Source organism: Salinispora cortesiana (assembly GCF_000484695.1).
GTDB classification, from domain to species: Bacteria; Actinomycetota; Actinomycetes; order Mycobacteriales; family Micromonosporaceae; genus Micromonospora; species Micromonospora cortesiana.
In genome coordinates this window covers 1-53,150 of the sequence record NZ_AXVR01000035.1, presented here as the reverse complement: position 1 = coordinate 53,150, position 53,150 = coordinate 1, and the positions used below count along the sequence as shown (strand labels likewise).

Annotated in this window: 47 protein-coding genes, 1 other RNA gene and 2 pseudogenes; 34 read left to right on the top strand and 16 right to left on the bottom strand. The window is 70.3% G+C overall.

Features of this window, described 5'->3' with window-relative positions; genetic code table 11:
- Window positions 1-172: 172 nt before the first annotated feature.
- Entirely contained in the window at window positions 173-784 is a 612-nt protein-coding gene (locus K228_RS0116070) for a hypothetical protein (protein WP_025619356.1), read from the bottom strand.
- A 56-nt stretch (window positions 785-840) separates the two neighbouring features.
- Here K228_RS0116070 and K228_RS0116065 point away from each other — a divergent pair, with 56 nt between their 5' ends.
- Window positions 841-1,362, top strand: a complete 522-nt coding sequence (locus tag K228_RS0116065; protein WP_025619355.1) for an acyl-CoA thioesterase — start codon at window positions 841-843, stop codon at window positions 1,360-1,362.
- A gap of 161 nt (window positions 1,363-1,523) precedes the next feature.
- Window positions 1,524-3,521 carry an acetoacetate--CoA ligase gene (locus K228_RS0116060; RefSeq protein WP_025619354.1) on the top strand — a complete coding sequence of 666 codons (1,998 nt, stop codon included), beginning with the start codon at window positions 1,524-1,526 and terminating at the stop codon, window positions 3,519-3,521.
- An 18-nt stretch (window positions 3,522-3,539) separates the two neighbouring features.
- Here the strand turns inward: K228_RS0116060 and K228_RS0116055 are convergent, their stop codons facing one another.
- Window positions 3,540-4,229: a TIGR03089 family protein gene (locus tag K228_RS0116055; protein WP_025619353.1), complete on the bottom strand. Its 690-nt coding sequence runs from the start codon at window positions 4,227-4,229 to the stop codon at window positions 3,540-3,542.
- Window positions 4,230-4,378: 149 nt separating this feature from the next.
- On the opposite strand from K228_RS0116055, the gene K228_RS0116050 reads away from it, so the two are divergent.
- Both K228_RS0116050 and K228_RS0116045 read left to right on the top strand, forming a co-directional pair.
- Window positions 4,379-5,524: a glycosyltransferase family 4 protein gene (locus K228_RS0116050; protein ID WP_025619352.1), complete on the top strand. Its 1,146-nt coding sequence runs from the start codon at window positions 4,379-4,381 to the stop codon at window positions 5,522-5,524.
- A gap of 61 nt (window positions 5,525-5,585) precedes the next feature.
- Entirely contained in the window at window positions 5,586-6,677 is a 1,092-nt protein-coding gene (locus K228_RS0116045; RefSeq protein WP_025619351.1) for a mannose-1-phosphate guanylyltransferase, read from the top strand.
- On the opposite strand, the gene K228_RS0116040 is transcribed toward K228_RS0116045, so the two are convergent.
- On the bottom strand, window positions 6,646-7,245 hold the full coding sequence (locus K228_RS0116040; protein WP_025619350.1) for an NUDIX hydrolase: 600 nt from the start codon (window positions 7,243-7,245) through the stop codon (window positions 6,646-6,648). The two genes, K228_RS0116045 and K228_RS0116040, sit on opposite strands and share 32 nt — an antisense overlap.
- A gap of 64 nt (window positions 7,246-7,309) precedes the next feature.
- Here K228_RS0116040 and K228_RS0116035 point away from each other — a divergent pair, with 64 nt between their 5' ends.
- On the top strand, window positions 7,310-8,344 hold the full coding sequence (locus K228_RS0116035) for a hypothetical protein (protein WP_025619349.1): 1,035 nt from the start codon (window positions 7,310-7,312) through the stop codon (window positions 8,342-8,344).
- Between the two features lie 48 nt (window positions 8,345-8,392).
- On the opposite strand, the gene K228_RS0116030 is transcribed toward K228_RS0116035, so the two are convergent.
- A complete protein-coding gene (locus K228_RS0116030) occupies window positions 8,393-9,481 on the bottom strand; it encodes a coenzyme F420-0:L-glutamate ligase (RefSeq protein ID WP_025619348.1) in 1,089 nt (362 codons plus the stop codon).
- Entirely contained in the window at window positions 9,478-10,425 is a 948-nt protein-coding gene (gene cofD, locus K228_RS0116025; protein WP_025619347.1) for a 2-phospho-L-lactate transferase, read from the bottom strand. The genes K228_RS0116030 and cofD overlap by 4 nt, the downstream gene beginning before the upstream one ends.
- Window positions 10,426-10,524: 99 nt before the next feature.
- On the opposite strand from cofD, the gene K228_RS0116020 reads away from it, so the two are divergent.
- The 3 genes from K228_RS0116020 to K228_RS0116010 all read left to right on the top strand — a co-directional run bounded on the left by K228_RS0116020 (window position 10,525) and on the right by K228_RS0116010 (window position 15,002).
- Complete coding sequence (locus K228_RS0116020) at window positions 10,525-11,412, top strand: hypothetical protein (protein WP_025619346.1); 888 nt, start codon at window positions 10,525-10,527, stop codon at window positions 11,410-11,412.
- Between the two features lie 91 nt (window positions 11,413-11,503).
- Window positions 11,504-14,014: a bifunctional FO biosynthesis protein CofGH gene (locus K228_RS0116015; protein WP_025619345.1), complete on the top strand. Its 2,511-nt coding sequence runs from the start codon at window positions 11,504-11,506 to the stop codon at window positions 14,012-14,014.
- Between the two features lie 730 nt (window positions 14,015-14,744).
- The gene (locus tag K228_RS0116010) at window positions 14,745-15,002 is read left to right on the top strand and encodes a WhiB family transcriptional regulator (protein ID WP_011904858.1); all 258 of its coding nucleotides are present in this window, start codon (window positions 14,745-14,747) and stop codon (window positions 15,000-15,002) included.
- 80 nt (window positions 15,003-15,082) lie between these two features.
- Here the strand turns inward: K228_RS0116010 and K228_RS0116005 are convergent, their stop codons facing one another.
- Window positions 15,083-15,532, bottom strand: coding sequence for a metallopeptidase family protein (locus K228_RS0116005; protein ID WP_025619344.1), 450 nt, complete (start codon window positions 15,530-15,532; stop codon window positions 15,083-15,085).
- Window positions 15,533-15,683: 151 nt separating this feature from the next.
- Between K228_RS0116005 and K228_RS0116000 the strand changes: the two genes are divergently transcribed.
- Window positions 15,684-16,055: a DUF3499 domain-containing protein gene (locus K228_RS0116000; protein ID WP_033776968.1), complete on the top strand. Its 372-nt coding sequence runs from the start codon at window positions 15,684-15,686 to the stop codon at window positions 16,053-16,055.
- A 25-nt stretch (window positions 16,056-16,080) separates the two neighbouring features.
- On the opposite strand, the pseudogene K228_RS0115995 reads toward K228_RS0116000, so the two are convergent.
- Together K228_RS0115995 and K228_RS30400 are read right to left on the bottom strand one after the other, a co-directional pair.
- A pseudogene (locus tag K228_RS0115995) lies at window positions 16,081-16,950 on the bottom strand (aminotransferase class III-fold pyridoxal phosphate-dependent enzyme); the annotation flags it as partial.
- Between the two features lie 81 nt (window positions 16,951-17,031).
- Window positions 17,032-17,230, bottom strand: a pseudogene (locus K228_RS30400) (IS982 family transposase); the annotation flags it as partial.
- A gap of 424 nt (window positions 17,231-17,654) precedes the next feature.
- Between K228_RS30400 and K228_RS0115985 the strand changes: the two are divergent.
- Both K228_RS0115985 and K228_RS0115980 read left to right on the top strand, forming a co-directional pair.
- Window positions 17,655-17,999, top strand: coding sequence for a YciI family protein (locus K228_RS0115985; protein WP_223160750.1), 345 nt, complete (start codon window positions 17,655-17,657; stop codon window positions 17,997-17,999).
- 56 nt (window positions 18,000-18,055) lie between these two features.
- Window positions 18,056-19,216, top strand: a complete 1,161-nt coding sequence (locus tag K228_RS0115980) for an RNA polymerase sigma factor (RefSeq protein ID WP_025619341.1) — start codon at window positions 18,056-18,058, stop codon at window positions 19,214-19,216.
- Between the two features lie 364 nt (window positions 19,217-19,580).
- Here K228_RS0115980 and K228_RS0115975 read toward each other — a convergent pair whose 3' ends face one another.
- From K228_RS0115975 to K228_RS0115965, 3 genes are read right to left on the bottom strand one after another with little or no spacing between them, the layout of a single operon-like run.
- The gene (locus tag K228_RS0115975) at window positions 19,581-19,940 is read right to left on the bottom strand and encodes a DUF779 domain-containing protein (RefSeq protein WP_025619340.1); all 360 of its coding nucleotides are present in this window, start codon (window positions 19,938-19,940) and stop codon (window positions 19,581-19,583) included.
- Window positions 19,940-21,445, bottom strand: a complete 1,506-nt coding sequence (exaC, locus tag K228_RS0115970; protein ID WP_025619339.1) for an acetaldehyde dehydrogenase ExaC — start codon at window positions 21,443-21,445, stop codon at window positions 19,940-19,942. Before exaC ends, K228_RS0115975 begins: the two co-directional genes overlap by 1 nt.
- A gap of 40 nt (window positions 21,446-21,485) precedes the next feature.
- Window positions 21,486-22,766 carry a sigma-54-dependent transcriptional regulator family protein gene (locus K228_RS0115965; RefSeq protein ID WP_025619338.1) on the bottom strand — a complete coding sequence of 427 codons (1,281 nt, stop codon included), beginning with the start codon at window positions 22,764-22,766 and terminating at the stop codon, window positions 21,486-21,488.
- Between the two features lie 75 nt (window positions 22,767-22,841).
- Here K228_RS0115965 and K228_RS0115960 point away from each other — a divergent pair, with 75 nt between their 5' ends.
- The 13 genes from K228_RS0115960 to hpf all read left to right on the top strand — a co-directional run bounded on the left by K228_RS0115960 (window position 22,842) and on the right by hpf (window position 38,443).
- Complete coding sequence (locus tag K228_RS0115960) at window positions 22,842-24,281, top strand: aldehyde dehydrogenase family protein (RefSeq protein WP_025619337.1); 1,440 nt, start codon at window positions 22,842-22,844, stop codon at window positions 24,279-24,281.
- Between the two features lie 134 nt (window positions 24,282-24,415).
- Window positions 24,416-25,456, top strand: coding sequence for a hypothetical protein (locus K228_RS0115955; protein ID WP_025619336.1), 1,041 nt, complete (start codon window positions 24,416-24,418; stop codon window positions 25,454-25,456).
- A gap of 96 nt (window positions 25,457-25,552) precedes the next feature.
- A complete protein-coding gene (locus K228_RS0115950; protein ID WP_025619335.1) occupies window positions 25,553-26,938 on the top strand; it encodes a phosphomannomutase/phosphoglucomutase in 1,386 nt (461 codons plus the stop codon).
- A 59-nt stretch (window positions 26,939-26,997) separates the two neighbouring features.
- A complete protein-coding gene (locus K228_RS0115945; RefSeq protein WP_018254105.1) occupies window positions 26,998-27,183 on the top strand; it encodes a Trm112 family protein in 186 nt (61 codons plus the stop codon).
- Window positions 27,180-28,376, top strand: a complete 1,197-nt coding sequence (locus K228_RS0115940; RefSeq protein ID WP_025619334.1) for an SIS domain-containing protein — start codon at window positions 27,180-27,182, stop codon at window positions 28,374-28,376. The genes K228_RS0115945 and K228_RS0115940 overlap by 4 nt, the downstream gene beginning before the upstream one ends.
- A gap of 43 nt (window positions 28,377-28,419) precedes the next feature.
- The gene (locus tag K228_RS0115935; RefSeq protein ID WP_025619333.1) at window positions 28,420-29,391 is read left to right on the top strand and encodes a cation diffusion facilitator family transporter; all 972 of its coding nucleotides are present in this window, start codon (window positions 28,420-28,422) and stop codon (window positions 29,389-29,391) included.
- A 3-nt stretch (window positions 29,392-29,394) separates the two neighbouring features.
- Window positions 29,395-30,558, top strand: a complete 1,164-nt coding sequence (gene manA / locus K228_RS0115930) for a mannose-6-phosphate isomerase, class I (protein WP_025619332.1) — start codon at window positions 29,395-29,397, stop codon at window positions 30,556-30,558.
- Between the two features lie 275 nt (window positions 30,559-30,833).
- Complete coding sequence (ahcY, locus tag K228_RS0115925) at window positions 30,834-32,324, top strand: adenosylhomocysteinase (RefSeq protein WP_025619331.1); 1,491 nt, start codon at window positions 30,834-30,836, stop codon at window positions 32,322-32,324.
- A gap of 315 nt (window positions 32,325-32,639) precedes the next feature.
- Window positions 32,640-33,329, top strand: coding sequence for an MtrAB system response regulator MtrA (gene mtrA, locus K228_RS0115915; protein WP_025619330.1), 690 nt, complete (start codon window positions 32,640-32,642; stop codon window positions 33,327-33,329).
- 12 nt (window positions 33,330-33,341) lie between these two features.
- Window positions 33,342-35,093, top strand: coding sequence for an MtrAB system histidine kinase MtrB (gene mtrB, locus K228_RS0115910; RefSeq protein ID WP_033776965.1), 1,752 nt, complete (start codon window positions 33,342-33,344; stop codon window positions 35,091-35,093).
- Window positions 35,090-36,859, top strand: coding sequence for an LpqB family beta-propeller domain-containing protein (locus K228_RS0115905; RefSeq protein WP_025619328.1), 1,770 nt, complete (start codon window positions 35,090-35,092; stop codon window positions 36,857-36,859). Before mtrB ends, K228_RS0115905 begins: the two co-directional genes overlap by 4 nt.
- A gap of 6 nt (window positions 36,860-36,865) precedes the next feature.
- Entirely contained in the window at window positions 36,866-37,570 is a 705-nt protein-coding gene (locus K228_RS0115900; protein ID WP_033776963.1) for a ComF family protein, read from the top strand.
- Between the two features lie 246 nt (window positions 37,571-37,816).
- Window positions 37,817-38,443, top strand: coding sequence for a ribosome hibernation-promoting factor, HPF/YfiA family (hpf, locus tag K228_RS0115895; protein ID WP_025619326.1), 627 nt, complete (start codon window positions 37,817-37,819; stop codon window positions 38,441-38,443).
- A gap of 145 nt (window positions 38,444-38,588) precedes the next feature.
- Here the strand turns inward: hpf and K228_RS0115890 are convergent, their stop codons facing one another.
- Entirely contained in the window at window positions 38,589-39,716 is a 1,128-nt protein-coding gene (locus K228_RS0115890; protein WP_025619325.1) for a GNAT family N-acetyltransferase, read from the bottom strand.
- Window positions 39,713-39,847, bottom strand: a complete 135-nt coding sequence (locus tag K228_RS30050; protein ID WP_281171586.1) for a hypothetical protein — start codon at window positions 39,845-39,847, stop codon at window positions 39,713-39,715. The genes K228_RS0115890 and K228_RS30050 overlap by 4 nt, the downstream gene beginning before the upstream one ends.
- Before the next feature lie 167 nt (window positions 39,848-40,014).
- Here K228_RS30050 and secA point away from each other — a divergent pair, with 167 nt between their 5' ends.
- Window positions 40,015-42,930: a preprotein translocase subunit SecA gene (gene secA / locus K228_RS0115880; protein ID WP_025619324.1), complete on the top strand. Its 2,916-nt coding sequence runs from the start codon at window positions 40,015-40,017 to the stop codon at window positions 42,928-42,930.
- 44 nt (window positions 42,931-42,974) lie between these two features.
- Here secA and K228_RS0115875 read toward each other — a convergent pair whose 3' ends face one another.
- A complete protein-coding gene (locus K228_RS0115875; protein ID WP_025619323.1) occupies window positions 42,975-43,568 on the bottom strand; it encodes an Rv3235 family protein in 594 nt (197 codons plus the stop codon).
- Between the two features lie 103 nt (window positions 43,569-43,671).
- On the bottom strand, window positions 43,672-43,902 hold the full coding sequence (locus K228_RS0115870) for a helix-turn-helix transcriptional regulator (protein ID WP_025619322.1): 231 nt from the start codon (window positions 43,900-43,902) through the stop codon (window positions 43,672-43,674).
- A 215-nt stretch (window positions 43,903-44,117) separates the two neighbouring features.
- Between K228_RS0115870 and K228_RS0115865 the strand changes: the two genes are divergently transcribed.
- Window positions 44,118-44,624, top strand: a complete 507-nt coding sequence (locus tag K228_RS0115865; RefSeq protein WP_025619321.1) for a DUF6912 family protein — start codon at window positions 44,118-44,120, stop codon at window positions 44,622-44,624.
- Window positions 44,625-44,697: 73 nt separating this feature from the next.
- On the opposite strand, the gene K228_RS0115860 is transcribed toward K228_RS0115865, so the two are convergent.
- Window positions 44,698-45,777 carry a hypothetical protein gene (locus tag K228_RS0115860; RefSeq protein WP_025619320.1) on the bottom strand — a complete coding sequence of 360 codons (1,080 nt, stop codon included), beginning with the start codon at window positions 45,775-45,777 and terminating at the stop codon, window positions 44,698-44,700.
- 271 nt (window positions 45,778-46,048) lie between these two features.
- Between K228_RS0115860 and pruA the strand changes: the two genes are divergently transcribed.
- The 8 genes from pruA to K228_RS29210 all read left to right on the top strand — a co-directional run.
- On the top strand, window positions 46,049-47,677 hold the full coding sequence (pruA, locus tag K228_RS0115855) for an L-glutamate gamma-semialdehyde dehydrogenase (RefSeq protein ID WP_025619319.1): 1,629 nt from the start codon (window positions 46,049-46,051) through the stop codon (window positions 47,675-47,677).
- A 155-nt stretch (window positions 47,678-47,832) separates the two neighbouring features.
- The gene (locus K228_RS0115850) at window positions 47,833-48,348 is read left to right on the top strand and encodes a PadR family transcriptional regulator (RefSeq protein WP_018721074.1); all 516 of its coding nucleotides are present in this window, start codon (window positions 47,833-47,835) and stop codon (window positions 48,346-48,348) included.
- Between the two features lie 335 nt (window positions 48,349-48,683).
- Window positions 48,684-49,805: a peptide chain release factor 2 gene (gene prfB / locus K228_RS0115845; protein ID WP_025619318.1), complete on the top strand. Its 1,122-nt coding sequence runs from the start codon at window positions 48,684-48,686 to the stop codon at window positions 49,803-49,805.
- A 118-nt stretch (window positions 49,806-49,923) separates the two neighbouring features.
- A complete protein-coding gene (ftsE, locus tag K228_RS0115840) occupies window positions 49,924-50,604 on the top strand; it encodes a cell division ATP-binding protein FtsE (RefSeq protein ID WP_012181145.1) in 681 nt (226 codons plus the stop codon).
- 58 nt (window positions 50,605-50,662) lie between these two features.
- Window positions 50,663-51,538, top strand: a complete 876-nt coding sequence (ftsX, locus tag K228_RS0115835) for a permease-like cell division protein FtsX (RefSeq protein ID WP_025619317.1) — start codon at window positions 50,663-50,665, stop codon at window positions 51,536-51,538.
- Window positions 51,539-51,694: 156 nt separating this feature from the next.
- On the top strand, window positions 51,695-52,174 hold the full coding sequence (gene smpB / locus K228_RS0115830) for an SsrA-binding protein SmpB (protein ID WP_025619316.1): 480 nt from the start codon (window positions 51,695-51,697) through the stop codon (window positions 52,172-52,174).
- Between the two features lie 83 nt (window positions 52,175-52,257).
- Window positions 52,258-52,633: a transfer-messenger RNA gene (gene ssrA / locus K228_RS27280) on the top strand.
- Window positions 52,634-52,902: 269 nt separating this feature from the next.
- Window positions 52,903-53,150, top strand: a 248-nt coding sequence (locus tag K228_RS29210; protein ID WP_025619315.1) for an IS3 family transposase, incomplete at its 3' end; no start/stop codon positions are given.

Here is a 53,150-nt window from a genome sequence, read left to right as displayed (position 1 = left end):
TGGCCCCCAGATCCAAGGCACCAACCAGGTGCAGCGCATCGTCATGGCGCGGCAGCTGTTGAAGGGCTGACCGCCCGCCGGTGGCCCCCAGATCCCCGGCGGCGCCACGCCCCCCGGCGGGCCGGTTGCCGGCCTGCCGGGAGTGGGCTGGGCGTGCGGCTCGGTCGGTTGGTCAGCGCGGCCCGGTGGTGGTCGTCGGCCGGTGGTTGCCCCGCGGCGGAGTGGACCAGGGGGACTCGCCGTCGGTCTGTCGGGGTAGCGCTTCGGTCGGGTCGGACTTCGGGTTGCCCAGGACCGGCTCGGTGCTCTCCCGCTCCGGTGTGGGCGGCCAGTCGTCGAGCGGGGTGTCCGCTGGGTCTGGGTTCTCCGCTGCCTTTGGTTCCACCTTGGTCGTCGGCCACTGCCGCCAGCGTTGCCCGCTGAAGCCGGCGACCAGCAGCAGGAGGCCGATCAGGAAGAGCGTCCCGTTCTCCAGCGGCAGCCGTAGCGGAAGCGGGTCGCCGAGGACTGTCCAGTCCGCCGGGATGCGGTTGCGGACAGCGAATGGACTGATGGCCAACCCCAGGTACGGGACGGCGAGCAGCAGCCCGGCGACGATTGGGCCGATCGGCGAGACGCGCAGGGTGCCGAGGAGTCCGAGCAGGACACCGCCGACGACCAGCCAGACCGCGGGCTCGATCAGGTTGGCCGAGTTGAACTGGCCGATCTCCACCCAGCTGTCGACGGTGCGCGCTGATCCATCTTGACCGAGAGTGACCAGGATCCACGTGACGGGTGCCACCACGAGACCCGCGAGGAAGCTCCATAGATGTCGCATCCGCGCACCGTACCGTCTCCGATATGAGCGAATTCCCCGCCACCACCGCACCGGGTCGGCCGACCGCATACTCCCGGGTCACGCTGAGTCGAATCATGACTGCCGTCGATGTAAACCTCTACGGCACCGTGCACGGCGGGGTGCTGATGAAGTTCGTGGACGATGTCGCCGGGGCCGCCGCCGCCCGACACAGTGGCGGGACGGCGGTGACCGCGGCGATCGACGAGATTGTCTTCTCCGAGGCGGTGCGGGTCGGGGACCTGGTGCACGCCTACGCACAGGTCAACTGGGCCGGGCAGACCTCGATGGAGGTCGGGGTGCGGGTAACCGCCGAACGGTGGGACTCGGCCGAGGGGGAGCCGGTGCGGGTCGCCACCGCGTACCTCGTCTTCGTCGGCGTTGACGTCGGCGGCAGCCCACGGCCAGTCCCACCGGTGTCCCCGGAGACCGTCGCGGACCAACGGCGCTTCCGGGAGGCGGAGATCCGGCGGGCGCACCGACTCGCCCGCCGGCGGGCGATCCAGGCGCACCGGACGGCTGAGTAGTCTCCGGTCCACATCAGTGGAAAACGCCGGCGGCGTAGCGAGGCGCTGAATCCCCACACCCCCGATCGCCCGGCCCCCGGTGCCGGCGACGACACCTCGAGGTAGGGCAAGATGGCGCCACGGCCGGACAGCGTTGTGCCGGGCCGAGGGAGGGTGGAGCGATGGGTGAGGTGCTGTGGACGCCACCGGCGGACGTGCGTGAGCGGTGCCGGATCGGGACCTACCTGCGTTGGCTGAGCACGCACCGCGGGCTTGACTTCGCCGACTATGCCGAACTGTGGCGTTGGTCGGTCACCGACCTGCCCGCCTTCTGGCAGTCGATCTGGGACCACTTCGAGGTCGTGTCGCACGCCCCGGCCACGGCCACGCTCGCCGAGCGGACCATGCCCGGTGCCCGCTGGTTCCCCGGCGCCACCCTGAACTACGCGGAGAACGTGCTGCGGATGCCGGGCCGGGGCGACGCCGACCCGGTGGTGATCGCCCACGGGCAGACCCGGCCACCGGTCACCCTCTCCGCCGCCGAGCTGCGGGAGCAGGTCCGCCGGGTCGCCGCCGGGCTACGTCGGCTCGGCGTCGGCGCGGGCGATCGGGTGGCCGTGTACGCGCCGAACATTCCCGAGACGTACGTGCTGTTGCTGGCCACCGCCAGCCTCGGCGCGATTTTCTCCTCCTGCGCGCCCGAGTTCGGTACCCGGAGCGTGACCGACCGCTGGCAGCAGATCGAGCCGAAGGTCCTGGTCGCCGTTGACGGCTACCGCTATGGCCAGAAGCCGATTGACCGGCGAGCCGAGGTGGCCGCCATCCGGGCCGCCCTGCCGTCGTTGTCGCACACCGTCGGCATCGCGTACCTCGATCCGACCGGTCTTCCCCCGGCGGACACGATCGCCTGGGCCGACCTCGCCGCGACCACCGACGAGCCGCTCACCTTCACCCCGGTGCCCTTCGACCACCCGCTCTACGTGCTCTACTCCTCCGGCACGACGGGGCTGCCCAAGCCGATCGTGCACGGCCACGGCGGCATCCTGCTCGAGCACCTGAAGATGCTCGCCCTGCACCACGACCTGGGCCCGGCGGACCGGTTCTTCTGGTTCACCACGACCGGCTGGATGATGTGGAACTTCCTCGTCTCCGGGCCGGCCGTGGGAGCGGCGATCGTGCTCTTCGACGGCGATCCGGGCCATCCCGACCTGGGCACGCTGTGGCGGCTGGCGGAGCGCACCGGCGCCACCCACCTCGGTACCTCGGCGCCGTTCCTGCTGGCCTGCCGCAAAGCCGGGCTGGTCCCCAGTGAGTTCGCCGACCTGTCCGCCCTGCGGGGGGTCGGCTCCACCGGCGCGCCGCTGCCCCCCGAAGGCTTTCACTGGGTCTACCAGAACGTCGGCGACGCCCTCCAACTCCAGTCGCTCTCCGGCGGAACCGATGTCTGCACCGGGTTCGTCGGTGGAAATCCGCTGCTACCCGTGCATGCGGGCGAGATCGCCTGCCGAGCGCTCGGGGCGAAGGTGGAGGCCCGCTCCGCCGACGGCACCCCGGTCATCGGTGCGCTGGGCGAGCTGGTGATCACTGAGCCGATGCCGAGCATGCCGGTCGGGTTCTGGGGCGACACCGACGGCAGCCGGTACCGGGAGGCGTACTTCGACCGCTACCCCGGCGTCTGGCGACACGGCGACTGGATCACGATCAACCAGCGGGGCGGCTGCGTCATCACCGGCCGCTCCGATGCGACGCTGAACCGGGGTGGGGTTCGCCTCGGCACCGCCGAGTTCTACTCGGTCGTGGAAGGGCTGGACGAGGTCGTTGACTCCCTCGTCGTGCACTTGGAGGACGCCGAGGGCGGTGCTGGTGAGCTGCTCCTGTTCGTGGTGCTCGCCGGGGGAGTGGAGTGGGATGACGCGCTGCGGACGAGGATCTGCCGGGAACTGCGTACCGCCCTGTCGCCCCGGCACGTGCCCGACGAGATCCACCCGGTCGGAGCCGTGCCGCGGACCCTGTCGGCGAAGAAGCTGGAGGTACCGGTCAAGAAGATCCTGACCGGTACCCCGGTCGACTCGGCGGCAGCCCGGGGTGCGCTGGCCAACCCGGAGTCGCTGACCGCCTTCGCCGGTCTGGCCCAGCGTCGAGCCACCCACGACGACACCGCTGGCGGGCGAGCCCGGTGACGGCCACCGACCACGGGATCAGGGCAGGGTGAGGGTGGTCCGCTCGGCGACGGCGCGGGCGCCGAGACGACTGGCGTCGGCGTGCGCGACCAGGACCGTGGAGGCGTTCGCGGTCAGCGGGGCCAGGAGCCAGTCGACCGGGTCCGGGTAGCGGTCAACGTCGATCAGGACCCGCGTGCCGGGGGTGAGCCCGAGCTCCGCGGCGCGCGCCGCCGCCCGGGCAGCCAGGTCCGCCTGGGCCGGCCCACCGGACGCGGGTGCCCCGAAGTGGTCGCCGTGCGTCCGTATCTCGGAGGCGAAGTCGGCGTACCCCGACGGCACCTCCCGCAGTGGCCGGGCGAACGGATCCAGCGCGAGTAGGTAGCGGTCCCCGGCGCCGAAGCGGTCCGCCTCGGCCAGCCGGCCGGTGCCGACGAAGAGGACGTCCACATCGTCCGGCGGGTCCGCCACCGTGAGGCCGGCCGACCAGCATCCGAGCAGCACGGCGGCGGTCTGCCAGTGCGGGGGAAGGAGCACCCCGGCGGTGTCGCCGGGTGCGAGCCCCACCCCGTCAACCAGCAGGTTGGCGGTCTTGGCCACCCAGTTCGCGCAGGTTGCGCCGGAGAGTTCGGTGCGTTCGCCGGTGGCGTCGTCGTACCAGGTGAGCAGCGGTCGGGTCGGGTCGGGTGCGATCGCGTCGGCGAGGACCCGGGCAAGGTTGTCGGCCATCAGCGCGAACGATACGCGCCCGCCGTCTGGAGCCGGGCGACGACGACTTGCCCCGGCGCCGGGTCGCAGTCACCGCCTGGGTGGGGGTGCGGCGTAGGCTTACGGCGAAAGTGTTGTACCCCACACCCCCGAGTGCAAGGAGTCGCCCCTTGACCGCCGGCAGCCCGCCCCGTGTGCTCATTGACGCCACGAGTGTTCCCGCCGATCGTGGCGGCGTCGGTAGATACGTTGACGGCCTGCTCGGCGCGCTCGGGAAGGTCTGCGGCACCAGCGTTGACCTGGTCGTGGTGAGCCTTCGGACGGATCTTGAGCGCTATACCCGGATGCTGCCCGGGGCAGAGATCATCCCCGCCCCGGCCGCGGTGGCGCATCGGCCCGCGCGGCTCGCCTGGGAGCAGACCGGCCTGCCGCTGCTCGCCCAGCAGGTCGGCGCCCAGGTGCTGCATTCGCCCTTCTACACCTGCCCGCTGCGGGCCGGTTGTCCGGTCACCGTGACGGTGCACGACGCCACCTTCTTCACCGAGCCGGAGCACTACGACAAGTCACGTCGCACCTTCTTCCGCAGCGCGATCCGGACGTCGCTGCGCCGCGCCGACCGGGTGATCGTGCCCAGTAAAGCCACCCGGGACGAGCTGATCCGGCTCTTGGACGCCGATCCGACCCGAATCGATGTGGCGTACCACGGGGTTGATCATGCCGCGTTCCATGCCCCGAGCGCCGAGGAGAAGGCCCGGGTTCGGGCCCGGCTGGGGCTCGGCAGCCAGAGCTACATCGCGTTCCTCGGCGCCAAGGAGCCCCGCAAGAACGTTCCCAACCTGATTCGGGGCTGGGCGCGGGCCGTGGCGGACCGGCACCAGCCGCCCGCCCTGGTGATCGCCGGGGGGCAGGGGCACGACGACGAGATCGATCGTGCGGTCGCCGAGGTGCCGTCGCACCTGCGCCTGCTTCGCCCCGGCTACCTGCGCTATGCCGACCTGCCGGGCTTCCTCGGTGGGGCGTTGGTCTCCGCCTACCCGTCGTACGGCGAGGGGTTCGGCCTGCCGATTCTGGAGGCGATGGCCTGTGCTGCCCCGGTGCTGACGACGCCCCGGCTCTCCCTGCCCGAGGTGGGCGGCGAGGCGGTCGCGTACACCAGCGAGGCGTCGGATCAGATCGCCACCGACCTCGTCGCGTTGCTCGACGACGAGCACCGCCGGCTGGCGCTGGCCCAGGCCGGTTTCGACCGGGCCAAGGAGTTCACCTGGCAGTCCAGCGCCGAGGTGCACCTCGCCGCCTGGTCACGGGCCCGGTCGTGAACCGGGCGCCGGTTCGGCTGACCCTGCGGCCTCAGTCGATCGACTCGGGGAGAATGGGCGGGTGATCTACGCCGTCATCCCGGCGGGTGGCAGCGGCACCAGGCTGTGGCCGTTGTCCCGCGCCGGGCATCCAAAGTTTCTTCACCCGCTCACCGGGTCCGCCGCGTCGCTGTTGCAGGCGACCGTGGAGCGGCTCGGGACGCTGGCGACGCCGGAACACACCTTCGTGGTCACGGGCACGGCACACGCCACCGCGGTAGCCCGCCAGCTGACCGGCTTGCCGGAGCAGAACATCCTGGTCGAGCCGTCACCGCGGGACTCGTGCGCGGCGATTGCACTGGCTGCCGCCGTGATCGCCCGGCAGGAGCCGACCGCGGTGATGGGCTCGTTCGCGGCGGACCACCTGATCGCTGACCCGGCCGGGTGGCGGGATACTGTGCGCCAGGCCGCCCGGGGAGCCGAGCAGGGGCTGCTGATGACGGTGGGGATCACCCCGGCCTGGGCGGAGACCGGCTACGGCTACCTGGAGACCGGCGAGCCGAGCGGGGACGGATCGCTGCGGCCGGTGGTCGAGTTCAAGGAGAAGCCGGACGCCGACGTGGCGGAGGCGTACCTCCGGTCTGGTCGCCACCTCTGGAACGCCAGCATGTTCGTGTGGCGGGTGGATGTCTTCCTCGCCGAGCTGGCCCGGCAGCAGCCGGCGCTGCACGCGGGCGTGCGCGAGATCGCGGCCGCCTGGGGCGCCGAGGAACAGGACGAGGTGCTCGGCACGGTGTGGCCGACGCTGCCGAAGATCTCGGTCGACTACGCGGTGATGGAGGGGGCGGCGACCGCGGGCCGGGTGGCGACGGTCCCCGGTGCCTTTGGCTGGAACGACGTCGGTGACTTCCATACCCTCGGCGAAGTCCTGCCGGCGGACCCGGCCGGCAACACGGTCCTGGGCGGGGAGGCAAAGCCAAGTGTCCTGTTGCGGGACAGCACGAACCTGGTGGTTGTCCCGCACTCGGGCCGGCTCGTCGCGACGGTCGGAGTGCGGGACCTGATCGTGGTCGACACCCCGGACGCGTTGCTGATCTGCCCGCGGGACCGCGCCCAGGACGTGAAGCAACTCGTCGACGAGCTCAAGGAGCGGGGTGAAATGGGGCTCGTCTGAGCGCTGCCAGGGCCGGCGTGATCAGCTGGGCGGTCCCGCCGGCCAACGGAGTCGGAAGCTGGTTTGGTGGAAACCAGCCCAACTCCTCGGACTCCTCGCTGACCTGGGTCCGCGCGCCGGGCGGGGCGAGGACGGCGAAGCGTACGTCGTGGTGAAACGAGCCGCCCTGGCAGGTGACGGAATGAATGTCCACGTCGATCGGCACCGGATCGATCCGCAGGCCGATCACGCCGGACTCCTCGGTCGCCTCCCGCAGCGCCGCCGCGGCCAGCGTCGAATCGGTGGGCTCACAGTGCCCGCCGAGCTGCACCCACTTGCGGAACTTGCCGTGTAGGCAGAGCAGCACCCGGGAACCGAAGGCGTCGAGCACCAGCGCGCTGGCGGTGACGTGGCCGGCCCGGTGCGTCCGGCTCATCGCTTCCGGTCCGGCGGCGAGCAGGTCCAGCGTTCGGTCCCGGGCCTCGGCGGCGGCCACCGAGGTGGGCGTCCAGTCGCGCAGCACGGTGCGAGCGTCGGCGTGCAGGGCGGGATTGGGTGGCGAGTCGACGTGGAGCTCGGGCGTTGACAAGGGCCCTCCTCGGCGTTCGGGTGCGCCCGCAACCCTACGTGTGCGGGGTTCGTACGCTTGGCTGGTGACTCTGCGACTCCTGGAATTCGTGGTGGGCGACAACGAGGCCAGTGACCTGCTCCCGGTGCGTTCGCCGGCGCTGCTGCGCGCCCACCGTGCCCGGCGTGGTTTCTGGACGGTGCTGGACGAGGGCCCGGTCGAGCAGTGCCTCGCGCTGCTCCTGGAGCGGGCCGACGGCACCTGGACGGCCCAGCACGTGACCGCCGACGCCGGAGCCGAGAACGGCCGTACCGAGGATGGCGAGGCGTTGGCCCACCACGACGGCTGGGTGTATGTCTTCGGGTCGCACTTCGGATCGAAGGCCGGCCCGCTGCGTCCGCGGCGGGCGTTCGTCGCCCGGTTCCGCGAGCAGGACGCGGCCCACGGCCCGCTGCCGGTGCAGGTGGTACGCAACCGGTTCCGGCTCCACCGGGCGGTGAACGACGCCCTGCTCAAGGCCCCGTTCACGCCGCTGCCGCCGGGAGACCAGGTCCGCTCCCAGTTCATCGGCGCCACCGTGGCGCGGGGGACCGCCCGGTCCAAGGGCTGGGTCGAGCGGCTGGCCGCCGACGACCTGCCGCTGAACGTGGAGGCGGTCGCCTTCACCCCGGCCGGCACGGCGCTGCTCGGGCTGCGGTTCCCGGTCACCGCCGAGGGGGACCCGGTCCTGGTCGAGTTGGCCGGCGTGCCCCAGATGTTCGAGCCCAGTCCGACCTGGCCGGAGGCGCGGGGCGCGTACGTGCTGACCGGGGTGACCCCGCCCGACGCGCTGGCCGGCTTCCGGGCGATGGCGCCCACCGCGGACGGCGGCTACGCGGCGGTGATCGGTTCGATCGACGCGCTCGGGAAGGGCTCGGTGTTGCTGGCCGACCACCCGGCGGGTGGGGAGGTGACCTCCCGGCACGTCCGCTTCCGACTTCCGGGCCAGGGGCACCGGATCACCGGCGAGTTGGTCGCCGACCTCGCGCCGTTCCACCACGTCGAAGGGCTGGCAGAGCTCGACGGGAGCCGGTTCTACGTCACCGACGAGGACCACCGGGTCGCGCTCTGGGTGGGCTGACCCCGACCGGGCCGCGGGGCGGCTGCCCCGTGACCCGGTGCCACCGACCTAGAGCGCCAGGGCCGCTGTGGCGGAGGTGCCGGGCGGGGGCGGCAGCAGGGTCGACGGCAGGCCCTCGGCGGCCAGGGCGGCGCGTAGGCGGTGTACGTCCGCGCCGAACCGGACCAGCCCGAACGGGTCCACCGGGGTCGGCGGGGCGGCGAGTAGCAGGGTGTTCGCTGTGGCCGGCCAGCCCGGTACCGTGCCGGCCAGCTGGTCGTGGGTTGCCGGGTCGGTGACATGGGTGAAGGTCGTGCCGGGGGCTACCGTCGCACCAACGACGGCGACCGCCCGGTCGATCGCGGCCGGGTCGGGCGGCGTCGCGCCGGTGCCGTTGCGCAGGGTGGCGGCCTCGGCCAGCCCGGCGGCCCGCGCCTCGGCGGTGCCGAGCGAGAACAGGTCCAACGACGAGTCCCGGACCAGGGCCCTGGCCCCGAGTCCGTCGTCGGCCCGCGGGGTGGCCGGGTAACCGCGTACGACGGCGACCGGCACCTGGTCACACTTGCCCTTGACCAGTTCGCCAGCGCCGGCCAGTTCGTCAACCACCGCCATCTGGGTGAGTTCCAGCTCGTTGCCGTACGGGTCGACCTCACCCCGGTGGTCGTGAACAGCGTCGATGCCGGCGACGCCGAGTGCGACATCGGTGAGCCCGTTGCGCCACGGGCGGCCCATGGTGTCACTGATGATGACCGGCACATCGAGGCCGTACCGCTGTCGTAGGGTGGCGCGTAGCGCCCGGGCGGAGGCGTCCGGATCAACCGGGAGCAGCACCAGCCGGGTCTTGTCGATGTTGGAGGCGTCGATACCCGCGGCGGCCATCACAAAGCCGTGGTGGGTTTGGACGATCCGGGTCGCGCCGCGGGCGGCGACCACCCGCGCGGTCTCCGCCGCCAGTACCTCTGCCCGCGCCTCGAGCCGCTCCGGCCCATCGGCCGGGACATCCACCAGTCGTCCCTCCGCCTTCGAGACGACCTTGCTCGTTACCACCAGGATGTCGCCGTCGCGCAGCCACGGCGCCGCGGTGACGATCATGGCGGCCAGGTCGTCGCCTTCGGACACGTGGCCGATGCCGCGCACCGGCATGATCTCCAGGTTCACATCAACCCCACCGCGGCCTGGACCATCGCCGTGGTCGCTGCTTCGTCCGTCATCCGCAACGGCGCCGCGTGGACCGTCACCCCCGGCACCACCGTCGCCGCGTCCTCCTCGGCCACCAGCCAGCCGTCGAGCAGGCCGCCGCTGGTCCGTCCACCATAGAGGCCGCCCACTCCGGCGGCGCTGCACTCGATGCCGAGCACGGCCAGGCACCGGTCGGCCATTCCGCGGATCGGGGCGGCGCCGATGATCGGGGACACGCCGACCACCGGGGCCGGACCCGCCGCGACCGCGTCCCGCACCCCAGGCACGGCCAGGATCGGGGCGATGCTCACCACCGGGTTGCTCGGTGCGATCAGCACCAGGTCCGCCGCAGCGATCGCCTCGGTCACTCCCGGCGCCGGCTTCGCGTCCTCCGCGCCGACGAAGACGAACCGGTGCGTGGGAAGCTCGGCCCGGTGCCGTACCCACCACTCCTGGAAGTGGATTGCCCGCTGGCCGCCGTCGAGGTCAACCACCGCGTGGGTCTCCAGGCGGTCGTCGGTGGCCGGCAGCAGGCGTACGCCGGGCTCCCAGCGGGTGGCCAGCGCAGCGGTGACCTGGTGCAGTGGGTAGCCGGCGGTGATCTTGGTGGTGCGGACCAAATGGGTGGCGAGATCTCGGTCGCCCAGCCCAAACCAGGTCGGCTCTGCCCCGTAGGCGGCCAACTCCTCCCGCACCGTCCAACTCTCCGCAACGCGCCCCCAACCACGTTCCGGGTCGGCGCCCCCACCCAGCGTGTACATGACGCTGTCCAGGTCCGGGCAGACCTTCAGGCCGTGTAGATACAGGTCGTCGCCCACGTTGACCACGGCGGTCACCTCGGCGCCGATCGTCCGGGCGTAGGCCCGCACCCCGAGCAGGAACCGGGCGCCGCCGATTCCTCCGGTCAGAACCACGATGCGCATGCCGTCCATCCTCGCCTACCCGCCGCCTCCGGGCTCCGGGCCACCCGGGAGACTAGGCTCACGTCGGCAGTTGTCCGATTCCGTTCGAAGGGGGATACCGTGACCAGCCCTGTCGAACCGGCGTCCACCGAACCGACGCCGGCGCGTCAACTGACCCGGCCGTTGCGTGAACCAGCGGTGTTTGTGCTCCTCGGCGCGAATGCCCTCCTCCTCTTTGTCGGCCTGCTCCGGCTCATGACCTCGGCCACCTCGGCGGCCGGGCGTGCCGGCAGTGCGGCTGCCGCGTTCACCGGCGTCGAGGCGGTCGTCCTGCCGTTGCTGGCGGTCCTGCTCGCCACACACCTGCACCCGGTGCTTCCCCGGGCAAAGCTGATCACCCAGGTGGCGTTGGGCCAGTACGCCTTCAGCGCCGTCTTCGGTGCATTGACCTTCCTGATCTGGTCCGTTGACCGGCTGGTCTCAGCTGAGTTGCTTGACGCCTTCCTTGGGTTCCTGAGCCAGCTGGCCGGGCTGGGGCTGCTGCTGCTGGCCGGGTTCCCGGTGTATCGGATCTGGCGCCGGCTCTACTACGTGCCCAAGCCCAAGCCCCAGCCCGGGGTCTACGGCGCTCCCCAGTCTGGCTGGCCGGCTCCGCCCCCCGGTGGACAGCCTGGTGCCCAGCCCGGTTGGCCCGGCGGCTGGCCCGGCCCCAACCAGGGTGCTGGCTGGCCTGGCCCCGGCCAGGGTGCTGGCTGGCCCGACCCGAGCCAGGGGGCTGGTTGGCCCGCTCCGCCCCAGCCCGCTCCGCCCGAGTCTGGTGTTGTCTACGGCCAGTCTGTTGCGCCGCCCGCCGGGACGTCCCCGCCAGCCCCACCGGCCCCGCCGTTCGGGCAGCCGCCGTCGGTGGAACCGACCCAGGCCATTCCCCGCCAGTCGGTTGAGCCCCCGGCGCCGTCCCACGACGAGGACCGCACCCGGCGCATTAATCCGTCCGACAGCCCCGACTGACCACGTCGGTACCGGCCCCCGCGGGGGTCCGGCCGACGGAGTGATCAAACCGGCAGGGCGAGGAGGCGGGTGGAGCGCCTACGCTGAGCGGATGGTTGATCGCACGGAGCCGGTCCCCACCGAGGCGAGTGTGCGGCGGGCGTTGCGTCGAGCGGCGTCCGGGCGGGCGCTGGACAGCGACGAGGCGACGGCGCTGCTGAGCGCTCGAGGTGCCGCGCTGGACGAGTTGTTCCGGGTCGCTGGGGCGATCCGGGACGCGGGCCTGCGCGCGGCCGGGCGGCCGGGTGTGGTGACGTACTCGAAGAAGGTTTTCATCCCGCTCACCCGCCTCTGCCGGGATCGGTGTCACTACTGCACCTTCGCCACGGTGCCGCACCGGCTGCCGGCGGCGTTCCTCGACCGCGACGAGGTGCTGGCGATCGCCCGGCAGGGCGCGGAGCTCGGCTGCAAGGAGGCGTTGTTCACCCTCGGCGACCGGCCGGAGGAGCGCTGGCCGGCGGCGCGCCAGTGGTTGGACGAGCGCGGGTACGACTCGACCCTTGACTACCTGCGCTCCTGTGCGGTGGCCGTGTTGGAGGAGACGGGCCTGCTGCCACACCTCAACCCCGGGGTGCTCAGCTGGTCTGAACTGCAGCGGCTCAAGCCGGTCGCGCCGAGCATGGGCATGATGTTGGAGACCACCGCCACCCGGCTGTGGTCATCCCCGAAAGGCCCGCACTACGGCTCGCCGGACAAGGAGCCGGCCGTTCGGCTGCGGGTGCTCGAGGACGCGGGTCGGGTGAATGTGCCCTTCACCACCGGTGTGCTCATCGGGATCGGGGAGACCCTGGCCGAGCGGGTCGACGCGTTCTTCGCGATCCGCCGGTCACATCGGGAGTACGGCCACCTCCAGGAGGTGATCGTGCAGAACTTTCGGGCCAAGCCGGACACGGCGATGCGCGGGATGCCCGATGCGGAGCTGCACGATCTTGCCGCCACCGTGGCGGTGGCCCGGGTACTGCTTGGGCCCCAGGCTCGCCTCCAGGCGCCACCGAACCTCATCGCGGGCGAGTACGACCTGCTGCTGCGCGCCGGCATCGACGACTGGGGCGGCGTCTCGCCGTTGACCCCGGACCACGTCAACCCGGAGCGGCCCTGGCCGCAGCTCGACGAGCTCTCTCGCCGTACCGAGCAGGCCGGGTTCGCGCTGCGGGAGCGGTTGACCATCTACCCGGAGTACGTCCAGGCCGGCGACCCCTGGCTCGACCCGCGCCTGCTGCCACACGTTGCGGCCCTGGCGGACCCGGCGACCGGGCTGGCGGTCCCCACCGCCCAGCCGACGGGGCGGCCGTGGCAGGAGCCGGACGAGGCCTACGGCGGGCGGACCGACCTGCACACCACCATCGACACCACCGGCCGAACCAGCGACCGGCGGGGCGACTTCGACCAGGTCTACGGCGACTGGTCGATGGTGGCCGGTCGGGTGGGCGCCGGAGCGACCGCCGGGGTCGGCGACCACGACCTGCGGGCCGGTCTGCGCCTCGCCGCCGACGATCCGGCGTCGCTGCTGGAGCCCGGACAGACCGCTGCGGCGCTGGCGCTCTTCGCGGCGGACGGCCCGGCTTTGGAGGAGCTGTGTCGGATCGCCGACGATGTGCGCCGCGACGCGGTCGGTGACGAGGTCACCTACGTGGTCAACCGCAACATCAACTTCACCAATATCTGCTATGTGGGCTGCCGCTTCTGCGCCTTCGCGCAGCGCGAGCGGGACGCCGACGCGTACCGGCTCTCGGTGGACCAGATCGCGGACCGGGCCGAGCAGGCGTGGCGGGCCGGGGCGAGCGAGGTGTGCCTGCAGGGGGGTATCGACCCGAGGCTGCCGGTGACGGCCTACGCCGACCTGGTGCGGGCGATCAAGACCCGGGTGCCGGGGCTACACGTGCATGCGTTCTCCCCGATGGAGGTCGTTACCGCGGCCGGTAAGGCGGGCGTCTCCATCCGGGAGTGGCTGACCGAGCTGCGGGAGGCCGGGCTGGACACCATCCCCGGCACCGCCGCCGAGATCCTCGACGACGAGGTGCGCTGGGTCCTCACCAAGGGCAAGCTACCGACGGCCGCCTGGGTCGAGGTGGTCACCACCGCGCACGAGTTGGGGATTCGGTCCAGCTCCACGATGATGTACGGGCATGTTGACCATCCCGCGCAGTGGCTTACGCACTTCCGCGTGTTGGCCGACACGCAGGACCGTACCGGCGGCTTCACCGAATTTGTCGCGCTGCCGTTCGTGCACACCAACGCCCCGATCTACCTGGCGGGGATCGCCCGTCCGGGGCCTACCTGGCGGGAGAATCGGGTGGTGCACGCGATGTCCCGGCTGCTGCTGCACGGTCGGATCCACAACATCCAGTGCTCGTGGGTGAAGTTGGGTGACGAGGGGAGCGCCGAACTGCTCCGCGGCGGCTGCAACGATCTGGGCGGCACCCTGATGGAGGAGACGATCTCCCGGATGGCGGGCTCGGGCAACGGGTCGGCTCGGACCGAGGACCAGTTGATCGCGATCGCGGCAGCGGCCGGGCGACCAGCGAGCAAGCGAACAACCGCGTACGGCCACCAGGCGGGGTAGCCCTGGACCTGCTCCGCCGCCGGCCCGGGTAGCGCCGGGCCCAACTCGTCGCCGGCCTCGGGCTGGTCCACTGGCCGTGGGTGCAGTGCCCCAAGGGCGCGTCGTCCCGGTGGCCTGGGCTGGTCCGCGGCAGCTGGGAAGCCCACGGGCAGCGGCCAACCGGGACCCTCGGTCGGTCGCTGTACCGACTGGTGAGATCCGCCGCTGGGCGGGCATAATCTCAGTCCATAGTGGACTAACCGCTGAATCCTCTTGTCTGGACGACGCATCAGCGGCCTTGCTGACTGTCGTGCTAAATGCCTGTCGGGCGGAATGTCCACTATGTGGACACGGGGTTGCGCCCCTTGGTCACCCTGGGCAATGGGCGTGGCGGCGGCGGGATAGCCTGTGCACCGCCAAGATCACCAGCCGGTTCGGCGGGTTGGCTGGACGGGGTGTTCGGTGCCACGCCACGGAGAAAACTCTGGCAACTCGCCGGGGCGGGCGTTACCCGGCGGGGGTCTGAATCGGTAGGGCAGGTTGCGAGGCCGGGAGGCCGATAGGCCGGACCGGGTGAGGTTTGGAGGGCAACCCCAATATCAAGTTTGGCTTGACGGCGCACGTATGACACGCGTGTAATTTGACTGGGGTTGTTCGCGAAACGCTACATATCGGTACCGGACGGACAACACGCCTTTCGCGTGGGGGGTTGCAGCGGCGATGACGCCGGTGCGCGACAAGGAGGCATTGAATGGACGGCCAGCTCGAGGCTGCCGACCTGCTCGGAAACGCGCCGGAGTGGCAGGAGCGGGCGCTCTGCTCGCAGACCGACCCGGAGGCGTTCTTCCCCGAGAAGGGCGGCTCAACCCGTGAGGCGAAGCGGATCTGCTCGCGCTGCGAGGTCAAGACCGAGTGCCTCGAATACGCGCTCGGTCACGACGAGCGGTTCGGCATCTGGGGCGGTCTCTCCGAGCGGGAACGCCGCAGGCTCAAGCGGCGTGCCGCCTGACATCAGGTTGGATCCGGGGTGGTGGGGGCTGCCCCGGACCGCTGCCGTGGCCCGGCTCCGTCCAGCCGCCGTGGCCGGGCTCAGGCCAACTCGTCCGGGTCCGCTCCGAGCAGGTTCGCCACCTGTTCGATGATCACGTCGTGAACGAGGTCGGCCAGGTCCTCACGGTCCATCGCCCGAAACTCGAGCGGCCGGCGGTAGAGAACGATCCGGGGCGGCATCTCCTGCCGGCCCGGTCGCCCCGCCAGCAGGCGGGCGAGAGGTACTGCGCCGTCCTCGAGTACGTCAGAGTCGTAGACATTCAGCTCCGGCGGCACGTCCTCCACCGCGAACTCGACGCCGGCCAACTCCTTGGCGAACCGCCGCTCGAGTGTCTCCACCGTGTCCAGCACCAGTCCGTCAAAGACCTCGGCCTTCGTTCGCGCCAGCGGCACCGTCGCGGGCACCAGGCGGCCGCGCAGCCCACGTCCATGACGGTCGCGGCGCGTGCGCCGGCTGGTGCCGGGGCGGCGGTGTTCCGGGCTTCCCATGAGCCCAGGGTAGTCCCCGACCGGTGCTGTCCCGCGGCAGCCGGGGCGCGCTGGCGCGCCGGATCCGAACGGCTGAAATGTGATCACCAAGACGGGCGTGTCGGGTCGCGAACCGGTGCGCCGGACCCGGTAATGGAGATACCCTGCCGCGGTGAGGTCATCACGGCGCTGCACCCGAAACGGCTGCCCCCGGCAAGCAGTCGCCACATTGACCTATGTCTACAACGAGTCCACCGCCGTGGTGGGGCCGTTGGCGGCTTTTGCCGAGCCGCACACGTACGACCTCTGTGAGCCGCACGCGCGCAGTCTGACCGCGCCACGGGGTTGGGATGTCGTCCGGCACGAGGGGGAGTTCGAGCCGCCGCCGCCCACGACGGACGACCTGGTCGCTCTCGCCGAGGCGGTCCGCGAGGCAGCCCGCCCGGTGGCCCCTCGCCCCCCGGAGGACAGCCCCGGCTCGGCGTCCTCGACGTCGTCCACCGGGCGTCGCGGCCACCTCCGCGTGATTCCGCCCAGTCACTGACCGCCGCCGCGTTCGCCCCGCACGGTTACAACCGGGACCAGGCCTCGGTGAGGACAGCTCGCAGGATCTGTTCCATCTCGTCGAACTGCTCTGGCCCGGCAGTCAACGGTGGTGCGAGCTGCACCACCGGGTCACCCCGGTCGTCGGCTCGGCAGTAGAGGCCGGAGCGGAAGAGCGCGGGGGAGAGGAAGTCGCGCAGCAGCCGCTCGGAGTCCGCCTCGTCGAAGGTCTCCTTGGTCGCCTTGTCCCTGACCAGTTCGATGCCGTAGAAGTACCCGTCGCCCCGAACGTCGCCGACGATCGGCAACTCGTGTGGCCGTTCCAGGGTGGCCCGGAACGTCGCCTCGTTGGCGCGTACGTGGCCGATCAGGTCATCGCGGGCAAGGACCTCCAGGTTGGCGAGCGCAACCGCGCAGGAGACCGGGTGCCCGCCGAAGGTCACCCCGTGGGCGAAGACGCCGGTCTCGGTGAGGAACGGCTCCATCAGCCGGTCATCAGCGATCATCGCCCCGAGCGGGGCGTACCCGGAGGTGATGCCCTTGGCCGTGGTGATGATGTCGGGCTGGTAGCCGTAGCGGACCGCGCCGAAGTACTCGCCGAGCCGGCCCCACGAGCAGATCACCTCGTCGGAGACGGGCAGGACGTCGAACTCGTCGCAGATTGCGCGGACGCGGGTGAAGTAGCCGGGTGGGGGTGGAATGCAGCCGCCGGAGTTCTGCACGGGCTCCAGGAAGACCGCGGCGACGGTCTCCGGGCCTTCTCGCTCGATGGCTCGGCGGATCTCCTCGGCGGCCCAACGGCCGAACGCCTCGGGGTCGGCGCCGTGCTCGGGCGCTCGGTAGAAGTTGGTGTTGGGTACCTTGATGCCGCCGGGCACCAGGGGCTCGAAGTCGCTGACGCATTTCGTCGCCGAGAGTCATTGCGGCAACGGAAACCCTTGTACCGGCGGGTCCAGGCGATGGTGGTTCGACGGGGGGAAGCCTGCCCACCCGGCCAGGTCCGAGCGTTTCACTGTCGAGCGGGACCGGCCGCATTCGACCGGCGTCGAGTCGACCATCCAGGTGGCGTCGGTCCCAGGTCGGTGTCCGCCGCGACCACGCGGATCGCTTGCTTGAGCAGCGAGCCTGGGTGGCCGTCCGGGCCTACGCCGCCCCGAGCCAGTCATCGATCTTCACGTAAAGTGCCGTCAGGAGGGTGTTGAGTCGGTCGTCACAAACCCTCAACACCCTTCGTCTATCTCCACCACCCAGGGTTGTCAGGACTTACTCGTCTAGTTCGGGGACTGGAGCACCAGCAGCCAGCGATGGCGAGGATCGGTCGGGCCACCGGTGCGGCGGCGGCCGCCGGTACCATCGCCGGGCTGGCCGAGCTGTGGCAGCGCGGCCAGCGACACCGCGGATAGGGTTTGTCCGGCGTGAGCGACCACCGCCACGGCACACGGCTTGACCGGGGGTGTCCAGTACTTCGCCGAACCGCGCCCTCGCCAGCTGAGGGATGTAAGAAATGGTCCGGAAGAGGATCCGGGCCGCTGTCGAAATCCGCGTCCTGCCGTTCGTCGGAAGGTTGTCGGACCAGAATCGGCAACTGGAGGAGGAGTTCATGGCCAAGTACCTAATCTTGATCTACGAGCCCGAGCAGGTGTGGGAGAACGCCAGCGAGGAGCAGTGGCAGGCCGCGATGGTCGAGCACGAGCGGTTCACCCAGCAGGTGCCTGAACAGGGGGGCAAGATCCTCGGTGGGGAGGCGCTCCAGCCGACCAGCACCGCCACGACGGTCCGTGGCGACATGGTCACCGACGGCCCGTTCGTCGAGACAAAAGAGGCCCTCGGCGCCTACTACGTGGTCGAGGCCCGTGACCTCGACCATGCCATCGCGTTGGCCAAGCTCTGCCCCGCCGGCACCGGCGGCGTGGAACTCCGACCGATCATGGAGGTAGACGGCTGAACAAGACGGCTATCGCGCGAGCTGTCGCCGACACGCACCGTCGTGAGTGGGCTTTCGTGCTCGCCGCGACGGTGCGCGTCACCGGCGACCTCGACCTCGCCGAGGAGTGCGTGCAGGACGCGTACGTGATCGCGCTCGACGCCTGGCTGCACGCCGGCGTCCCGGACAACCCCGGCGCTTGGCTGACGACGACCGCACGGCGGCGGGCCCTCGACGGCCGCCGCCGTGAGCGCACCCTGCGCGCCAAGCTGCCGCTGCTGGTCGAACCCGAGGAGTACACGGTGGAGGACATCACCGACGACCGGCTGCGTCTGCTCTTCACCTGCTGCCACCCGGCCCTCGCCCGGGAGGCGCAGGTCGCGCTCACGCTCCGGCTGGTCTGCGGGCTCACCACAGCCGAGATTGCTCATGTGTTTTTGATCTCCGAGGCGACGATGGCGGCCCGGGTCACCCGGGCCAAGAAGAAGATCGCCGCGGCCCGGATCCCCTACCGCGCGCCGGCTCCCGAGGAGCTGCCGGACCGGCTGGACGCGGTACTGACCGTGGTGCACCTGCTCTACACCATCGGGCACACCGCCCCGGCCGGCGACCGGCTGGTGCGGGTGGACCTGGTGGAGAAGGTGTTCGACCTGGCCCGGATGCTGCGGACGCTCATGCCCGATGAGCGGGAGGTACGCGGGCTGCTGGCCCTGCTGCTGCTCACCGACGCCCGCCGGGCGACCCGAACGGCTACCGACGGGCGGCTGCTTCTCCTCGCCGAGCAAGACCGCGGCCGGTGGGACCGGGCCGTGATCGCCGAGGGCGCGGCGCTGGTCCCGGGCGCGCTGCGCGGCGGGGCCGGCCGTTTCGCGCTGCAGGCGGCCATCGCGGCGCTGCACGCCGAGGCACCCACCTACGAAGACACCGACTGGCGCCAGATCGTCGGCCTGTACGACGTGCTGCTGACGGTCTGGACGTCACCGGTGGTGGCCCTGAACCGGGCGGTCGCTGTGTCCATGGCGGACGGACCGACCGCCGCCCTGGCAACCATCGAGGCGCTGGACGCCGACGGCCGGCTCGCCGGTTACCGGTACCTGCCGGCGACTCGGGCCGACCTGCTGCGGCGGCTGGGCCGGCACACCGAGGCGGCGGCACAGTACCGGCAGGCGCTGGAGCTGACCGACAACGCAGCCGAACGCGGGTTCCTTCGACGCCGTCTGGACGAGGTCAGCCGCTAGGGCTGCGCTGCTCACGGCCAGCCGCCGCACCCGGATGGTCGCCTCCGTTGGATCCCCGCTGCCCAACTGGACGAGTAAGTCCGAGGTCTGGACTGACGCAAGGATTCGGCCTGCCGTTCGAGCGGACCAACGGTGAGTCCTCCGCCCGCATGGCCGGTTCGTCCCTGGGCGCACCGACCATCACCCGGTCCTGGGAGCGGCCGACCAGTCGTCCGCCCCGACCGGTCGAGGGGCACAGCCAAGGTGCGGCCGAAATGGGTAATAGGATGATCTTGGGGATGTGGGGGATACTTGAGCTGGTGCCCCTGAGCTGCGTCCCGAGCTGGGTTCGCGGGAGTCGATGCCCTGCTGTGTGGTCGTGTCCTCATTCGTGGTCGCGGCGGGCGAGGGTGGAGCGAAGAAGGAAGCGCAGCCCCTCCGGGGCCTCCAGGGAGAATCCGCTGCCCCGGCCGGGAACCACGTCGATCGTGAGCTTCGTGTGCTGCCAGAGGTCCCACTGGGCGCGCGAGATCCAGAATTCGACTGGCTCTGGCACTCCGTCCACGGTCAGCGCGGCCAGCCGGGTGTCCGACGAGCCGGTGCGGAACTCGCCGGCGGGGTAGCACATCGGTGCGCTGCCATCACAGCAGCCACCGGACTGGTGGAACATCAACGGACCGTGCTGCTCCCGCAGCGACCGGATCAGTTCGGCCGCTGCGGGGGTCACGGTTACCAGGTCGCTCATCAGAAGAAGCCCAACTTCTTCGGGGCGTAGCTGACCAGCAGGTTCTTGGTCTGCTGGTAGTGGTCCAGCATCATTTTGTGGTTCTCCCGGCCGATTCCGGACTGCTTGTACCCGCCGAATGCGGCGTGCGCTGGGTACGCGTGGTAGCAGTTTGTCCAGACCCGCCCTGCCTGGATAGCCCGTCCTGCCCGGTACGCCGTATTAATGTCCCGAGTCCAGACGCCGGCACCGAGTCCGTACAAGGTGTCGTTGGCGATCTTGACCGCATCGTCGAGGTCAGCGAAGGAGGTCACCGACACCACCGGGCCGAAGATCTCCTCCTGGAAGATTCGCATCGAGTTGCTGCCCTCGAAAATCGTTGGCTCGACGTAGTACCCACCGGAGAGCTCGCCGCCCAGCTGCGCCCGTGCGCCACCGGTCAACACCCGGGCACCCTCCTGTCGACCGATGTCCAGATAGGAGAGGATCTTTTCGAGCTGGTCGTTGGACGCCTGCGCGCCGACCATGGTTGCGCTGTCCAACGGGTGCCCCGGCCTGATCTCCCGGGTCCGCTCGACGGCCGCCGCCAGAAAGTCGGCGTAGTGGCCCTGCTGGATCAGCGCCCGCGACGGGCAGGTGCAGACCTCGCCCTGGTTCAGGGCGAACATGGTGAAGCCCTCGAGCGCCTTGTCGCGGAAGTCGTCCGGCGCGGCGCTGACGTCGTCGAAGAAGATGTTCGGGCTCTTGCCACCCAGCTCCAGGGTGACCGGCTTGATGTTCTCGCTGGCGTACTGCATGATCAGCCGCCCGGTCGTGGTCTCGCCAGTGAACGCCACCTTGGCCACTCGGGGCGAGGACGCCAGCGGTCGGCCCGCCTCGACCCCGAATCCGTTGACGACGTTGACCACACCCGGCGGCAGCAGGTCGGCCACCAGGGACAGCAGGTAGTGGATCGACGCGGGCGTCTGCTCGGCGGGCTTGAGTACCACCGCGTTGCCGGCGGCGAGTGCCGGGGCGAGCTTCCAGGTTGCCATGAGCAGCGGGAAGTTCCACGGGATGATCTGCCCGACCACACCGAGCGGCTCATGGAAGTGGTACGCGACTGTGTCATCGTCGATCTCGGCCAGGGAGCCCTCCTGGGCCCGGATCGCGCCGGCAAAGTAGCGGAAGTGGTCGATCGCGAGCGGAATATCAGCGGCGAGTGTCTCTCGGATCGGCTTGCCGTTCTCCCAGGTCTCCGCGATCGCCAGGGCCTGCAGGTGCTCCTGCATCCGGTCGGCGACCCGGTTGAGGACCAGGGCTCGGTCGGCGGCCGGGGTGCGCCCCCAGGCCCCGGCGGCGCCGTGCGCGGCATCGATGGCCCGCTCCACGTCCTCGGCGGTACCCCGGGCCACCTCGCAGAAGGGCTGCCCGGTCACCGGGGTTGGGTTCTCGAAGTACCGCCCGCCATGCGGCTTGACGTACTCGCCACCGATGAAATGGTCGTAGCGGGACTGCCAGTGGGTGGGCGCGTCGTAACGCGTCATGGGTACCTCCGCCGTCAACGAGGAGTGGACGGCGTCGACCCTAATTTTCTCGACGTTGCAGCGACGTTGCACGCGTGACGTCGTACTCCCGGGCGAGCTGGCGGGCCCGCGCCAGGGCGAGCGGCCGGCGCGGGGCGCCCGGTGGCAGTGCCCGCGCCAGGGCCTCCCAGGCGGTCAGATCGTCGGCGCCGGCGGGAGTCGCGGTCCAGGAGACGAGCAGCGCCGGGTCTGCGGCCGCCAGCACGGCCGCCCGGAGTTGTCCGTCGACCAGCCGGCGCAGCCGGGCCACTCCCGGCGCGTCCGAGCCGGGCAACAGGCTCCCGGAGTACGCGTCGATCCCACCCGCCGGGTCACCCCGTTCCAGCCGGTCGGTGACGGTACGGAAGTCGGCGCGTACTCGGCAGCGCAGTCGGTACGGGCGGGAGTCGAGCAGCTCCGGGCCGAGTACCCGGCGCAGCCGGGACAACTCGGCCCGGAGAGTGACGGGGTGCAGCCGGTCCTCGCCGTACAGATCGAGGGCGAGCTGCTCCCCGGTGCGCCCCTCCGGGTGGTCCACCAACAACACGAGCAGTTCGCTGTGCCGCCGGCCCAGCCGAACCCGGCGGCCGCCGACCCGTAGCTGGGCCTCGTCCCGGCCGAGCGCGGCCACCTGCACCACGTCCGGCTCGACCTCGGTCATCCCGGCCAGGAACGCCTCGGCGGTCCAGGCGGTGGCCCGGACCAACGCCAGGCTCTGCGGAGTGGCGAGGTGATCGCCGCCGGTGATGTCGACCGCCCCGAGAATTCGACCGGTGGCCGGATCGTGGATCGGCGCGGCGGCGCAGGTCCAGCGCTGAACGCGGCGGCTGAAGTGTTCGGTGGCGAAGATCTGCACGCTGTGGTCCACGGCGAGAGCGGTGCCGGGTGCGTTGGTGCCCGCGTGCGTCTCGTCCCAGCGGGCCCCGGGCACGAAGTTCATCTGTTCGGCCCGGCGCAGCACCCCCGGGTGTCCCTCCACCCAGAGCAGCCGGCCGTGGACGTCGCAGACCGCCATCAGGTGCGCGCCGTCCTGGGCGATCCCACCGAGCAGATCCCGGAAGATCGGTAGCACCGGGGCCAGCGGGTGTCCGGCCCGGTAGCTATCCAGCATGTCGTCAACAAGGTCGACGGGTGGGGTGCCCTCCGGGTCGAGTGGCATCGACCGTTCCCATGACCGGCGTACCACCTCTCGCACCCGCTGCGGCGTCGCCCCGGTGAGAAAGGCCGTGTGGGCGGCACCCACCTGCGCGATCCGTTCCGCCGGATCGACGCCGATTTCCAGGGCGAGCCACGGGTCAGCCATGGGCGACCTCCTGGCGCCCATCGTGACGCAGCTCACCCGGGATCGCCAAGCGGTGCCTCGTCTACGCTGCTCGACGTGGAGTCCATAGCCTTCCATGTCGCCTCCCGCCCCGCCCACGGTGAGCAGGAGCTGACCGTGCGCCATCCGTACGACGGCCGTGTTGTCGGGCGTACCACCCTCGCCACCGGCGACCAGGTCGAGGCCGCTGTCGCGGCGGCAGCCGCGGTGGCCCCAACGGCCGCGGCCCTCCCCTCCTACCGGCGCGCGGCGGCCCTGGAGCACGTCTCGCGGCGACTCGCCGAGCGGGCCGACGAGGTGGCGGCACTGATCACCGCGGAGAACGGCAAGCCGGTGAAGTGGGCGCGCGCCGAGGTGCGGCGGGCGCTCGCGACGTTCCGGTGGGCCGCCGAGGAGGCCCGGCGCTTCTCCGGTGAGCTGCAGCGCCTGGACACCGACCCGGCCGCCGCCGGTCGGCTGGCTCTGGTCCGGCGGGCACCGCGGGGCCCCGTGCTGGGGATCTCCCCCTTCAATTTTCCGTTGAACCTGGTGGCGCACAAGGTCGCGCCGGCGATTGCGGTCGGTGTGCCGATCGTCGTCAAACCGGCCCCGGCCACTCCGCTGTCCGCGCTGCTCCTCGGTGAGCTGCTGGCCGAGACCGACCTGCCGGAGGGCATGTTCTCGATCCTGCCGCTCCCCAACGAACAGGCCGCCGGCCTCGTCGCCGACCCGCGGCTACCGGTGGTGTCGTTCACCGGCTCAGGCCCGGTCGGCGCGGCTATCCGCCGGTCGGTACCGGAGAAGCACGTCACCCTGGAGTTGGGTGGCAACGCGGCCGTGGTGATCTGCGAGGACTGGAGCACGGAGGAGGATCTGACCTTCGCCGCGCACCGGATCGCGACGTTCTCGAACTACCAGGCCGGCCAGTCCTGCATCGCGGTGCAGCGGGTCTACGTGCACGAGTGGCTCTATGACGGGTTCCTGCCTCGCCTGGTCGCGGCGGTGCAGGCGCTGCGCACCGGTGATCCCTCGTCCGAGCTGACCGAGGTCGGTCCGCTGGTCTCGGAGTCAGCCGCCCGCCGCGTCGAGGCGTGGGTGGACGAGGCGGTCGCGGCGGGCGCCACCATCGAGGTCGGTGGGCGCCGGGTCGGGGCCGAGTTCCCGCCCACGGTGCTGTCCGGGGTGCCGAGGGAGGCCAAGGTCAGTGCCGAGGAGGTGTTCGGACCGGTGCTGGTGGTTGCCCGGGCGAGCACCGACGACGCCGCGTTCGCCGCGGTCAACGACTCGGCGTATGGGTTGCAGGCGGGCGTTTTCACCCATCGGCTGGACACCGCATTCCGCGCCGGGCAGGTGCTGGAGGTGGGTGGGGTGATTGTTGGGGACGTGCCGTCGTACCGGGCCGATCAGATGCCCTACGGCGGGGTGAAGGGCTCTGGCGTCGGGCGGGAGGGGGTGCGTAGTGCGATGGACGACTACACCGAACCCCGGGTCTTGGTCCTCACCGGTATCGCTGGTTAGGTCTGCGACGGCCTGGTCGTGCCGCCGCCGCGTCGGGCCCGGCGGCCCGGGTGGCGCGGGACGCCGTCGGGCCAAGCGTCGTCTCTGCGCGGTAGTAGCCTGACCGGCGATCCCGGCAGGGGAGAAACGGCGAGGTGATCATGGCGGTTTGGCGGTCCACGGCACGGCTCGTAGCGGTCTGCGCGGGTGCTGGCACCCTGCTGGCGCTCGGTGTGTCGCCCGCGCTGGCCGCCGAGGACACGGTGCGGGTCAGCGCGGCTGGGAAGTTCAAGGCCGGTGAGTCGGCGGAGGAGGTCGCGGTCGAGGTACGCAAGCGTACCGAGGGCTGCGTGCAGCTGCGGGCCGCGCTCACCTTCTACCTCGACGGCCTCCGGGCGGACCAGGTGGGGGTGCAGGTCAACGCCGGGGGTAGGTGGCTTCCGGTGGAGCTCTCCGCCGGCCGGGGCGGGGTGGCCACCGCCGCGACGTCACCGGAGAACCCGCAGCTCTGCAAGGGCAAGCGCGTCAAACTGCGGTACGAGGTGGCGTTCGCCCCGGACACGGTGGACGGGCAGCTCACCGTTGTCGGTGAGGCCGTCAGCACAGACGGCCAGGTGATCGGTCAGGATTCCGACTCCGCCAAGGTGACCGGCGGTAGCCCGGTCGCGGCCCCGACCTCGACCGCCGCGCCGGTGCCGACCGTCGCGGCGACGGAGGCCGCCACCGCGGCGGCGTCAACAGCCGTTGACACCCTGACCGACCCGGGGGATGACGTCGACAGCGCGGCGCCGGCCGAGTCGTCCGGCGGTTCGGTCTTCCTCTACGCCGGCCTGGCCATGGTCGCGGTCGGCGTCGTCTTGATCGTCCTGCTGGTCCGGCGGTTCCGGGAGGACCGGTCGGTCCCCGCCGGCGGCACCCACCCTGCTGGTTTCGGGTATTCCGGCCCAGGTCAGCCACCGGTCCCCGGACGACCGGCGACGCCGGGTCTGTACGGCAGCCCGGCAACGCAGCGCCCAACCCCGGGGCTCTGCGGCACCCAACCCGACGGCGCGCCGCCAGCATCGGCCTATCCGGGCTCCCCGCCGGTGTCGGGCGGGCCGGGCTCCCCGCCGGTGCCCCCGGTTCCCGGCCAGCGTGGGCCCGCCGCGCCGGCGCCGGACGACCGCACCCGGTTCATCCCCCGGTTGCCGGACTGAGCTGGATACCGTCAGCTCTTCGGCTGGGCCGGAGCGATCATCCGAGCTCCGATACGCTCAGGCCGTTGACGACGCCAGCGCGAGGAGCGGAGCAAGGTGACTGACCTGTCCCAGATCGTGAAGGCCTACGACGTGCGTGGGGTGGTGCCGCACCAGTGGGACGAGCAGGTCGCCGCGGCGCTTGGTGCCGCCTTTGCCCAGGTTCTCAACACTGGCGGGGAGCCCGGCGACGCGGTGCTGATCGCGCACGACATGCGGGACAGCGGCCCCGGGCTCGCGGCGGCCTTCGCCACCGGTGTCCGGGCCGCCGGCCGGGCGGTCATCGAACTGGGCCTGGCCTCGACCGACATGCTCTACTACGCCTCCGGGTCGCTCGACCTGCCGGGGGCGATGTTCACGGCGAGCCACAACCCGGCCGAGTACAACGGCATCAAGATGTGCCGCTCGGGGGCGCGTCCGATCGGGCAGGACAGCGGCCTGGCGGAGATCCGGGCGCGGGCCCAGGCGTTGCTGGACGCGGGTGACGCCCGGCCGGTGGGTTCGCCGAGTGCGCCGGTCCAGCAGCGCGATCTGCTCGCGGACTACGCGGCGTACCTGCGCAAGCTGGTTGACCTGACCCGGATTCGACCGTTGAAGGTCGTGGTGGATGCCGGTAACGGCATGGGCGGCTACACGGTCCCGACGGTGCTTGGCGATGCCGCGCTGCCGGCGTTGCCGCTGGAGATCGTGCCGCTCTACTTCGAGCTGGACGGCACCTTCCCCAACCACGAGGCGAACCCGCTGGACCCGAAGAACCTGGTCGACCTGCAACGGGCGGTGCGGGCCGGGGGGGCGGACCTCGGCCTGGCCTTCGACGGCGACGCCGACCGCTGTTTTGTGGTCGACGAGCGTGGGGAGCCGGTGTCACCGTCGGCGATCACCGCGCTGGTCGCCACGCGGGAGTTGGCCAAGCACCCCGGCTCGACGGTGATCCACAATCTGATCACCTCGGCTGCCGTGCCGGAGATCGTCCGGGAGAACGGTGGGCAACCGGTCCTGTCCCGGGTTGGGCACTCGTTCATCAAGGCCGAGATGGCCAGGACCAACGCCATCTTCGGCGGGGAGCACTCCGCGCACTACTACTTCCGGGACTTCTGGTTCGCCGACACCGGCATGCTCGCCGCGATGCACACATTGGCGGCGTTGGGCGAGCAGTCGTTGCCGCTGTCGGTGCTGGCCGGAGAGTACGAGCGGTACGTCGCCTCCGGTGAGATCAACTCTACGGTGGAAGACCAGGCGGCGCGGGTGGCCGAGGTACGGGCCGCGTACCCGGACGCGGAGGTCGACGAAACCGATGGCCTCACCCTGCGTTTCGCCGACCGCGCCTGGTTCAACCTACGGGCCTCCAACACCGAGCCGTTGCTGCGGCTCAACGTCGAAGCCCCGACCCGGGAACGCATGGCCTCGCTCCGCGATGCGGTGCTCGACCGGGTTCGCCGATAAGATCCCGTGCGCCGGTCGGCGCCCCCGACCGGTAGCCCAGAGGTGGAAGGAGCCGCGCCGTGGCCCTGGATCCGCAGTTGCTGGAGATTCTCGCCTGCCCGGACACACACCACGCCCCACTCGACTATGACGCCGGGGCGCAGACGCTCACCTGTACCGAGTGCGGCCGAATCTTCGAGGTCCGCGACGATGTGCCGGTGCTCCTGCTGGACGAGGCGCGCGGCGGCCCGGCGGAGCGGTCGTGATCGACGGTACGGCCGGGGTCAGTGGCCACCGGGAAGTCGACGAGGCCCTGCTGGACGATCTGGACGCGCTCGCCGAGCGGGATCCGGGTGGGATGCTGCGGCACATCGCCTCCGGTGGGGCGCAGGTCCGTGAGTCGGCCGCCCTCGCCGCCGAGGCCAACCTGTCGGTGTTGGCTGACGAGGGGCGTCCGCGCGCGGTGGTCATCGCGGGAATCGGCACGGCCGGGCGGACCGGTGACGTGCTGGCGACGGTCGCCGGGCCGCGCTGCCCGGTACCGGTGATCCCACATCGCAGTGCCGGCGTGCCCGGCTGGGTGGGCGCCGCCGACGTGGTGATCGCGGTCAGCGCCTCTGGCCGTAGCCCGGAGGCGCTTGGGGCGGCCGAGGCGGCCCACCGGAGAGGTGCCCGCCTGGTCGCGGTCGGTGCCCCGGACTCCCAGCTACAGTCGGTCGCGGAGCGGGCCCGAGCGCCATTCATTCCGGTACCCCGACGGGCCCCGGCGCGAGCGAGTCTTTGGGCGTTGACCGTGCCGGTGCTGCTGGCCGCCCGGATGCTCGGTCTGGTCAAGGTCAACGAGGCGGACCTGGCGGAGACCGCCGCCCGACTGGACGCCGAGGCTGATCGGTGTCGGCCCTCCGCCGAGTCCTTCGTCAATCCGGCCAAGTCCCTCGCACTGGGTCTGGCCGGCTCGATCCCGATCGTCTGGGGGTCGTCACCACTGGCCACCGTCGCGGCCCGCCGTTTCGGCGACACCCTCTCGGCGAACGCCCGGTACCCGATTGTCTCCGGGGCGCTCGGCGAGGCTGGTCGCGGCCGGGTCGGCCTGCTCGACGGGGTCTTCGGCGGGCTGGTCGAGGGGGAGCGGGACATTTTCGCCGATCCCGACCAGACGGCGGCGGTGGGGACTCGGCTGCGGCTGGTGCTGCTGCGCGACGGCGGCCTCAACCCGGAAGACGACGCCGACGAGCCGCTCGTGGTTGAGGAGCGGCGCGCTGACGCGGTCCAGACCCTCGCCGAGCGGCGGGGAGTGCGCGCCGACGTGGTCACCGCTGAAGGTGGCTCGGCGCTGGAGCGGCTCGCCTCGCTGATTGCGGTGCCGGACTTCGCCTCGATCTATCTCGCCCTGGCGCACGGCCTGGATCCGATGGCCGTTCCCGCGGTCACCGAGATGAAGGAGTTGGCCAATCAGTGAGCGCAGGTAGGGGCGCCGCGGCCCAGCGAAGTGGGGCGGGGGCGTGAGCGCCAGTGGCGGGACGCGGGCAATCATCGCCGCGCTGTTCGCCAACACGGGCATCGCGGTAACGAAGTTCGTCGCGTTCCTGCTGACCGGTTCGTCGTCGATGCTGGCCGAATCGATCCACTCGGTCGCCGACGCCGGCAACCAGGGCCTGCTGCTGCTCGGCGGGCGACGGGCGAAGCGTGCCGCGACCCCACAACACCCGTTCGGGTACGGCCGGGAACGCTACATCTACGCCTTCATCGTCTCCATTGTGCTGTTCAGCGTCGGTGGCCTCTTCGCCCTTTACGAGGCGTACCACAAGTGGTCGCACCCGGAGGGCATCGAAAGCTGGCATTGGGTCCCGGTCGTTGTCCTGGTGAGCGCTATCGTCATGGAGACGGTTTCATTTCGGACCGCGATCCAGGAGTCGAATCGCGTCCGTGGGAAGCAGTCCTGGGTGCGGTTCGTCCGCCGGGCCAAGGCCCCCGAGCTGCCGGTGGTGCTCCTGGAGGACCTGGGTGCGCTGGTCGGTCTGATCTTCGCGCTCTTCGGGGTCGGCATGACCCTGGTTACCGGCGACGGCCGATGGGACGCCGCCGGCACCGCGATGATCGGTGTTCTGCTGGTGGTGATCGCGGTTGTCCTCGCCATCGAGACCAAGAGCCTGCTCCTTGGTGAGGGCGCCGAGGCGCACGAGGTCGAGGCAATCGAGAAGGCGATGACCGTCGGCGGAGAGGTCGAGCGAATCATTCACATGAAGACGCTCTACCTCGGCCCCGAGGAGCTGATGGTGGCGGCGAAGGTCGCATTCACCTCGGTTGGCAGCGCCGAGGAGTTGGCCCGGGGTATCAACGCGGTGGAGGCAAGGGTCCGCGCCGCCGTGCCGTTTGCCCGTGTGATCTATCTGGAGCCGGATGTTTATGTCGCGTCCGGTGCTGAGCGGACCGAAAGTGAACCCGGCGAGGACGTCGGGCTGTCTGGGGGTTGACCCATGGAATTGTTGTACGGGCCGATCCGAAACTATGCCTGGGGCTCTCGCTCGGCGATCGCCACCCTTCAGGGGCGACCTACGCCGAGTCCGGAGCCGGAGGCGGAGCTGTGGTTGGGCGCGCATCCGGGCGCACCGGCCAGCGTGGACCGGGACGGGACCCGGGTCAGTCTGGTCGAGCTGTTGTCGGCCGAGCCGGGGCATTGGCTGGGCCAGGAGGTCGTTGACCGGTTCGGCGTTCGGTTGCCGTTCCTGCTCAAGGTCCTCGCCGCCGACGCGCCGCTCAGTCTTCAGGCCCATCCCGATCCGGAGCAGGCCCGTACCGGCCACGCCGCTGACGCGGCGCGGGAGGTGGGGCAACGTAACTACGTTGACCCGTTCCACAAGCCAGAGCTGCTGGTGGCGTTGACGCCGATGGAGGCGCTCTGCGGGTTCCGTGATCCGGCGGAGTCCGCGGAGGTACTCGCCGCTTTCGACATACCGTCGCTGGAGCCGGTGGTGGCCGCCCTGCGGACGGGAGCGGCGGGTCTCGCTGACGCGGTACGGCTCCTGCTGACCTTCCCCACTGATCAGCGTGCCGGGCTGGTGGCGGCGGTCGCGTCGGCGGCGGTGGAGAGTCCGGACGCGCGGTTGGCCCGGTCGCTGGCCGACAGCTACCCGGGCGATCCCGGTGTGCTGGTGGCGCTGCTGCTCAACTGGGTGCGGATCGCACCGGGGGAGGCGATCTGGATGCCGGCCGGGAACCTGCACGCATACCTGCGCGGTACCGGCGTGGAGATCATGGCGGCGAGTGACAACGTGCTGCGCGGAGGGCTGACGCCGAAGCGGATCGACGTCGACGAGCTGCTGCGGGTGCTGCGGTTCGAGGTGTTGGACGATCCGGTGGTGCGGGCGGTGCCGGTCGCGCCGGGTGTGGTCTGCTGGCCGGTACCGGTGGACGACTTCGCGTTGTACCAGGTTCAGGTGGGCTCGGATCAGGCGGAGGTGACGGTGCCGCTGGTCGGGCCGCGGGTGGTGCTCTGCGCTGCCGGCGCCCTCACCGTGGACGACGGTGCCGGGTCGGTGGAGCTGGGGCCGGGGCAGGCCGCGGTGAGCCCGGCTGCCGCCGGTGAGTTGCGGATCTCGGGTACGGGCGAGGCGTACGTGGCGAGCTCTGGGCTGAGCTGAGCCGGATACCTAGCAACACGCAAGTCCGATTTTTCCGGAATAGCTTGACTCGCCAGGATGGCGGTGTGACGCTTTAGGCGCACAGCGTTGCCGCGACGGCGGTCTCGGGAGCGTGTGGGGAACCAAACCGGGGGGATGTGCGGGGCGGTCGGACCAGGGACGGAGCTTTCCTCCCAGGGCCGGCCGCCTCGTGCGCTGTCCGGGGAGGGGCGCGGTCGACCGGTACGCGCGCGTAAGGTGTTTATCGCGCTGCACATCGTCGACAGGAGTACTTCATGACCAGCACCCTTCCGGCGTCCGCCAGCGGGACGTCCCAGCCCACCACCGTCTCCGACGGTGACTACAAGGTTGCGGACCTGTCGCTTGCTGAGTTTGGGCGCAAGGAGATTCGGCTCGCGGAGCATGAGATGCCGGGCTTGATGGCGCTTCGGCAGGAGTTTGGGCAGTCGCGGCCGTTGGCTGGTGCGCGGATTTCGGGTTCACTGCACATGACCGTGCAGACGGCCGTGTTGATCGAGACGTTGGTGGTGTTGGGAGCACGGGTCCGGTGGGCGTCGTGCAACATCTTCTCCACTCAGGACCACGCCGCCGCCGCGGTGGTGGTGGGTCCGGAGGGCTCCCCGGAGGCGCTGGCGGGAGTGCCGGTCTTCGCCTGGAAGGGCGAGTCGCTGGAGGAGTACTGGTGGTGCACCGAGCAGGCGTTGACCTGGCCGGGTGACGAGGGTCCGAACATGATCCTCGACGACGGTGGCGACGCCACGTTGCTGGTGCACAAGGGCGTCGAGTTCGAGCGGGCCGGTGCGGTGCCGGCGGCGGGCCCCAATGACAGCGAAGAATTCACCATGGTCCTTGACCTGCTGCGTCGGTCGCTGGAGCGCGACAGCGGAAAGTGGACCCGACTGGCGAGCGGCATCCGTGGCGTGACGGAGGAGACGACCACGGGTGTGCATCGCCTGTATGAGATGCACCGGGCGGGTACGCTGCTCTTCCCGGCGATCAATGTTAATGACGCGGTAACGAAGAGCAAGTTCGACAACCGCTACGGGTGTCGGCATTCGTTGGTCGACGGGATTAACCGCGCTACCGATGTGCTGATCGGTGGCAAGGTCGCGGTGGTAATCGGCTACGGCGACGTGGGCAAGGGCTGCGCGGAATCGCTGCGTGGCCAGGGGGCCCGCGTGGTGGTCGCCGAGATCGACCCGATCTGCGCGCTCCAGGCGGCGATGGATGGCTACCAGGTCGCCACGGTGGAAGACGTGGTGGAGACCGCCGATATCTTCATTACGGCGACCGGTTGCTTCGATGTGATTACCAACGAGCACATGGCGCGGATGAAGCACCAGGCGATCGTGGGTAACATCGGGCACTTCGACAATGAGATCGACATGGCGGGGCTGGCCCGTCGGACGGATGTGACGCGGGAGAACGTCAAGCCGCAGGTGGATGTGTGGCGGTTCGATGACGGGCACGCGGTGATCGTGCTCTCGGAGGGGCGGCTGCTGAACCTGGGCAACGCGACCGGCCACCCGTCGTTCGTGATGTCCAACAGCTTCGCCGACCAGACGATCGCTCAGATCGAGCTGTTCACGAAGACCGACGAGTACCCGACGGGCGTGTACGTGCTGCCGAAGCACCTAGACGAGAAGGTCGCGCGGCTGCACCTGGACGCGCTGGGCGCGCGGTTGTCGACCTTGACCAAGGAGCAGGCGGCGTACCTCGGGGTGCAGCAGGAGGGTCCGTTCAAGCCGGACCACTACCGCTACTGAGGCGACGCCAGAACGGTTGGTGATCTCGTGTGTTGTCCGGCCCCGCCCGACCGGGCGGGGCCGGACAGCCCCGGCGGCTTCTGCAGCACGCCGCCCGCCCGGGGTGAGCGCCGGAACGCATGTTCGGTGCTGGCGCCGGTGGGCACACCCAGGGATCATGGTGGCAGGCTGGTCCGATCAGCTGACCCGCGCGGCCGACGGTGACGTCCGGCCGCGGGGTGCCGGGTGACGGCATCGATGCCAGCGGACGGTGGATCCCGCCCCGGGAAGCGGACGTGGATCCCATGACGGAGATGGGGATGGAAGATTAATCCCATGAGAGCTCGGGTACTGGTGGTTGACGATGACCCCGCCCTCGCCGAGATGCTGGGCATCGTCCTGCGCAGCGAGGGCTTCCTGCCTTCGTTCGTGGCCGATGGCGAACGTGCCCTGGCCGCGTTCCGGGAGAACCGGCCGGACATCGTACTGCTCGACCTCATGCTGCCGGGCATGAGTGGCATCGACGTGGCCCGGTCGATCCGGGGTGAGTCGGGTATACCGATCGTCATGCTGACGGCCAAGAGCGACACGGTCGATGTCGTCCTGGGACTGGAGTCCGGGGCGGACGACTACGTGGTGAAGCCGTTCAAGCCCAAGGAGCTGGTGGCCCGGATGCGGGCCCGGCTGCGCCGGGGGGAGGATGCCGCCCCCGAGCTGCTCACCATCGGTCCGCCGGGTAACCAGATCACCATCGATGTGCCGGCGCATACCGTCAGCCGTAACGGTGCGGAGGTGAAGCTCACGCCGTTGGAGTTCGACCTGCTGGTCGCGCTCGCCCGCAAGCCGCGGCAGGTCTTCACCCGGGAGGTCTTGTTGGAGCAGGTCTGGGGGTACCGGCATGCCGCCGACACCCGCCTGGTCAACGTGCATGTCCAGCGGCTCCGGGCCAAGATCGAGCCAGATCCGGAGCGCCCGGAAATCATCCTGACCGTGCGCGGCGTGGGCTACAAGGCGGGTACCGGATAACCTGGCCACACTGTGGCCAACTCCCTGGTTCCCGACCCCACCACGAACAGCTCCCCGCGCCGCCTCGCCGCCGGGGAGCTGTGGCGTGCCGTGGGCGGGTGGGGCGCGCGACTGGTCGCCGGGCTGCACCAGGCCTGGCGGCGCTCGTTGCAGGTGCGGGTGGTGACCATTACGCTCCTGGCCTCCAGCCTGCTGGTCGGTGGCTTCGCCTATCTCATCGCAGACAAGATCACCAGCATTCTGCTGGAGAACGCCGAGACCGATGTGCAGACCCGGCTCAACAGCGGTGCGGCGTACGCGGCCAAACAGCTCGGGTTTTACCACAAGCCGGAGGAGGCGCAGTTCCAGGAGACCGTTGACGGGACGGTGAACTACCTGGCCGGCGGCGACCCCCAGCAGGCGACCGGGGTGGTGGTCGCCCTGATCGCGGACAACGCCGAAGGGGTGATCCAGCCCCGGACCGCCCCGGTGGTAGACAACCTCAGTTCGTTGATCAGCCCGGAGCTGCGCGCCACCGTCGCCGGGGGTGAGGTCGCCAGCCAGATCAGCACCGGCCGACTCGGCGAGACCGACACGAAGTATCTGGCCTACGGCTCGCCGGTGCCGACCCAGTTCGGTCAGGTCGAGCTCTACTACCTCGTTCCGTTGACCCGGCAGGACGCCACCGCCGCGGACGTCCGGGCGACCGTGGTGGGGACCGGTGCCGCCCTGGTGGTACTGCTCGGGCTGCTCGCCGCCCTGGTGACCCGGCTGGTGGTGACGCCGGTCCGGGTGGCCGCCCGGACCGCGCAACGCCTCTCCGCCGGCCTGCTCGACCAGCGGATGGCGGTCAATGGCGAGGATGACCTGGCGCTGCTCGCCGAGTCCTTCAACCAGATGGCGACCAACCTGCAACGGCAGATCCTCCGGTTGGAGGAGATGTCGCGGCTGCAACGCCGCTTCACCTCGGATGTCTCGCACGAACTGCGGACACCGTTGACCACGGTCCGGATGGCCGCAGACTTGATCTTTGCCGAACGGGATGAGTTCGACCCGGCCGTGGCCCGTAGCGCCGAGCTGCTCCAGACGGAGCTGGACCGGTTCGAGGAGCTGCTGACCGACCTGCTGGAGATCAGTCGATTCGACGCCGGCTTCGCCGCGCTGGACGCAGAACCCACCGACCTGGTCCCGGTCGTGCACCGGGTTGTGGGTCGGCTGGCCTGTCTCGCCGAGCGGGTGGGGGTAGCCGTCGAACTGGATTTGCCGGGTGGCCCGGTCATCGCCGAGGTCGACCCGCGTCGCGTCGAGCGGGTGCTGCGGAACCTGGTCGGCAACGCCGTCGAGCACGCCGAGGGGAAGCCGGTGCGGATCACCCTGGGGATGGACGAGACCGCGGTGGCGGTCACTGTGCGCGATCGTGGGTTGGGGCTCAAACCGGGGGAGGAGAAGTTGATTTTCAACCGGTTCTGGCGGGCCGACCCGTCGCGGGCCCGACAGACCGGGGGTACCGGGTTGGGGCTGTCGATCAGCCTTGAGGACGCCCGGCTGCACCGCGGGTGGTTGGAGGCGTGGGGTGCGCCAGGGCAGGGGGCCCAGTTCCGGCTCACCCTGCCGGCGCGGGCCGGCGACCGGCTGACCTCCTCGCCGCTGCGACTGGTTCCCGCCGACGCGCAGCTGCCGTGTGGTGGCCCACGCGAGGGCGGCCTGCTCGCCATCGGTCCGGGCAGCGCGGGGGTGCTGGCGGTTGGTCCCGCGCCGACCGACGGTGCGGAGGCCCGGCCGTGAGCCGCCAGTTGCTCGGCGGCCTGCTCGGTGGCGTTCTCCTCGTCACCGCGGCCGGTTGCGGGATCCCGAGGGAGACCGAGGTGCGCATCGAGGGCCCCGGCCCGGCGGCCGAGACGGGGACGAGTAGCGGGGGCCGGTTCGAGCCACCGGCTCGTACCGCTGCGGACAGCCGGGAGGAGTTCGTCGACAACTTCCTCGCTGCCGCGGCCGGGGAGCCGGATGGGGCGTACGACCGGGTCAGCGAGTTCGTCATCGCGGAGGACCGAGCCCGGTTGCCGAAGAAAGAGGGGAGCGAGGTCGCGCTGACCGTGGTGCGGCTGCTCGAGGAACCGATCATTGTCCCCGGGTCGGAGGAGATCGAGGTCACCCTCACGGTGCAGCAGGTCGGGCAGCTGACCGCCGACGGGGTGCTGGCGCCACCGGAGGCCACCCCGGAGACGTACGCCTTCGGCCTGAGCCCGTTCTCGCCGGAGGGCGGGGATGAGGTCGAGTGGTATGTGACGGATCCGCCAAACGTGCTCCTGCTCAGCGTCGAGGCGCTGCAGCAGTACTACAAGCCCTGGACGATCTATTTCTGGAGTTCGGACAGGCTGCGCCTGGTGCCGGACCAGCGCTACCTGGCCCTCGCCGTGCCCGAGGACCGGCTGGTCAGCGAGGTGGTCCGGTGGCTGGTCGGAGGCCATTCCGCCTGGCTGAAGCGGGCGATCAGCGGGTTGCCGGACGGCACCAATCTGATCAACAACGCCACCCGGACGGACGACCGCTGGGAGGTCAACCTGGACATGCCCGGTGCGGACCGTGCCCGGCTGGATCTGCTCGCCACCCAGCTCGTGTGGTCGTTGCCGGAGCTGACCGGGCAGCTCGAGTTGAAGATCCGCAACCAGTCGGAGTTGATCATCGAGGACGTGGGGGAGCGCCGGAAGCTGAATCCGGTGTATCAGGTCGAATCCATCCCGCAGCCCTTCTGCATCTATGAGGGGGCGATCCGTTCCCTCGGCCCAGCGGCGGTGCCGGTGGCGCCGGCCGCGAACGACAAGGTGCTGTCGGCCGGAATCAGCCGCTCCGGGCAACGCACGCTCGCGGCACTCACGGTTGATGCCGGGGGTGGGCTGCAGCGACTCGCGGTCGAGGTCGGCTCCGCCCCCCTCACCGCGTTCGCCGAAAGTCAGGAGACGTTCCGGACGATGAGCCGCCCGCTCTGGCTGCGGTCGGCGCAACCGCAGCGGCCGGTCGGCCTGGTCGTCGCCGACGGCAAGCTGTACCGCTTTGACGAGGCGGCCAAACTGGACCTGGTGCAGCTGAGCATCGAGGGCGTGACAGCGGTGGCTGCCGCCCTGGACGGGCATCGGCTGGCGATCGTCAGCGGTGGACAGCTCTACCTGGCAGCGGTGAGTCACGATGGGGACACGCTCGCCGTCGGGCCGCCCCGCCTTAGCCACACCTCCCTCACCGGGCTCACCGCAGTCGACTGGTACGACGAGAACAGTCTGGTCCTGGCCGGCTCCAAGGGCGGCAAACGAGTGCTCTACGAGGTCGGGGTGGATGGGGCCCGGGAGACCAACCTGCACGTCACCGGCGCCATCGTCACCCATCTGGTGGCGTATCCGGCGCATCCGGAGGCCCCGTACGGCACGGTGATGTACGAGGCCAACGACGTGGCGTACCAGGGCTTTCCGATCAAGCGGATCACCCCGGACCAGGTTCGGGACCTCCCGTCGGCCGGTGTCCACGCGAGTGACCCATCCGCGCCCCTCCTCCTCTTCTGACCAGTGATGCGGGGCCTCGGTCGAGTCGTCCAGGACCTTGGCGCACTGGTGCTGCCGGTGGAGTGCGCCGGATGCCGGGACCAGCGGCCCGGGCTGCGGCAAGGGGTCTGCCCGGAGTGCGTAGCGGCGCTGGGCGACCTGCGCCCGAGGCCGGTACGTCCGACGCCGGCTCCGGAGGGGCTGCCGCCCTGCGTGGCGCTCGGGCCCTACACGGGCCCGCTGCGGGAGGTGCTGCTCGCCTACAAGGACCATGGCCGGCACGGGCTGGCCCGGCCGCTGGGTGCGCTGCTCGCCGAGGTGGTGGCGGTCGCGGTCGGCCCGGTGCGCCCGGTGTCGCTGGTGCCGGTGCCGGACACCCCGGCCATGGCCCGTGCCCGGTACGGCGACCACCTGAGCCGGTTGGCCCGGCACTGCGCGGACCGGTTGCGGCGGGCCGGCTGGCCGGTCGAGGTCCGTTCCGCGGTGCGGGCGCTGCCCCGGCCGGACTCGGTGACGCTGGACAGCGCGGGCCGGGCGGCGTCGGCCGCCGCGGCGTTTCGGACCCGCCGCCGGTGGCGGCCGCTGCCGGCGGGTGCGGCGCTGGTTGTCGTGGACGACATCGTCACCACCGGTTCGACGCTCGCCGCGGTGAGTCGGGTGCTGACCGCGACCGGCCGGGTGCCGTCGGTTGCGGCGGTGCTCGCGGCGACCGAGCGGAGGCGGCGCCGGTAACCGATCGTGTTTTCTTTCTCCCCCCTTGGTGAACGATTCAGGAAAAATCCTGGACTGTCCTGAAAACCAGGGGTGACGGTCGGCCGAACAGGAGTTAGCGTTCTGCTGTCGGGGGTAGGAGGAGTTCTCCCACCTCCCGGCGGTGAAGGGAGGCGTAGCCGCACTGACCGGTCGACGCCGAGTGGGACCGTCCCGAGGGCGCGACCGGGGTACCGCAGTAACGACCATCCGAACAAGGGAGGTCACGTGGACATCGTGGTCAAGGGCCGGAACGTCGAAGTTCCAGATCATTTCCGGGTGCACGTAGCGGAGAAGCTCGCCAAGATCGAACGTTACGATCATAAGATCATCCGGGTTGATGTTGAGCTGTTCCATGAGCGCAATCCGCGTCAGGCGGACCACTGCCAGCGGGTGGAGATCACCTGCTTTTCCCGGGGCCCGGTGATGCGGGCCGAGGCGGGCACGAGTGACTTCTACAGCGCGCTCGACGCGGCCATCGCCCGGCTGGACGCCCGGATGCGCCGGGCGGCCGACCGCCGTCGGGTCCACCATGGCCGGCACGCCCCCATCTCCGTCGCCGCCGCCACCGCCGGGCTTCCGGTGACCGACCTCGTCGCCGGGCCCCTGTCCGCCGACACTGCCACGGCGACGGCGGTTGCCGAGCGGGCCGAGGAGGAGCGCGACGACCAGCCGTGGCACATCGCGCGGGAGAAGGTCCACCCCGCCGAGCCGATGACCATTGACGACGCCCTGTTCCAGATGGAGCTGGTCGGGCACGACTTCTACCTGTTCCAGGACAAGGAGTCCGGTCGGCCCAGCGTCGTCTACCGACGGCACGCCTACGACTACGGGATCATCTCCCTGGCCGTCTGACGCCCCAGGTACGGGCCGGGGCACACCGGGCCGGCCGCGCTGGGCGGTGCCCCGCACCGCCAGCGTGCGCCCTCACCTTCGGCTCCACCGCGTTGGTGCGGCCGGGCAGCGCTACCGCTGACCGGCCTGGGGTCCGGTCAGTGGCTCAGCGTGCTTCGGGTGCCTCCGGCAGGTCGCCGGGGAGCAGGCCGAAGAGCGTGCTGTCCGTCCGGAGCCCGTCGTTGGCGGGAAAGCGCCCGCGTGCCCGCCCCTCTCGGCGGAACCCGGCCCGTTCCAACACCCGCTCCGAAGCGACGTTGCCGGCGTGGGTATCCGCCCAGATCCGGCCGAGCCGGACCTCGGCGAATCCCCATTCGGCGAGCAGTCGGACCGCCCGGGTGGCATACCCGTGTCCGCGCCAGGCCGGCAGCAGACCGTAGCCGACCATGCCCTGTCGGAGCAGCGGATTGTCGAGGACCAGTTGGCAGATGCCGGCGGTGGCCCCGCTGCTCGCGTCGATGATGGCCAGGTTCGCGACCTTGTCCCGGAGCCATCGGGACTGCACCTCCCGGCAGTTCTGTTCGATGTCCACCCGTCGCGGCGGCTCCGGCGGCACCAGGATGGCGACCATCTCGGGCTGGGTTTGCAGGTGGTACATGGCCTCCGCGTGCTGCGGGCCGCGCGGCCGGAGCTCCACCACGCCGTCGGTGAGTCGGCCGTCGGGCAGGTCCGGCAGCAACCGCGGAGTCGGCCCCGGGGGGTCGTCGGCGAGCCGCGCCCAGGTGAGGAGATCTGCCCATTCGCCGTCTCGGCCGCGGCTCGCCAACCGGCGTACGCCCTCGGGGCGGAAGCCGGCGGCCAGCGCCACCCGCTGGCTGGCGATGTTCTCCGGGACGGTGAGGAGCTCCAGTCGGCGCAGCCCGTCGGCGAAGGCCCGGTCGGCGAGGGTCTGGGTCGCGGCCGTGGCGACGCCACGCCCCCGCGCCCAGGGGGCAACCCAGTAGCCGATCGCCGCCTCCTGGCGACTCGGGGCCGGGTCGTTCAGCCCGACCGTGCCGAGCAGTCGGTCCGTGTCGCGGTCCGCGATGGTGTACGCGGCCCCGCCGTTGGCCCAGGCCGCGGGCGCCCCTTCGGTGATCCACCACCGGGCGTCCGCCTCGGTGTACGGCGATGGCAGCGCCGGCAGGAAGTGTTGGACCAGCGGGTCGGAGCAGGCGGCGGCCGTGTCGGGGATGTCCTCGAGGCGGGACAGCCGCAGCCGGATCCCGGGCCCGTCGATGGTCTCCGGCGTCATGCCGCCTCCGGCCAGGGCGCGGTGTCGATTCGTCCGAACCCGGTCTCGATCCGCCCCGGCGCGGTGTCGATCCCGGCCGGCCGCTCCGCGGGTAGGCCCCCGTCCGGCTTATTGATTTCGATTCGTCTCATCTGAGTCATCGTGCCGGATCGTTCGCCCAGGGCGTAACCGGATTAGGCCCGCCCGCTCCAACCGAGTGCGTTATGTCCGCTTCGGCGGAACGGACCCCGCCACCAGTGACCATCGCCGCGATGGAACGCCTACGATGGTTCGAGACTGTCTAGGGGAGCGTTGATCCGTGTCGATTCTGGAAAAGGTCCTCCGTGCGGGCGAGGGGCGCCTGGTGCGCCGGCTCAAGGCGATCGCCGCCGCCGTCAACTCGATCGAGGACGACTACGTCAACCTCACCGACGACGAGCTGCGGGAGATGACCGCGCAGTTCCGGGAGCGGCTGGAGGGCGGCGAGACTCTTGATGACCTGTTGCCCGAGGCGTTCGCGGTCTGTCGCGAGGGCGCTGCCCGGGTGCTTGGTCAGCGCCCGTACGACGTCCAGGTAATGGGTGGCGCGGCGCTGCACTTCGGCAACATCGCCGAGATGAAGACCGGTGAGGGGAAGACCCTCACCTCGGTCATGCCGGTCTACCTCAACGCGCTCTCCGGCGAGGGCGTGCACGTGATCACGGTCAACGACTACCTGGCCGAGCGGGACGCCGCCTGGATGGGCCGGGTGCACGAGTTCCTCGGGCTCACCGTCGGCGTCGTGCTGCCCAACCGGCCCGCCGCCGAGCACCGCGCCGCCTACGAGTGCGACATCACCTATGGCACCAACAACGAGTTCGGCTTCGACTACCTGCGCGACAACATGGCCTGGTCGAAGGAGGACCTGGTCCAGCGGGGCCACAACTTCGCCGTCGTGGACGAGGTGGACTCGATCCTGATCGACGAGGCCCGCACCCCGTTGATCATTTCCGGCCCGGCCGAACACTCCGCCCGCTGGTACGGCGAGTTCGCCGCGGTGGTCGCCCGGCTGCAGCCCGGCAAGGACGGCGAGGGCGACTACGAGGTCGACCAGGCCAAGCGCACGGTCGCGGTGACGGAGCGGGGAGTCGGCAAGGTCGAGGACCGGCTCGGCATCGACAACCTCTACGAGTCGGTCAACACGCCGCTGGTCGGTTACCTGAACAACGCGATCAAGGCGAAGGAACTCTTCAAGCGGGACAAGGACTACATCGTCAGCGAGGGCGAGGTCCTGATCGTCGACCAGTTCACCGGTCGCATCCTGCACGGGCGCCGCTACAACGAGGGCATGCACCAGGCGATCGAGGCCAAGGAGGGGGTGGAGATCAAGCAGGAGAACCAGACCCTCGCCACCGTCACCCTCCAGAACTACTTCCGCCTCTACGCGAAGCTCGCCGGGATGACCGGTACCGCCCAGACCGAGGCGGGCGAGTTCAACAAGGTCTACAAGGTCGGGGTGGTGACCATCCCGACGCACCGGCCGATGGTCCGGGAGGACCGCTCCGACGTCATCTACAAGACCGAGAAGGCCAAGTTCAACGCGGTCGTCGACGACATCGTCGAGCGGCACCACGCCGGCCAGCCGGTGCTCGTCGGCACGGTCTCGGTGGAGAATTCCGAGATCCTCTCCCAGCTCCTGCGTCGCCGGGGCATTCCGCACTCGGTGCTGAACGCGAAGTTCCACGCGCGCGAAGCGGAGATCGTCGCCCAGGCCGGTCGCAAGGGCGCGGTCACCGTCGCCACCAACATGGCCGGCCGCGGCACCGACATCCTGCTCGGTGGTAACCCGGAGTTCCTCGCCGCCAACGAGCTGCGCCAGCGCGGGCTCGACCCGACCGAGCACGAGGAGGAGTACGCCAAGGCGATGGAGGAGGTCCTGCCCACCTGGAAGCAGGCCTGCGACGCCGAGGCGGACGAGGTCTCCGCCGCCGGTGGCCTCTACGTGCTGGGCACCGAGCGGCACGAGTCCCGGCGCATCGACAACCAGCTGCGCGGCCGGTCGGGTCGTCAGGGCGACCCGGGTGAGTCCCGTTTCTACCTGTCGCTACAGGACGAGTTGATGAAGCGTTTCCGCTCCGGCGCAGTCGAGGCCGTCATGGAGCGCTTCAACATCCCGGAGGATGTGCCCATCGAGTCGAAGATGGTCACCCGCCAGATCAAGACCGCGCAGGCGCAGATCGAGTCCCAGAACGCCGAGCTCCGCAAGAACGTCCTCAAGTACGACGAGGTCATGAACAAGCAGCGGCAGGTGATCTACGCTGAGCGGCTTCGGGTGCTCAATGGCGAGGACCTGTCGGATCAGGTCCGGAACATGATCGGCGATGTCGTCGAGGCCTACGTCCGGGGCGCCACCGCGGAGGGCTACGCCGAGGACTGGGACTTCGAGCAGCTCTGGTCCAGCCTCAAGCAGCTCTACCCGGTCGGCTTCACCATCGAGGAGTTGGAGGAGGAGGCCGGCGGGTCGAGGGCGAGCATCGATGTCGACTTCCTGCTCAGCCGGCTCAAGGAGGACGCGCACGCCGCGTACGACCGCCGCGAGGAGCAGCTCGGCACGGAGGGCGTCCGCCAGCTTGAGCGGATGGTCCTGCTCCAGGTGATCGACCGCAAGTGGCGTGAGCACCTCTACGAGATGGATTACCTCCAGGAGGGCATCAGTCTTCGGGCCTATGCCCAGCGGGACCCGGTGGTGGAGTACCAGCGTGAGGGCTTCGACATGTTCGCCACCATGATGGACGGCATCAAGGAGGAGACGGTCGGTTTCCTCTACAACCTGGACGTGCAGGTTCAGGAGCCGGAGCCGGCGGCCGACGAGGTTAAGCTCCTGGAGAAGCCGGTCGAGGTTCGGGCCAAGGGCCTCGGTCGTGCGCCACAGCAGCAGGGCCTGCAATACTCCGCGCCGACCATCGACGGGGAGGCCGGGCGCGGCTCGGTCGCCGTCGAGCGGGCCGGCGAGGCGGCACCGCAGGAGGAGCGCCCCGCCATGACCGCTCCGGCCGCACCCGGGCAGGCCGCTCCCACCGCACCGCAACGGCGGGGCAGTGGTGCGCGTGGCCACGCGGTCGCCGCCGGCACCGCCCGCCGAGCGGCGCCGGGGCAGGCCGAGGGCGGCAACGGGCCGTCGCGTAACGCGCCGTGCCCGTGTGGCTCGGGACGTAAGTACAAGCGCTGCCACGGCTCGCCCAACGGCGGCGCCTGACCGACCTGCGCCGGGTGTGTGCACGGGTTGCGTGCACACACCTCTCACAGAACGTTGAGAGCGGTGCAGAACCAGTTGCCGCGGCGCTGTTCGAGGCGGATCGCCATCGCCCAGGTCCAGCCGGCTGGCCCGGCCAGCACGGCGGCTGCCTCGACGACCGCGTCTCGCGGCTCACACACCCGTAGCCGGCGCAGGCGCGTGCCGGGCCGGGTGGAGCGGCGTCGCACCGGCCCCGCGCGGGCGGTGGCGCGGGCCAGCTCGGGCGCCAGCTCGGCCGCCCGGGCCGGGTCAAGTAGTCGGCGCAGCTGGCCGTGCGGTCGATAGCCGTTGATCACCTCTAGGCAGGTGGTGACGAACCGGTGTGCGACCCGGGTCGCCTCCGGGGTGGCGGTGGCCAGCGTCGTGGCGGGCAACCGGGTCGGTGTGCGCCGGGGCCCGGGTGGGCCCGGTCCGGCCCCGCGGTGCTTACCGGGCGGGCGGGGCGGCGGTCCTGGCCCCAGCTGGAAGAGGTCGAGCGCGAGCTGGCCGTCGATCGGCCAGCGGACGGGGTCGTCTTCGACGCAGGGCGGGTCGATGGACGGGGCCGGGCGAAGCCGGACCGGGGGACGAGTCGGCTCGGGGCGGCGGACGGCAGTCATTCCGGCCCTCCAGATCATTGTGTTTGCCTTCGTTTGCCTACGGCAGACCATGATTCTGGAGGACGAAAGAGGTAATGGTCAATGCCTGTGGATGGTGGGCCGGCTACTCCGGCTCACGTTCGACGAGCGGGTTGTCCCGAACCCACTCGGCGGTCTCCGCGTACTTGTGGTTGATGTACTCCTCCAGCCGCGCGCGCTCCACCCGCCACTGACCGCGTCCACCGATCTTGATCGCCGGCAGCTCGCCGCTGCGTACCATGTGGTAGACCTGCGAGTCCGACACGTTCAGCTCGGCGGCGACCTCGGACAGCAGCAGGAACCTCGGCTCCGCCACGCAAACTCCTTGAGTTGGCTGCGTTTGCCTCAGTTTGCCACCAGTATGGCCCCGAAGGCAGCGGGGCCCACCGCAGCACCAAGAGTGCGCTCGGGAACACTCCGGGAACCCGACTTTCGTCGAGCCGGTCCGGGGTGTATGACGGTCACGGCGTACGGCATGACCGGCGCCCCCAGGCCGGCGTCCGCCGGTGGAGCTGAACTCAGGGAGAACCGGTGACCAATGAGCATGTCCGGGTGTACGTCCCGGCGACCGTGCCGATGCTGACGCTGCTGCGGACCGGCGGGCTCCCCGCGGCCTCCGCGCACGCGGTCACCCCGGCACTGCGCGAGTGGTACGCCGAGGGGGACGAGGAGGAGTTGGAGTACGTCGCGTTCACCCGGGCCGCCCAGGACGCGCTCCAACTCCTGGCGGCCGACGACGCGGCACCGCGCCGCCGGGTCGTCGTCTCGGCTGATCTGCCTGTGGCCACCCCCGGAGCGGGCGACGCGGATCTGGGGTCCAGCACGGTCGAGCTGGCCGGTCCGGTACCGGTGGGGGCGGTGGCCGCCATCCACGTGGACGGGGCGGACGCGGTCCAGGACGTCACCGCCGCGGCCCGGGTGGTGACCGAGGCGCTCGGCGGTGACCCGGACGCGCAGTTCACCGTTGACGGCGCCGAAGATCACGAGCTGGAGTGGTACGACGTCACCGAGCTGGACCAGCTCCGCGAATTGAGCTAGCCCAGCCGCTCGACGTGGTCGCTCGGGACCGATCTGCTCCGGCTGACTCCGAAAGCCCTCCAGCCGGCGCGGTTCACTCCCCGTCCGGGTCCTCCTCGTCCAGTGGGGCCGGTCCGAGGGTGCGGCCGAAGGCGATCATCGCGGTCAGCGCGCCGACGAAGAGCACCCAGATCCCGTTGTCCACCCGGGAGGTGCCGAGAGAGGTCTGCGCCACGGCGTCCGCCTCGCTGAGCGCGCCAGCCAGGTCGAGCAGCCGGCGTCCCCCGACCCGCAGGATCACCTCGGCGACGAGTAGCAGCAGGCCGGGGCCGGCCCCGGCGATCAGGTAGGCCGGCCAGCGCAGGCCCGGCAGATCGCTGCGGCGCGCCGCCCGGCGTCGGGACCAGGTCAGGTAGCCGAAGGCCAACAGCCCCGCCACCAGGCCGGCGAGCAGGGACTCGGTACGGGAGACCCACTTCGCGGCGCTGAGCAGCGACTCCTGGGTTTCGCCCGCGCCGAAGAGGTCGAAGAGTGGGTCCCGCGCCCAGCTGAACGCCACGACGAAGACGAGCGTGCCGAGGCCGGCGGCCACCACCGCACCGATCACCGGGGCGGTCCGCGTCGCGGCGATGCCCCCGCCGATGATGGCGGCGGCGGCGGTGGTGCCGGCGATCACGTTGGTGGTGGCCGTGTCAGCGTAGGTCAGGTTGATGGCGAAGGCGGCAGCGAGCCCGATCAGTAGCCCGCTGGCGACCGCTGCGACAAAGCGCAGGGTGCTCCGGTCCCGACCTCGATGGGCGAGCAGCTCCGCCCCGAACAGCGCGAAGGCGGTGCCGGCGACGAGCGCGGCCGAGATCACCCCGGGGAGGGCAAAGGCGGAGAGGCTGATTGCGGTGACTCCGGCCGCCGCCGAGTCGATCACCGCGCGGGTGGACCAGAGCATGGCGGCCAGCCAGCCGAGCGCCAGCAGGCCGAGCGCCGGCGCGCCGGGGGCGAGCAGGCCGGCCGTTGCCGCCGTTGGCGTGCCGGCCGCGAGCGGGCTCGCTGCGTCCGGGCTTGTTGGGCCCCGGTGCTCCAGGCTCCCTGCGCCGGGGCGCTCCGGGCTCGCCTCGTCCGCGTCCGGGCTCGCCTGCGTCGGCTCCGTGGCGGCGGAGTCGCCGGGCTGCTTCGTCATCGTCGTCCCTTCAACCGGCACCCGGCCCGCGGCGCGGCCGGTGGTTCACCGGCCCACCAGGGTACGCGTCCGTCGCCGTCCGCCCGGGAGCCGCGTCAGCCGGTGCGGGGGAGTTGGGGTGGTGGGGAAGAGGGACCAAACGTGGGAGGATCAGTCGAGGTCCCGCCGCCGTACCCGGCCCCCTGCGGCCCCGGTGTTGGGCGTCCGGCCACCCGGCCGACGCTCCGCGGGCCCGTTACCCCCGCTGCCACAAATGCTCAGGAGCCTTTTGATGGACGCCGTCTTCTCCGTGCCCGAGCCCCGCAACGAGCCGGTACGCCCCTACGAGCCCGGGGGCACCGACCAGGACCGGCTGCAACGGCGGCTGGTCGAGCTGGCCAGCGACCGGATCGACCTGCCGATGACCATCGCGGGCGAGCAACGGATGGCCGGCGGCGCCCCGATCGACGTGGTGCAGCCCCACCGACACGCGCATGTGCTGGGCGTCACCGCTCACGCCACCCACGATGACGCTCGGGCCGCCGTGCAGGCCGCTAAGGACGCGGCGCCCGGTTGGCGGGCGTTGCCGTTCGCGGAGCGGGCAGCGGTCTTCCTGCGCGCCGCTGACCTACTCGCCGGGCCCTGGCGGGACACGCTGAACGCCGCCACGATGCTCGGCCAGTCGAAGACCGCGTTTCAGGCGGAGATCGACTCGGCCTGTGAGCTCATCGACTTCCTTCGGTTCAACGTTCACTTCGCTCGCCGGCTCCTCGCCGAGCAGCCCCTCTCCTCGACGGGCACCTGGAACCGATTCGACCACCGTCCGCTCGAGGGCTTCGTCTACGCGATCACCCCGTTCAACTTCACCGCGATCGCCGGCAACCTCCCCTCGGCACCGGCCCTGCTCGGTAACACGGTGGTCTGGAAGCCGGCCCCCACCCAGCAGTTCGCCGCGCACTTCACGATGCGGCTCTTCGAGGCGGCGGGCCTGCCCCCCGGCGTGATCAACATGGTCACCGGGCGGGGCGAGGAGGTGTCCGACGTGGTGCTGGCCGACCCCGACCTGGCCGGCATCCACTTCACCGGCTCCACCAAGGTCTTCCAGCAGCTCTGGCGAACCGTCGGCGAGAAGATCGCCCACTACCGGAGCTACCCGCGCCTGGTCGGCGAGACCGGCGGCAAGGACTTCGTGGTCGCCCACCCGAGCGCTGATGTGGACGCGCTGCACACCGCCCTGATCCGGGGCGCGTACGAGTTCCAGGGTCAGAAGTGCTCCGCGGCCTCCCGCGCGTACATTCCGCGGTCGTTGTGGGCAGGTGGGCTGCGGGACCGGCTCGCCGCCACCGCGGAGGCGCTCACCTATGGCGACGTCACCGACTTCAGTTACTTCGGCGGTGCCGTCATCGACGCCAAGGCGTACGCGCGGCACACCGCCGCCCTGGAGCTGATCTCCGGGGATGACCGTTGTCAGGTCGTCGCCGGAGGCACCGCCGACGACTCGGTCGGCTACTTCGTCCGGCCGACACTCTTCGAGTGCACCGACGCCGCCCACGAGACCTTCACCACCGAGTACTTCGGTCCGATCCTCGGCGTGCACGTCTTCGACGACGCCCGCTTCGACGAGGTGGTTACTCAGGCCGAGTCGATCGCGCCGTACGCGTTGACCGGCGCCATTTTCGCAACCGACCGGCAGGTGGTCGACCGGGTCGCCGAGCGGATGCGGTACGCGGCCGGCAACTTCTACATCAACGACAAGCCCACCGGTGCGGTGGTGGGCCAGCAGCCGTTCGGCGGCGCCCGCGCCAGTGGCACCAACGACAAGGCCGGCTCCTGGCAGAACCTGGTTCGGTGGATGTCACCGCGCACGATCAAAGAAACCTTCGTCCCGCCGACCGACCACACCTATCCCCACATGGGCTAACCAGAAGGACCCCTTCGCTACGTCGACCGCCCGGCGTGGGGAAGGGGTCCTTTCATCCACTCCATATCGGTGGACAGTGCACATAGGAAGCCCTGACGGGTGGCGAAAACGTGAAATCCTGGACGCCGCGACCGCAAAGTGGCAGCGTGAGAGGCATGGCGGATTCCGGAGTCAACCCCACGGCGGCGGCCCTGCTCGGGCTGCTTCACGAGGGCCCGATGACAGGTGGTCAACTTATGGCCGCCGCCGAGCGCCGGTTGGCGCCGTACTGGTCAATGACCCGCAGCCAGGTCTACCGAGAGCTGCCCGTGCTGGCCGAAAAGGGGCTGGTGCGGCTCGGTAAACCGGGGCCGCGGATGAGTCAGCCGTATGCGATCACTGCTGCGGGTAAACGGACCTTCTCCAGATGGCTGACGGAGGAGCCGGGTCGAGACACTATTCGAAACCCGATCGCGTTGCGGTTCGCCTTCGGAAACCTGCACTCGGCCAGCCAGCTCAAGAACCTTCAGACGGCTGCGAACGAGTACCACACGGAGGCCCTGGCCCGGGTTCGGGAGCAGGTGAAGAATGCGAAGAAGGAAGGCGAGACGTACGACGCCAGCGCCCTGGAGTTCGCCGTCGCATATCACAAGGCCGCCCTGTCCTGGCTCAAGTCCGCCCCGGTCAGCTGACCGGGCGTAGCTCCCCCGCCTGGGTCAACGTAGCCCCTCGGGGCCAGCGGTAAGTCCTGCCCCGGACCGGGACCGCCCCGCGGAAAGCCCCGCCTCGCCCGCGGGGGCGGCTGTGGCGTGGCCTGCGGGGCTCGCAAGCTCGCACCCGCTCCGCAGGTTCGCACCCGCTCGGCAGGTTCGCACTCGCTCCGCAAGCTCACTCCTCGCCCGCGCTGGGTTTGTTGGGCGTGGGCTGCGGGGCTCGCAAGCTCACTCCTCGCCCGCGCTGGGTTTGTTGGGCGTGGGCTGCGGGGCTCGCAAGCTCACTCCTCGCCCGCGCAGTAGTCTTGTCTGTCGTGACCGATGCCGACTACGCCGAACAGCTCAAGGACCTCGACGCCACTCTTCGCAACATCGAGTCGGTGCTCGACATCGACCGGCTTCGGGCGGACAAGGCCCGCCTGGAGGAGGCCGCCTCCGCCCCCGATCTCTGGGACGACCAGGCCCGGGCGCAGCAGGTCACCTCTGAGCTGTCGTACGTGAATGGGGAGATCAACAAGCTCGCTGAGCTTCGTTCCCGCCTCGACGACGCCAAGGTGCTGCTGGAGCTGGCCGAGGCGGAGTCCGACCCGGGCGCCCTCACCGAGGTCGAGACGGAGGTCGCCGGGCTGGCCAAGGCCATCGACGAGATGGAGGTCCGCACCCTGCTCTCCGGCGAGTACGACTCCCGGGAGGCGCTGGTGGCGATCCGTGCCGGTGCCGGCGGCGTGGACGCGGCGGACTTCGCCGAGATGCTGCTGCGGATGTACCTGCGTTGGGCCGAGCGGCACGGCTACCCCACCGAGGTCTACGAGACCTCGTACGCCGAGGAGGCCGGGCTCAAGTCGGCCACCTTCACGGTCAAGGTGCCGTACGCGTACGGCACGCTCAGCGTCGAGTCGGGCACCCACCGGCTGGTCCGGATCAGCCCCTTCGACAACCAGGGGCGGCGGCAGACCAGCTTCGCCGGGGTCGAGGTGCTCCCGGTGGTGGAGCAGACCGATCACATCGACATTCCCGAGAACGAGATGCGTTTTGACGTCTACCGGTCGTCCGGTCCCGGCGGGCAGAGCGTGAACACGACCGACTCGGCGGTTCGGATCACCCACATCCCGACCGGCATCGTGGTCACCTGTCAGAACGAGAAGTCCCAGCTTCAGAACAAGGCGTCCGCGCTGCGCGTCCTTCAGGCCCGCCTGTTGGAGCGGAAGCGCCAGGAGGAGCAGGCCAAACTCCAGGGCCTGAAGACCGACGCCGCCGGCTCCTGGGGTGACCAGATGCGTTCGTATGTCCTGCATCCGTACCAGATGGTGAAGGACCTTCGAACAGAGCAGGAGACCGGGACTCCCTCCGCGGTCTTCGACGGCGAGTTGGACGCCTTCATTGAGGCCGGTATCCGGTGGCGAAAGCAGCAGCAGCTTGCTGATGACAATGCGTGACGGATCGTGGGCGCAGCGCGCCATCGAATATTGTGAGTGCTGGCAGATCGATGACGTGTCCCGGAATTGAGGGGCGCGGGATTTGGTACAGCGGTTACACCGCGTAGACTCACGACCCGTGATTCAGCTTGAGCAAGTGACGAAGACGTACCCGAAGGCGTCCCGGCCTTCGCTCGACAACGTGTCCGTCGCGATCGAGAAGGGCGAGTTCGTCTTCTTCATCGGCCCATCCGGCTCCGGCAAGTCCACCATCATCAAGATGCTGCTACACGAGGTTGCGCCCAGTAAGGGCCGGATCGTCGTGAACGGCAAGGATGTTACGTCGATGCGCTCCTGGAAGCGGCCTGCCTTCCGGCGCTCGATCGGCTGCGTGTTCCAGGACTTCCGGCTGCTGCCGAACCGCACCGCCTACGAGAACGTGGCATTCGCGCTCGAGGTGATCGGCAAGACCAAGGCGGTTGCCCGCCGGGTGGTGCCGGAGGTGCTGGAGCTGGTCGGGCTTGGCGGCAAGGAGCACCGCTATCCGCAGGAGCTCTCCGGTGGTGAGCAGCAGCGGGTGGCGGTCGCGCGGGCGTTCGTGAACCGTCCGCTGATCCTGCTCGCGGACGAGCCGACCGGAAACCTCGACCCGGACACCTCCATTGAGATCATGCGTTTGCTGGACCGGATCAACCGCACCGGTACGACCGTCGTGATGGTTACCCACGACTCGAACATCGTGAATCAGATGCGCCGCCGGGTCATCGAGATCGAGAGCGGCCGGATCGTCCGCGACCAGGCTCGCGGCGTCTACGGGTGAGCCGGCGCTTCGCCCCGACTGACGACCACCACCTGCCGGAGACGCGGAGGAATCTTCGATGCGCTTGAAATACGTCCTGTCCGAGGTCATGGTCGGACTGTGGCGCAACGTGACCATGACCATCGCAATGATCATTACGATGGCGGTCTCGCTGACCATGCTCGGCGCGAGCGGCCTGATCTACGTCAAGGTCGCCGAGATGAAGGAGCTGTACTTCGAGAACATCGAGGTCTCGATCTTCCTCGAGACCGAGGTCACCGAGGAACAGAAGACAGCGGTCCAGGCCAAGCTGGATGCTGACCCGCTGATCGAGAGCGTCACGTACGTCAACAAAGAAGAGGCGCACGAGATTTTCGAGGAGTTGTTCCGGGACTCCCCGGACCTGCTCAGTGCGATCGGTCCAGAAGCGCTACCGGAGTCGTACCGGCTGACGCTGGTGAACCCGCAGGAGTACGAGGCGATCGGGGAGCAGTACGCCGAGATCGAGGGCGTCGACCAGGTGGTCGACAAGTCCGCCGTACTCGACAAGATATTCAATCTCTTCTCCGCCGGTCAGAAGATCGCCCTCGTCGCGGCGGTCGCGATGGCTGCCGCCGCACTGCTCCTGGTCGCCAACACCATCCAGGTCGCCGCCTACAGCAAGCGGCGCGAGGTCGCGGTCATGAAGCTCGTCGGCGCGTCGAACTGGTTCATCCAGGCGCCCTTCGTCCTGGAAGCCGTGGTCGCCGGCCTGATCGGATCCCTGCTCGGCCTCGGTGCCCTCGCCGGCCTGAAGGTCTTCCTCTTCGACGGGGCGCTGAGCGCCCTCCAGGGACTCTTCGCACCGGTTACCTGGGGTGAAGTGCTGCTCGCCTTCCCGCTGATGGCCGCCGTCGGAGGCCTGATCAGCGCGATCACCGCCTGGGTCACGCTCCACTTCTATCTGCGGGTCTAGCGCCCGCGGGGCGGCCGTGGACCGTCCGCGCACCCGGTCAGGCCAGGGCTCTCCCGCATCGGAATAATCGGCGCGGGAGAGCCCTTGCGCTCCGGTAGGATGATCGCCGCTGTTCGACCCAAGGGCGCTGCAGCGACAGGAAGGGAGGTGGCGCCGATGCCACGGGAGAAGGGGCGCAAGGTCGTCGCCTCCAACCGGAAGGCCCGCCACGACTACTCGATCCTCGACACCTACGAGGCGGGGATGGCGTTGACCGGCACCGAGGTCAAGTCGCTGCGGGCGGGGCGGGCGTCGCTGGTTGACGCCTTCGCCCAGGAGCGCAACGGCGAGCTGTATCTGCACGGGATGCACATCCCGGAGTACGTGCAGGGCACCTGGACCAACCACGAGCCCCGACGCACCCGCAAGCTACTGCTAAACCGCATCGAGATCGACCGGCTGATCGGCAAGACCCGGGAGAGCGGGCTCACGATCGTCCCGCTGCAGGTCTACTTCTCCGACGGCTGGGCCAAGGTCGAGATCGGTGTCGCCAAGGGCAAGAAGTCGTACGACAAGCGGCAGGACCTCGCCAAGCGGGACGCGCAACGGGAGATCGCCCGGGCTGCCGGCCGGCGGGGCAAGGGGATGGAGGGCTGAGCTGGCGCCCGGCCGGGGCGGGATGAAACCCGTTGCGTCAGGCGTTAGGCTTATCGGTGCCGCCAACAGGGGCGGTCCGTCGAGGGGGTGACTGGTTTCGACTTCGTACGTTGCGGCAGGGGAAGCGAGCCGAGGAAGCCAACGTCGTCTCGGAAATCGTTCGTTGGAAAACAATAAGCGCCAAGCAGAATCGCGCTGACTTCGCTCTCGCCGCCTGAGGCGAGTAGCAAGTCTGTCGGCCTGGGAGTGCCTTCGACCCAGTTAGCCGGCATCAGCTAGGAGGCTGGCCAATCGGACCCGGTCGCGGGGGCCGTGCGGCGAGATCAATCAGCGACTGGGCCCGTCACACCGACTCGCTCGCGTGATCGGAGGGGCCGAGTAGAGGCACAGCGAGCTGCGCTCGGAGAAGCCCTGGCAAGGCGGCGAAGGACCCGGGTTCGATTCCCGGCACCTCCACCACCTGACCTGTGCGCCCCGGTCCACCAGGACCGGGGCGCATCGGCGTTTCTGGCCTCGAATCTCCGGTGCCAGTGCCACCGGGCGCCACTGTCCGGTGCCGCCGGGCGCTACCGGCCTAGTCGTAGTTTTCAGCCCGGAACCACACGCTGGTGTTCGTGGTGACTGCTGGCCGGTTGGTGTCGTTTCTATACTGGTTTGGGGGGGTCTGCTGCACCGATGGGTGACATCTGAGATGGCTTGCCCTGGTGGCGGGCTGGAAGGATGTTGCTGTGCCCAAGCCCTACCCCCGTGAGTTCCGTGATGACGTGGTGCGAATCGCTCGTGAACGGGAGCCTGGCGTCACGGTCGAGCAGATCGCCAAGGACTTCGGGGTCCACCCGATGACATTGTTCAAGTGGCTGCGCCAAGCCGACATCGACGCCGGGACCAAGCCTGGCGTCAGTGGCAGCGAGTCGGCCGAGCTGCGTGAGGCCCGCAAGCGGATCAAGCTGCTCGAGCAGGAGAACGAGGTCCTGCG

Bases quoted from the DNA above. Each gene is read 5' to 3' on its own strand.
- K228_RS0116065 (WP_025619355.1), top strand. From the start codon at position 841: ATGAGCGAATTCCCCGCCACCACCGCACCGGGTCGGCCGACCGCATAC.
- K228_RS0116060 (WP_025619354.1), top strand. From the start codon at position 1,524: ATGGGTGAGGTGCTGTGGACGCCACCGGCGGACGTGCGTGAGCGGTGC.
- K228_RS0116055 (WP_025619353.1), bottom strand. From the start codon at position 4,229: ATGGCCGACAACCTTGCCCGGGTCCTCGCCGACGCGATCGCACCCGAC.
- cofD (WP_025619347.1), bottom strand. From the start codon at position 10,425: ATGCGCATCGTGGTTCTGACCGGAGGAATCGGCGGCGCCCGGTTCCTG.
- K228_RS0116015 (WP_025619345.1), top strand. From the start codon at position 11,504: ATGGTTGATCGCACGGAGCCGGTCCCCACCGAGGCGAGTGTGCGGCGG.
- K228_RS0116010 (WP_011904858.1), top strand. From the start codon at position 14,745: ATGGACGGCCAGCTCGAGGCTGCCGACCTGCTCGGAAACGCGCCGGAG.
- K228_RS0116005 (WP_025619344.1), bottom strand. From the start codon at position 15,532: ATGGGAAGCCCGGAACACCGCCGCCCCGGCACCAGCCGGCGCACGCGC.
- K228_RS0115985 (WP_223160750.1), top strand. From the start codon at position 17,655: ATGGCCAAGTACCTAATCTTGATCTACGAGCCCGAGCAGGTGTGGGAG.
- K228_RS0115975 (WP_025619340.1), bottom strand. From the start codon at position 19,940: ATGAGCGACCTGGTAACCGTGACCCCCGCAGCGGCCGAACTGATCCGG.
- exaC (WP_025619339.1), bottom strand. From the start codon at position 21,445: ATGACGCGTTACGACGCGCCCACCCACTGGCAGTCCCGCTACGACCAT.
- K228_RS0115965 (WP_025619338.1), bottom strand. From the start codon at position 22,766: ATGGCTGACCCGTGGCTCGCCCTGGAAATCGGCGTCGATCCGGCGGAA.
- manA (WP_025619332.1), top strand. From the start codon at position 29,395: ATGGAATTGTTGTACGGGCCGATCCGAAACTATGCCTGGGGCTCTCGC.
- ahcY (WP_025619331.1), top strand. From the start codon at position 30,834: ATGACCAGCACCCTTCCGGCGTCCGCCAGCGGGACGTCCCAGCCCACC.
- mtrA (WP_025619330.1), top strand. From the start codon at position 32,640: ATGAGAGCTCGGGTACTGGTGGTTGACGATGACCCCGCCCTCGCCGAG.
- K228_RS0115900 (WP_033776963.1), top strand. From the start codon at position 36,866: ATGCGGGGCCTCGGTCGAGTCGTCCAGGACCTTGGCGCACTGGTGCTG.
- K228_RS0115890 (WP_025619325.1), bottom strand. From the start codon at position 39,716: ATGACGCCGGAGACCATCGACGGGCCCGGGATCCGGCTGCGGCTGTCC.
- K228_RS30050 (WP_281171586.1), bottom strand. From the start codon at position 39,847: ATGAGACGAATCGAAATCAATAAGCCGGACGGGGGCCTACCCGCGGAG.
- K228_RS0115875 (WP_025619323.1), bottom strand. From the start codon at position 43,568: ATGACTGCCGTCCGCCGCCCCGAGCCGACTCGTCCCCCGGTCCGGCTT.
- K228_RS0115860 (WP_025619320.1), bottom strand. From the start codon at position 45,777: ATGACGAAGCAGCCCGGCGACTCCGCCGCCACGGAGCCGACGCAGGCG.
- pruA (WP_025619319.1), top strand. From the start codon at position 46,049: ATGGACGCCGTCTTCTCCGTGCCCGAGCCCCGCAACGAGCCGGTACGC.
- K228_RS0115850 (WP_018721074.1), top strand. From the start codon at position 47,833: ATGGCGGATTCCGGAGTCAACCCCACGGCGGCGGCCCTGCTCGGGCTG.
- ftsX (WP_025619317.1), top strand. From the start codon at position 50,663: ATGCGCTTGAAATACGTCCTGTCCGAGGTCATGGTCGGACTGTGGCGC.
- smpB (WP_025619316.1), top strand. From the start codon at position 51,695: ATGCCACGGGAGAAGGGGCGCAAGGTCGTCGCCTCCAACCGGAAGGCC.